Raw genomic sequence first — 42,077 nt, 5'->3', positions numbered from 1 at the left:
GATTTAACAGGGTGGTGTGTTTCTAACATTTCATCTGTACCATCTCAGTTCTCTACTGGTTCAGAATTAACAGATACCAACAAACCTATATGGGGAACTTGTGATTAATTAGTTGATTTTTAACCTCTTAATTAAGATTCTATATATATTTACTATATTATTAAGTTTAGGTATTTTTAATTATGTTTTTTCAAATTTCAAATTAGTTACTCTTCCAGCATCAAGTTCAAAACCTACAATTACTTTGTTTTCTCTTTTAAAATGAATTATGCCATTGTCTATGTTAAATGTATCAATGCCAAATTTTATAAGGTCTTGTGCTTTATAATTTGAAATTTCAACTTTCAACTTTCCATCTCTAAGGATTACCAGGTAGTTAAAGTCTAATTCTTCACTGTAAAAATTTCCAGTGTAATCTTTTAATTCACCAATTAATTGTTTTGGAAAAATCTTCTTTGAATTATTCGTACTGTTTTGTACCGTATTGTCTTTTTTCTTTTGAGGTTTTTCGGAAAATTCATTTTCAAGAATTACGTCCGCTACCTGAAGTGTTTTGTCTGTTGGATTTGAATCCCCTCTGTTGGCTAATATGATTATAGAAGTTTTCTCCTCTGGGAATCGCATTAATTGAGCCCGATAACCAGCTAGTGATCCTCCGTGACTAACCGTTTTGAGTCCCCTGTAAACTCCAATATTCAATCCAAAAGCATAACCACTGCTTTCCGTATTATTTAATAGACCTTCTTCATGCATTTTATTGATGATCTTTTGCCCTCCATTTCCAAGTTTATTATTATAAAAATTCTGATCCCATAAAAACAAGTCTTCTATATTAGAATATACTCCACCCGAACCAACAAGATCAAATCTCATGATTAAATTATCAAAACCTTCTTTGTTATTTTTCTTTTTATAACTAAATACTCGATTTTTAATCAGATCAGTATTGTCATCATAAAAAAGTGAATTTTTCATTCCTAAAGGCTCAAAAATATTTTCATATGCAAATATTTTTAATGACTGACCAGATGCCTTTTCAATTATCATTGCAAGCATAAAATAACAAGAATTACTATACAAATATTTTTCTCCAGGTGAGAAATTTAATTCTTTCTGCTTTTTTATAAGTTCATAGACTTCATTTTTATCTGTTTTATCTAAATAGCTCCTACCTTTTAAATACATTAAAGTTAAATAGTCTCGAACACCACTAGTATGGTGAATAAAATGCCGAATAGTTAGAGGAGTATCGTATTCTGGAAAATCTGGCAAGTATTTTTGAATTTTATCATCAAGATTTAATTTTCCTTGTTCTTCAAGGAGTAAAATGCTAAACGTCACAAATTGTTTTGAAACGGAACCAATATAGAAAACAGATGATGGAGTTATTTCTATATCATGTTCTAAGTCACCAATTCCATACCCATTAGAATAAATAAGATTACCATTTTTAACAATTCCTATTGCAGCCCCTGGTGTATTAGGTTTGTTCCATTCCATAAAAATATTGTCTATGGATTGACTTTCTTTAATTTGTCCAAACGAATAAAACATAAAAGAAGAGAGTAGTAGTGCTAGAAAACAGTTCTTCATAAGAATATAATTTTTTATATTTATAAAAATATGCAAATAAAAACAATCACCTTACAAAATATTTTTAGAGTTCTTTTAGGCTTAGCTATGCTATATATTGGTATTGGACATTTAACCTTTAGTAGAATTGAATTTCAAGCGCAAGTACCTACTTGGATAACTAATGAAGAAAATTTAATGGATTTTGTAATACTTGCATCAGGAGTTGTAGAAATTATTTTAGGAGCTTTGATGGTCTTGGGTGGAAAACTAAAAGTAATAACAGGTATTAGCTTGGCAATTTTTTATATTTTAATTTTCCCTGGTAATATCAATCAATATGTAAATAATATAGATGCTTTTGGTTTAAACACTGATTCCAAGCGATTATTCCGTTTGTTTTTTCAGCCTATATTGGTACTATGGACTTTATGGTCAACAGGAGGATTATATTATTTAATAAACAGAAAAAAACGGACTAAAGTCTAATTGTTTTTAATTTTCTTACTTTTAAGAAGATGAAAAAGTTACTTCTTCTGACCAATTAAGGTCAGTTTCTAGTTCGAGAAAAATTGATGTAGATCTATCTTCATTTAATAATGGAATATATATTATTCAAATTCAGGGTCGTACAGTAAGTAAATCCATTAAAATTATTAAAAAATAAATTACCTGAATAACTAATCCACAGTATAACTGAATGAAAATTAATATCTAATCTAGATTCCAAAGAAATCACCTTTATAATAGATGAATTTCAAATGAATATTAAAACTCTCATTAGTTCTGAAACGGGATATTCCCCAACCGTTAAGGGTGGAGGAGGAGATACATGGGAGGAGAAGAGTGATTTTTTTAAATAAAAACGCAGAGAAGTCTTATTCAAAAGAAAACAGATACATATTAATTTATAAACTCAGCCAGTAACTTGTGAAAATGATGTACCCCTTTTTCACGGGTGGGAGAAAAGCGACCAGCTTTATAGAAACTAGAATTTAGACCTTTTTGAACACCTTCAACAACAAACTCATCTTCTCGTTCCACCTTGTCTAATACTGCTCCAGCACCATTATTTAACTTGGATTCATCATAAACATAGGATCTAAATGAAACTCTAGTTTGATTTATTGAAATAGGTTTTACTATATTGACAGAAAGCCCCCAAGGATAAAAATTAAACATCATATTTGGAAATACCCAGTAATAATATGCAGCTACATTTTTACCATTATCTGGATGGTTTAAAGGAAGATCAAAGACTTCTTCACTTGAGTCTGTGTATCCAATTTGAAGGTTCATTTTGTCATATGTAAGTGTCTTATAATCTCCATAATCTAAAACATCATTGAGGTCATCATGAACAAATGGAATATGAAATCCTTCTAGAAAATTATCACAATATAAAGCCCAATTTGAATTAACCAAGTAATCTTTGCTTTTATTAGTATCTAACTTGAATTGGTTAATTGGAAGAAAGCCAATTCTTTCTTTCATTATTTTAAATGTATCACTTAGTTCAAATTCAGGATTAACACCTGCAAATAAAAATGGACCTAACTTTTCTATCTTAAATTCATGTAAATGATCACAGGCTCTTGGAAAATCTTTTGTTTTTTGAAATTCTGGCATTGATTTAAATTTTCCATTTAAATCAAATTTTCTTCCATGATAGCCACATGTTAAACTCTTATACTTACCAGGATCACTAATTACGATGTTCCCCCTGTGGGTGCAGACATTAGAAAAACACTTTATTTTATCGTTGTTATCTCTGACTAAAACCATGGGTTCACTCAAGAAATTATCCAACAATATGAATGGATAAGCACTTTTACTTAAAGGAATTAGGCTGTTTTCATCTCCAACAAAATGCCAAGCTTTTAGAAAAATATTTTTTTTGACTTTTTTGAAAACCTTTTTACTTCTGTAAAAAGAGGAAGGTAAGGTTTCAGCTTCTTCAATATTTGGGTTTATGTAGTATTTTTCCATTTTCTTATAATTGTTTATTTCCTTTTCAACCAAAAATAAAAAGGAATACCGGTTAGTAACATAATAAAACCTAAGGTTACAGTTTCAATTCCACAACCAATTATTATCCAAATTGAAAAAATAAATGCTAAAAAAGAAATTATTAGTCTAAAATTATTGGTCTTTGATAAAAGAGCCAGACAAGCTGTGGAAAATAAATATGGAGTTATAACTGATAAAGTAGATAATTTAATCATGAAGGTAAAGGCTTCAACCAGAGTTTTAGAGAAGTTAAAAAGTAAAAGAAATGAGATTAAAATACTGGAGATTATAATTCCTGAAATAGGGGAGTTGTTACTGTTTTTCTTCCCAAATATCTCAGGAAACAACCCGTCAATAGAAGCTGACATTGGAATTTGTCCTTGAATAAGGATCCATCCATTTAAAGCACCCATGGTAGCGATAACTGCACCAATGGCAACAATTTTTCTAGAAAAACTACCTGAAATTATTTCTGCAGCGTCAGCAAAAGGAGCATTTGAATTAGCTAAATCATCAAGAGGTATTAATCCCATTATAGAGATAGTACTCATCAGATATATAATTATGGTAAATAATGTACCATAAATAGTAGCTTTTTTGATTGTTTGACTTGCATTATTTACTTTATCACTAGGTATAGTCGCACTTTCCATGCCTAAAAAGGCGAAAAAAGTTAAAGTTGTTGTTGCAGTTATAGCTTCAAAATTAGATTGATCTGAGGCATTAAAAGGATAAAAATTACTGAAATCAATATAAAATAAGCCTATAAAGCCTATAAAGACTATTGGAATAATTTTTAGTGCAGTTGTAACAGTCTGAACAAGACCAATAGTGTTTATTTTTCTTGAATTTATCCATGTAAAAAACCAAATAAAAAATAATCCTGTACAAATTGATAATATTGGATTGGAGTTAAGTTCTGGAAATAATACACCTAAATATCCAAGTAAAGCAACAGTAATAGCTGCATTTGTACACCAAATAGAAATCCAATAGCCCCAAGCAACAAGAAATGCAGGTAAATCTCCAAATGATTTCCTTGTGTAATAATATGGTCCACCAGGATTTTTATTTGAAATTTTAGATAACTCTCCGAATACTAATGCTAATAAAATAGCACCCACAGAAGAAAACAGCCAACCAATTATACTTATTGTACCATATATAGCTAAGGATGCAGGAAGTAAGAATATACCAGAACCAACCATATTTCCAATAACTAGGGAAGTACTAGACCATAATCCTAATTTATCATCCTTCATTGTACGAATTATACTTCAATATAGTACTATTTATATGATATGAGCGATTCATTTAAATAGTCTATAATTTATATTATGTAAAATAGAATTTGTTTCTACAAATACATCTCCCACCCTTAAATAATATGTAAATTGCATTACTAATAAATATATATTTATGAAAGTATCAAAAATTTTAAAAATTGTTGGAGTTTTATTCCTTATCATTATATGTGGATTGATATATGTGTCATTTTTAAATCCAGCTAGTCCAAGAGGTTCTTCTGAATTAGTAAAAGAGTCATTGGTTATGGAAGTTGATTATAGTCGTCCTTTTAAGAAGGAAAGACTAATATTTGGCGAATTATCTGATGGTGCATTAGTTCCCTTTAACAATTATTGGAGATTGGGAGCTAATTTTGCAACTACATTTGAAACAAATGAATCCATATTCTTTGCTGGACGATTGATTGATTTAGGTAAATATCGAATGTATGCCGTTCCTTATAAAGATTCTTGGAAAATAACATTAAATACTGATGCTGGAGCATTTGGTTATATGGAACCAGATTATGATAATGATCTTATTTCAGTGAACGTTTCTTCCAACCAAATGACTGAAACTGTGGAACAATTAACTATTGATTTTATTGATGATAGTTTAGGCACTTCTATTAGAATTCGTTGGGATTCAACATTAGTTCTTATCCCATTAAATTATCTTTAGATATATACAATGATTTGGATTACCATAAAAAACTTAATTAAAGTAGTTTTTTTTATTTTTATAATAACTTCTTTGGTTTATTTTTCTATTTCATACATACAAACAAAAAACAATGTAATGGATATAGAGAAATACTCTCCAATATCTACTCTAGACATTAAAGAAACTAAATTAAAAAAATCTAAATTTCCATTTATTGATGTTCATAATCATCAATTTGATATGCCACTTAAAAATCTTAATAACCTTGTTTCAGAAATGGACAGCCTTAATATGGCATATATGATTAATTTGAGTGGTTTTCGGGGTTTATATTTAGAGAAATCACTTAAAAACATTAAGGAGTCAGCCCCTACTCGATTTGGTTTGTTTGTAAATATTGATTTTGAAAAAATAGACGATTCTAATTTTGAATCTAATAACATAAAAATTATTCAAGACGCTGTTAGAGAAGGAGTTATAGGTCTTAAAGTATATAAATCATTAGGTTTAACAGATAAAGACTCAAGTGGAAATAGAATTAGTGTAAACGATCCACGATTAGACCCTATATGGAGCCTGTGTGGAAAATTAAATATTCCAGTATTAATACATTCTGGGGAGCCTGAATCATTTTGGTTTGATAAAAATGAATATAATGAGCGATGGCTTGAATTAAGACAGAAACCAGGAAGATACAGAGGAGATTCTTCTAAATATCCTTCATTTGAAACTGTAATGTCTGAACAACATGATATTTTTAGAAAAAATCCAGAGACAACATTCATAAATGCTCATATGGGATGGATGGCTAATGATTTGGATGCTCTATCTGATCATTTGGATAAATATAAAAATGTTATGACAGAAATAGGTGCAGTTCTTGCTGAATTAGGAAGACAGCCAAAAAAAGCTAGAAATTTTTTAATTAAATATAAAAATCGAATACTTTTCGGAAAAGATTCCTATAATGTAACTGAATATTATACCTATTTTAGAGTGTTAGAGACTGATGATGAATATTTTGACTATTATAGAAAGCGTCATGCTCACTGGAAAATGTATGGCCTTTCACTTCCTGATTCAGTTTTAAAATCCTTATATTATGAAAACGCTTTAAAGCTTTTCCCTAACATTGATAAAAACCTTTTAAAATGATAATTGTAAATACCCCTGACCTACCTAACTTAAATATTTCTAAAGTTCATGGAATTGCCCGTGGAAGTACTGTTAGAGCTCGAAACGTTGGCTCGGACATATTTGCAGGTTTGAAAAATCTGATTGGTGGAGAAATTTCAGAGTATACAAAACTTCAAGCAGATTCTCGTGAACAAGCTTTAAAAAGAATGGAAGAAGATGCAATTAAAATGGGTGCTAATGCGATTGTAAATGTTAGAATAACTACTTCAATGGTAATGCAGGGTGCTTCTGAGATATTAGCATATGGAACTGCTGTAACTGTCAACTAAAAGTTCAAGAATGAATCCTTTGATTATAATTCCATATGTTTTGTTGTATTCCTTATTAGGAATAATAATCGTTGTTTTAATATTTAAACGTGTAAAAAATAAAAAAAAGGAAAACTTTGAAAAAAGGAATAATTAATAATTCAAAAGTTCAATAATTTTTTCTTTTAGCCTTTGTTTAGGTAGATATTGTGTTTCAAGTTTTGAAGCAAATGGTACAGGTGTATCTAACGACCCAACCCTCATAATGGGTCCATCAAGATATTCAAAACATTTTTCTGCTATTTGAGCAGATATTTCTCCCATATAACCTCCAAACATACTGTCTTCTTGAAGTAGAATAACTTTATTACATTTCTTTACCATCTCAAAGACTGTATTTTGATCCCAAGGAACAAGCGTATTTAAATCAATCACACATATTTTATCATCAGGATGTTCATTAGATTCTTCAATAGCCCAATGAACTCCAAGTCCATATGAAATGATAACTATTTCATCGCCTTTTTTTCTTATAGTAGCTTTTCCAAACTCTAAAGAATACTTATCATTAGGCACAGGCTCTTCAATAGACCTATAAAGTTTTTTATGCTCAAAAAATAATACAGGATTAGGATCATCTATAGCCATATGCAACAAGCCTTTAGCCTCAAACGGAAAAGCAGGATATACAACTTTAAGACCAGGAACAGTTGTAAACCATGATTCGTTACTTTGGGAATGAAATGGTCCTGCCCCTACTCCACCTCCACATGGCATTCTAATCACAACATTAGCAGTTTGACCCCATCTATAATAAGATTTTGCTAATAGATTAACTACGGGTGTAAAACCACTTGAAACAAAGTCAGCAAATTGCATTTCTACTATTGATTTATGACCTTTAATAGCCAGGCCATATGCGGTTGATACAATTACAGATTCACATATAGGAGTATTTCTAACCCTGTCTTTCCCATATTTCTTTAAAAGACCTTTAGTTATTTTAAAAACTCCTCCATATTCAGCAATATCTTGCCCCATAACAACCAAATCATCATTTAGTAACATTGCTTCATGATGAGTGTCTGAAATTACATCTACAAATCTTTTACTTATTCTTTCTTGGTTAGCTGTAACTAATGAATCTTTTGATACTGGAGAATAAACATCACCTAATTCATGATTTATAGTTGGTTCAACTTCTGACGAATTATTAGCACTATCCCATTCTGATTTAATTTCATTGTGAATGTCTAGATGTATTTTGTTTTTTAGCTCTTCGTTTAATATGCCTTCTTTAAATAAAAAGCTCTCATAATTAGAAACAGGATCTTTAAGCTTCCACTCATCCATTAAATTTTCAGGAACGTAAGAAACTCCACTCGCCTCTTCATGACCTCTAATTCTAAATGTTTTAAATTCAATTAAGACTGGTCTTGGGTTTTTACGTTGACTCTTTAAAATTTTATTAACTTTAGAATAGACTTCTAATATATTATTTCCATCGATTGTGTGTGAATCCATTGAATATGCAATACCTCTGTCAGAAATATTTTTTAATACAAACTGTTCTTTTGTTGGAGTAGATAAACCATAGCCATTGTTTTCTATACAAAATAATACAGGCAGGTTCCATACAGAAGCAACGTTTAGTGCTTCATGAAAATCACCTTCACTAGTCCCTCCTTCACCAGTAAATACAGCGCAAACTGATTTTTCTTTCTTTATTTTACAAGACAAACTAATTCCATTTGCAATTCCAAACTGAGGTCCTAAGTGAGATATCATTCCAATTATGTTATAATCTTGTGTTCCAAAATGAAAACTTCTATCTCTTCCTTTTGTAAAACCAGATGGTTTTCCTTGCCATTGAGCAAAAAGTTTTTTTAATTCAATTTTTCTGGTAGTGAAAACTCCTAAATTTCTATGCATTGGTAAAACATACTCATCGTTTTCAAGAGCAGATGTAACTCCAACTGAAATGGCTTCTTGACCAATACCTCCAAACCATTTTGAAACCTTACCTTGTCTTATTAAGAGCAACATTTTTTCTTCAATTTTCCTTGGAAGAAGAAGTGATCTATAAAGTTCGAGTAGTTTTTTATTTGATAATTTTTCTTTAAAAAAATTCATTTTAAAATTTGTGTAAATTTATAAAATACTAATTCTTAATCTTCAATTACAGCTTGAATTAATTTAACTAAACTATTCATGTCTCTTAAATCCATAATTTCTATTGGGGAATGAGAATATCTTCCAGGCCAAGATATTGGCACTGACGGAATACCATAAGATAAAAATGGTTGACCGTCTGTTCCGCCTGAAGTCATTCCATATTGAACATTGATATTATTATTATTAGCTAATTTTCTAATCAATTTAAAATTTTCACGACTAACGAAATTTATACTTTCCAAAACCCTTATTACTGCTCCATTTCCTAGTGGACAGTTTGCAAATGATTCATCTGTATAAGGATCGTCTGAAGACACATATGTGTCAACGGGATGAACTATGCTAGCATTTTTTAAATTTATAGCTGAATATTTTGCACCTTTCAATCCTATTTCTTCTTCAACTGACCATACAAAAGTTATTTTATTTTTTAATTTTCCAGGGTTTATTTCATTTAAAGATAAAATTAAAGCTGCACACCCTACTCTATCATCAAAACTTCTTCCTGTAACTCTATTTTCATTTAATCTTATCATTTTTTTAGGCATTGTCACGCTTGTTTCTCCTAAAATAATTCCAGCCTCCAGTGCTTCACTTTTAGATAAAAATCCTGCATTTACACTTAATGGGAGATTTGATTTTCGTGTTCTTGAAGTTAGATAGTCATGTCTAGGTTCAAAAACTCCTGATATCTTCTTATCCCTTAAATGAATAATTGCAGGTTGTGCCTCCCAAAGCCATTGAAGCATTCCACCAAGCATTTTTAACTCTAACCTTCCATCTTCTTTAATATCACTAACAACATATCCAGTTTCATCCATATGTGCCACAAAAACTTTATGATTTTCTCCTTCACCAAATGTTAAGATTAAATTACCTTTTTCATCTACTATCGGTTTGGCCCATGATGGAAGGTTAGCTTTAATGAAATTTCTTACTGAACTTTCAGATTTACTAACCCCATATTTATTTACTAATTCTCCTAAAATAGATTCATATTTAGAATAAGAATTGTAAGATATCTTTTGTGTCTTTTTTTGTTTAATTGAATAATCAGAAAAATCATTTAACTGTATCTTTTGACTGTCTCTTAAAAAGTTAATTAAATTTATTAAATCTTTGATTGATATCATTTCTACTGGAGAACTTGAATATTTACTAGGAAGACCTACTTCAATAATTTTTAACTTATCAAAATCAATATTAGTAGCGCTATTTCTATATGATAAAACAGGTTTTACTTTAATAATATTTGATTCATTATTTTCCAATTTTTCATTTATAATAATTTTATTTTTTCCAATTTCTTTTGAATCTAAAAATCGATTAAATCTATATATTTCTTCAAAAGGACCGTATTGATTTATTACAGATTCAATTCCTTTTCCATTTATTAACTCTTGAACTGTCCATGCAAAAACCAACTTACCTTTTATACTTTTTTCATTAACAAACTTAGCTAAGTAAGCTAATGCTATACCAGCAGCTTTTATTTTAATATTTGGGCCGGCAATTAATGAATCGTTAATTATAATTGGTTTTTTATTAAGGCTAATAGGATCTAGTAATTCGATTTGACTTTGACGCACCTCTTCAATTGAAGAAGCGCCTATGTCAATATATCCTTCGTGCCATGTATAGGGTTCTTTCTTTGATTCAGGAATGTTTCTAAGTCTTTCAAAGTGAGAAGACGGAACAGTCGACACTCCAATAGTAAATTTATTTTCTGAATTTATTTTCACTTCATGTCCCTGCATAAATTGATGATATAATTGCCCTATGTGACCAAAACCAACAGGAGAGTACTTAATGTATCCATTAGACTTAATTTCGCTAACAACATATCCAGGTTCATCTATTGGAACTGTTATTAAAGTCCTTGGAAGTCCACTGCCAATTTCTAAAATTAGATTTCCTAATTTATCTATTTTTATATTGCTATTTTTTAAAAAAGATTTTAAATATTGTGATGCTTCTTCTTCTCTACCTGTAACAGAGTTTATTTTAGAAAAGGCATGTAAAGTTTCAATTAGAATTAATTTTTCTTTATTTATAGATTCTTGAGAATAAGATATCATTGAAATAAAGAAGATTAAGTAAAATACTTTTTTTAAGATTCTTAAAGACATATTATTTTAAAATTTACAGGGTTTATATAAATGTATAAAACTTAACTATAATTTGTAATTTTCAATAAAATATTTTTTATGCCAAAAAAGCCGCTAAATAGTTTTGAATCACTTGGGAATATAAGTTTTGATAATTTGGCTCCTGAAGTTGAATTAGGTCACCTTATTAATGATAAGAAAATATTGAAGATTCAAAATTTAGAAGCTCACTTTTCTAATAAAGGAAGAGCTGGAAAGGTTGTCACAATAATTAAGGGCTTTGAAGGAGATATACCATCATTAAAATCTCTTGCTAAAAACATTAAAACTTATACTGGGACAGGGGGTACGGTTAAGAATAATGAAATAATTATACAGGGAAACTGCAGGGATAAGATTATTAATTATTTGATTAAAATTGGACATAAGGCTAAGCGAATAGGAGGTTAATGAGTCTTCCATTGTATTGTCTTCCCTGTTTTTTTATTAAGATATTTATTTGTTTTACTAAAATGTTTGTTTCCAAACCAATAACCTCTATTTGCTGACAATGGAGAAGGGTGTCCTGAAGTTAAAATTAAATGTTTTGATTGATCTATTAATTTGGATTTCATCTTAGAATAATTACCCCAAAGCATAAAAACAACATTATTTTTATTATTTGAAATATATCTTATGATTTGATCTATAAAAAACTCCCAACCCTTTTTTTGATGACTGCCTGGTTTGTTTTCTTCAACTGTTAATGTAGAATTTAATAATAAAACTCCTTGATTCCCCCAGTTATTTAGATTTCCATATTTAGGATAATCAATTTTTAAATCATTTTCAACCTCTTTAAAGATGTTAATTAATGAGGGTGGATGTTTTGTTGTTTTAGAAACTGAAAATGATAAACCATCGGCTTGATTTTCACCATGATAAGGATCTTGCCCAAGTATAACAACTTTTAAGGAGTCAAAAGAACAAATCTTAAAAGCTTTAAAAATTAAATTTATAGGTGGATAACAAGTTTTATTTTTATAGTTAGATTCAACAAAAATCATAAGTGATTTGAAGTATTTTTTTTTTTTTCATTATCAATTATTTTTTCCCAACTTGGATGTATATTCAGCTCCACGATTTTATTACTTTTGTCATGGCTAATTTAATAAAATCAAATGGTCTATATTCCTGCTAAAACTTTTGAAGATTTAGAATTTACAGAAGTGCTTAGTCAAATCTCCCAATTTGCTATTACTCCAATGGCAAAGGAATTGATATTAAAGATGATACCAATTGATGAAAATGAAGATAAAATAAGGTCACTATTACTAACCTCAGAGTATAAATCATCTTTTGAAAATGAGAATAGAATTCCAAATCATGGTTTTGAATCATTAGTTAAATCTTTTCAATTATTAAAAATTGAAAATAGTGTTCTTGATATTGAATCTTTTATGAATATTGCATCAACCTCAGAGACGGTTAATAAATTATTATTATTTTTTAAAAAGTTTAAAAGCTATTATCCAAATTTATTTGACTTAGGTAGTGAGATTGAAATTAACAAAGGACTTAAGAAAGAAGTTGATAGTATTATTGATCGTTTTGGAGAGATTAATAATAATGCATCTGACACTTTGTATACAATTAGAAAAAAATCTCAAGAAGTTAGGAGTCGAATAGGTCTATCATTTAATAAGTCTTTAAATCATTACAATAATCTAGAGTATTTAGACGAAATAAGAGAATCTGTAATTGACAATAAAAGAGTTTTAGCTGTTAAGGCAATGTATAGAAGAAAAGTTAAAGGAGGGATAATGGGTAGTTCTAAAACAGGAAGTATCGTTTTTATTGAGCCAGAAGCTACTTTTCAGTTATCAAGAGAACTTCAAAATTTACTTTTTGAAGAAGATGAAGAAATAAAAAAAATATTAAGTTATTTAACTGACTATTTCAGAGCTTTCCTGCCATTATTAAAGTGTTATCAAGCATATTTAGTGAATATTGATTTATACTATTCAAAATCTCGTTATGCTCAAGAAATAAATGGAATTATGCCAAAAATTTCAAATTCACAAGAAATTGAAGTTTTTGATGCTTACCACCCATTATTATATAGATCAAATATTATTGAAGAGATTAAGACATATCCCCAAGATATTTTTTTAAACAGTAAAAATAAAATTATTGTTATTTCTGGACCTAATGCTGGTGGTAAAAGCATTACTCTTAAAACAATCGGATTACTTCAATTGATGATTCAAAGCGGCATATTAATTCCTGTACATGAACGAAGTAGAGTTTGTTTTTTTGACAGAATACTCACAGATATTGGAGATAATCAGTCCATAGAAAACCACCTAAGTACTTATTCTTACAGGTTGAAGAATATGAAAACCTTTTTGAAGAAATGTAACAAAAACACTTTATTTTTAATTGATGAATTTGGAACTGGATCTGATCCCGAACTTGGTGGAGCCTTAGCAGAAGTAATTTTAGAAGAGTTTTACTTTAGAGAATCCTTTGGTTTAATCACAACTCATTATTCTAATCTTAAATTGCTAGCAAATGAATTACCTGCAATGTCAAATGCAAATATGCAATTCAATAGCGATACACTTGAGCCCATATATAAATTAGTCTTAGGAGAAGCTGGTAGCTCTTTTACATTTGAAGTTGCTCAAAAAAATGGTCTTCCATATAGTTTAATAAATAGAGCAAAAAAGAAAATTGAGAGAGGAAAAGTAAGGTTTGACGCTACTATTGCTAAGCTCCAAAAAGAAAGAAGTTCTATGGCTAAAACTGGAATATCTTTAAAGAAAAAGGAAATCATAGCTGAAGAAGAATTAAACAAATTAGCTGAATTAAATGAAAAAACGAAAAACAAATTAACTAATTATCAGGAATTATACGATCATAATAAAAAAATGATTTTACTTGGAAACAAAGTAAATGAAATTGCCGATAAATACTTTGTTAACAATAAAAAAAGACCAATGATTTCTGAAGTGATTCAATTAATTGAATCAGAAAATTCAAAACGAAATAAAAGATCAGCAATATTAATAAAAAATCAAATAATATTAAAAAAAAACATAGAATTTGAGGTTGAAAAGAAGATTGAAAAAATTAGAACTGAAAAAAAGAAAATAAAACTTATTCCAAAGAAAAAGTCAAACATTATATTAAAAGTTGGTGATGATGTTAGAATTCTTGACAGTAAATCTATTGGAACAATTGACTCTATAAAAAAAAATAGAGCAATCGTAAATTATGGTAAATTTACAACGCAAGTCGATATTGATCAATTAGAATATGTCAAATAATTATATAGATAAATCGATTATTTTTTATGATGGGCATTGTCCACTATGTCATTATTGGATTAGATATGCAATTAAAAAAGACATAAGCAATAAACTTTATTTTGCCCCAATACAGGGGAAGTTTGGAAAAGCTTTTATTTCAAAAAACAATCTAGTTGAATTTGATACAGTCATTTTTTATATTCCAAAAAATAAACCTTTTATTTATTCTAAAGCTATTTATGAACTATTAAAACATCTTGAAATATATAATTTTCTATATTATCTATTAATGATTACTCCCAAAGCATTTTCTAACATTATATATAGACTAATTGCTAGGACAAGATATTTCATATATAAAAGATATGATAATTGTGAGATTCCGAGTAAGCAAGTTCTGTCAAGATTAATTCTATAAAATTATTAAGAAGTTTTTTCTTTTTTTAATTTACCTACAGACTTTGCAACTAACATTGATACTGCTGCATCTCCTGTAACATTTGTTATTGTCCTGCACATATCCAAAGGTCTGTCAACAGCAAATATAAGTGCTAATCCAGCTTCTGGAATTCCTGCTTGGCCTAACACGATAACTAACATAACCATTCCTGCGCCTGGAACAGCTGCAGCTCCTATAGAGGCTAACGTTGCAGTTAAAATTATTCCTAATTGAACTTCAATTGATAAACCTAAACCAAAGGCTTGAGCAATAAACACAGCTGCAACAGCTTGATATAAGCTTGTACCATCCATATTTATAGTTGCTCCGATTGGTAAGACAAAACTTGAAACCTCTTTATCTACTCCTAAATGTTTTTCAACTCTCTCCATTGTAACTGGCAAGGTTGCAGCACTTGAACTAGTCGAAAAAGCAAGTAATTGAGCTGGGGCAATACCGCTCATGAAATATTTTGGACTTACACCAGTAAAAACTTTAACTAAAATAATATATATCACAATCATTAAAGCTAATCCAAAAACTAAAGTTAAAGAATAAGCACCAAGAGCTTTAAATAAATCAAGACTTGGAGATTCTACAACAAGAGCCGCTAATAGCGCAAAAACACCATATGGAGAAGCTAGCATTATAATATCTATTAATTTAAGAATAACTGAATTAAAAGAATCAAAGAAAGCCTTTACAGGTCTGGACTTTTCTTCTGGAATTAATATTATTCCAATTCCAAAAAAAAGTGCAAAAAATATGACCTGAAGCATATTTCTATTATTAGTTGTAGCATCGAAAATATTACTTGGTACTATATCAACTAATGCTTGAAGGGGACCGCTTTCTTGTTGTTTAGCAGCAGCAGATTGCTTTTTTGCGGCATCAGTTTCATAAGCCGACATTAATTCATTTCTTGTACTCTCTTTTATGCTATTACCAGGTGATATTGTATTTACAAGTACTAAGCCAATTAAAACAGCTAAAACAGTTGTACAAAGATAGATTGCAATCGTTCTTCCTCCTATTTTTGATAATTTAGATATGTCTTTTAAATCAGATACCCCCTTAATTAATGAGGCTAATATTAGTGGCATTGCAATTAATTTTAATGAATTAATAAACATTGTTCCAAACGGTTTAATCCAGTCTGACACAAAACCACTTCCCCAGGGAACCAAAGAAGCTAGACCTCCTATGGCAACTCCTAAAATCATTCCAATAATAATTTTCCAGTGTAAAGCTAAATTTCTCATAATTATTTTATTATTCTATAATTTAATAGTACGATTTAATAAAACAAAATCAGCAAGGGTTATCGCAGCCATTGCTTCCACAATAGGAACAGCTCTAGGGACAACACATGGATCGTGTCTTCCTTTACCTTCCATTGTGATTTTTTCTCCTTTTTTATTAATTGTTTCTTGATTTTGCATTATAGTTGCAACTGGTTTAAATGCAACATCAAAATAAATATCCATTCCATTTGATATTCCACCTTGTATCCCACCAGATAGGTTGGACTTAGTCGATCCGTCATTATTGTATAAATCATTGTGCTGACTTCCTTTGAGTTTAGTGCCTGAAAACCCACTTCCATACTCAAAACCTTTTACAGCGTTAATAGAAAGCATCGCTTTACCTAGCTGGGCATGTAATTTATCAAAAACTGGTTCACCAAGACCTATAGGCACATTTTGAATTATACACCTTATAACTCCTCCAATTGTATTACCCTCTTTTTTTATATCTTTTATGTAAGCCTCCATTTTTGAAGCTATTTCTTTATCAGGGCATCTTACTGGGTTTGATTCAATATTATTTAAATCAAGCTCTTGATATGGTTTATTTAATTCAATAGAACCGACTGATTTTACATATGCAGTAAATCTTATAGAACTTAAAAATTGCTTTGCAATTGCACCTGCAATTACCCTAGCGGCAGTTTCTCTTGCAGAACTTCTTCCACCCCCTCTATAATCTCTATGTCCATATTTTTTATCATAAACAAGATCAGCATGCGAAGGTCGATAGCTCTCTTTTATATGATTATAATCTTTTGATTTTTGATTGGTGTTATATATTACAAATGATATTGGTGTTCCAGTAGTTTTGCCTTCAAAAATACCAGATAGAAAATTTACTTCATCTGCTTCTTTTCTTTGAGTTACAATAGCTGATTGGCCGGGTTTTCGTCTATCTAAATCATGTTGTATTTTTTCAATATCTATATTAATACCAGAAGGACATCCATCTAATATACCACCTATGGCTGGTCCATGAGATTCACCATAAGATGTAAGCCTAAATATGTTTCCAAAGCTATTGCCTGCCATAATTAAAAATAAATACAAATATAGTTCTTTAAAAATATCCATACACAAGCCCCACAAGCCAAATCAAATTTGTAATTTTGAAACATGAAAAATATTTTATTACTCTTCTGCTCGTTTTTTTTACTTTTTTTAGTGTCATGTAGTTCTGAACCAGGCTATTATTCGATTGAAGGAAATATTGATACAAAAGATGGTTTAAAAGTATATCGAATTATTGCAAACTCTAACAATCAGCCTCAAATTGTAGACTCAACAACAATTGAGAAAAATAAATTTTTGATGGAGGGCAAGGCAATAAACCCTTCAATAAGTTTTATTAAAGTAGAAGGTTTCAATTTCAACTTACCCATTATTATTGAAGAAGGTAAGATTAAAGTTAAAATGTTTAAAGACAGTATTGGATCATCCAAAATCTCTGGCACTACATCAAATGATCACTTTAATGATTATAAATATGAGACAAAAAAGTTCGTTAAAACAATAAATGAAATTAAATCTGAAATTCAACTTGCATCTCAAAATGGAAAGAATGAATTAATTATTGATCTTCAAAATGATTATAATTTGGTACAAACTCAGATACATGAATATGAAATTGAGTTCTTAAAACGAAATTTTGATTCATATTTAAGTGTTATTCTTTTAGAACGCTTTGTTTCGAGTAAAAAAGTTATATCAACAACCGAGGCAAAAAATATTTTTAATTTATTTACAGAACGAATAAAAGGTTCTGATATTGGGGAGCGGTTATCCTCAATTTTTAATAATCCAGATCAACCAATTGAAGTTGGAAATTTTGCTCCCAATTTTAACGCACCAACACCAGACGGTCAAATGTTAAACTTAAATGATAAATTGGGTAAGGTTACTTTGTTAGAATTTTGGGCTTCATGGTGTGGTCCATGCAGAAGAGAAAACCCTAACCTGGTTAAGATTTACAAAAAATTTAATAACAAAGGTTTTGAGATTATTGGAGTGTCTTTAGATAAAAGTAAACCTCAATGGATTCGTGCTATTGCCGATGACTATTTAACATGGAACCATGTTTCAAATTTAAAGTTTTGGCAGGATCCAATTGCTAAATTGTATAAAGTAAAAGCCATACCAGTAAGTTTTATTCTTGACGAAAAGGGTATCATTGTCGCTAAAAACCTAAGAGGTTCTCAATTAGAAGCGAAAGTTTCAGAGCTACTTAATGTTAAGTAGAGCTGTTAATTTTTTTATTAAAGTAAATTATCCCAAAAACAATTACAATACTTAAAAGTAGGAGTGTTTTAGATGACAGTAAGATGAGTTCTGGCTTTAATATTATTGATAGTAAAATTCCACTAATTGCTCCTCCTAAATGAGCAGAATGTCCTATTCCGTCGTTTTCTTTGTTAATTCCATAAAAGGTGTAAACTAAATAAGCAATACCAAAAAAATAGCCTGGCATAGGTATTGGAAAAAAAAGCAAAGCTAGTTTTAGGTCAGGATAAGCTAAAATAGCACTAAACAATATTCCTGTTACTGCTCCACTTGCACCCACTGCAGAAAAATTATTATTTTTATTATGAATTATAAAACAAAACACACTTCCTATTATTAAGCAAGCCAAATACAAACAAAAAAACCAAAATGTACCAAAAATATTTAAGACGAAATCCCCAAAAAAGTATAAGGTTACCATATTAAAAAGAAGGTGTTGTTTGTCAACATGTAAAAATCCAGAAGTTAAAAAACGATAATATTCTCCATTTTTAATGTTACTCATTTTGAAATGAAATTTTTCAAAAAAAATAACATCATTAAAACCCTTATAACTAATGAGAGAATTAATCAAAATGACAATAAGAACTTCAAAAGTGATGCTCATAAACTTTATTTGAATTCAAATCTATTAAATTTGTATAAAACTTGTAGCATGAACCGCATTGCTTTTGTAGTTATTTATCCAATTCTTAAAGGAATTTCAATTCTTCCTTTTTCTTTGCTATATCTTTTGTCAGATATCATCAGCTTTATACTTTTTTACTTTTTAGGATATAGAGGTGAAATGATAAGAAAAAATATATTACTTTCTTTTCCTGAGAAGTCAATCAAGGAAATCCGTATAATTGAAAGAGCTTTTTATACTCATATGTGTGATATTTTTTTAGAAATGATTAAATCAATGTCTATGACTCTTGAATCAATAAATAAAAGATTTAAAGTGAATAACATAAATTTATTGACTCAATTTTCAAAAAACAAAAGAAGTGTAATTATAATGTGTGGACATTATGCTAGTTATGAATGGCTCTTGTTTAAAGCTAAAGCCTTTGGAAGTTCAACTTATGGAATTTACACACCTTTGACAAATATTTATTTTGATAAATTGGTTAAAAAAATAAGACAAAAGCATAACGCATTTTTAATATCTAGATATCATACACTTGAGACAATAAAAGAGCATCAGAAAAATAAACATACTGCTATTTATGGTTTTGCTGCTGATCAATCTCCATTTCCAAAAGAAAAAACATATTGGAGATTATTTATGGGTAATAAGGTTCCCGTCTTTACTGGAGCTGAAAGAATAGCTAAAGAGTTTGACATTGCTATAGTATATGCAGATATTAAAAGAGTAAAAAGAGGGTTTTATGAAACAAATTTTAAGCTCGTATCAGATTCTCCAAAACAAACTATTGAAAATGAAATTACTGACGTGTTCTATAATATGCTAGAAGAAACGATATCAAGCGATCCATCACAATATCTTTGGTCTCACAATAGATATAAGTATATGGATAAAGCTCCTAAATAATCTTTTTTAATTCTTCTATAAACTTTTTAGCTAATTCATGTGCTTTGTTTTTAGAGTCAGCTTCAGTATATATTCTAATTATCGGCTCAGTATTTGACTTTCTTAAATGAACCCATGAGTTTTCAAAGTTTATTTTGACTCCATCTATTGTAATGGGTTTATAGTTTTTATACTTATTACTCATTTTTAATAAAAGACTATCTACGTTCATTTCAGGACCAAGAGTTATTTTATTTTTACTTGAAAAGTATTCAGGATATGTTTTTTTTAATTTTGAAGCAGGTAATTCTCTCTCAGCCAATAACGATAAAAATAATGCAATTCCAACAATAGCATCTCTTCCATAATGAAATTCAGGTAAGATTACACCTCCATTTCCTTCACCCCCAATAATTGCATTCTTTTTTTTCATTAATTCTACTACATTAACTTCTCCAACGGCACTTGCAAAATATTTTCCACCATGTTTTTCAGTCACTTTAGATAGGGCTAAAGTAGAAGATAGGTTTGAAACCGAATTTCCTATTTTTTTTGATAATATATAGTCTGCACAAGCAACTAGAGTATATTCCTCTCCAAACATTTCTCCATTTTCATCTATAAATGCTAACCTATCAACATCTGGATCAACCACTATCCCTAGGTCAGCTTTATTAGAGATAACTGCCTTTGATAAATCAGATAAGTTTTCTTCTAATGGTTCTGGATTATGGGGAAATTCCCCTGTAGGATCACAGTAAATAGGTATATAATTAACACCTAATTTATCGAGTAGTTTAGGGACTATAATTCCTCCTGTAGAATTTACTCCATCTACTACAACAGTAAAATTAGAATCTTTAATTGCTTTATTATTTGTGTATTTTAGATTTAAAACCTTTTTAATATGATAATCAATGTATGTCAAATTTGATTTTATATTTCCTAAATCATCAATCCCAGAAAAATTAAAATCATTTTTTTCGGCTATTAAGAATATTTCATCTCCGTCATTAGCACTAAGAGACTCTCCATCTTTATTTAATAGTTTTAATGCATTCCAATTTTTAGGATTATGACTAGCAGTAAGAATTATTCCACCTAAGGCATTCTCTTTTGTAACAGCAATTTCAACCGTAGGAGTTGTTGATAAACCGAGATCAATGCAATTAATTCCCATCCCAATTAAAGTGTTTTGAACAAGATTTTGAATCATGTTTCCAGATATTCTCGCATCTCTACCGATAACAACTTTTATAACTTTATCAGGATACTTTTTTTTTAAAAATGTTCCATAAGAAGCAGCATATTTTACTGCATCAATAGGTGTTAAGTTTTCTTCTGGCTTTCCTCCTATTGTTCCTCTAATTCCCGAAATGGATTTAATTATTGTCATAAATCAAAGATAATAATAGATTGAATTAATTATGATGCTTTAAGATTTTAATTTAAGGAAATTAACTCTATTTAAGTGTATCAATATGAATTAGATCTATGTGAGGATGGAGAGCCTATTGAAAGTTGGCAAGGATGGCCGAAAATAATTAGTGATAAGGGATATCCTAATATCGATTGGCCTGCAAGAGGTTGTTAAAATTTAATTTTTTGAAACTTAATAGAAAAAGAGAAAATATTTAGGTAAATGGATTTTAACTTAATTAAAAAGCACATTACCTTTATTCAATGAATTATCTCGCTCATGTATACCTTTCAGGTAATAATGAAGATATTGCTTTAGGCAATTTTATTGCAGACAGCGTTAAAGGTAATAGATATAAAAATTATCCTGCCTTATGGCAAAAAGGTATATTGCTCCATAGATTTATTGACTCTTATACTGATTCTCATGAAATTTTCAGAAGTCACACAAAACTATTTTTCAATACCCATCGTCATTACAGCAGAGTCCTTGTTGATATGTTTTACGATCATTTATTAGCTAAAAATTGGACTAAATACAGCGAAATAAGTTTAAATCAATTCTCAGAAGAGTTTTATAGAAAATTAGTTTTAAATAAAAATGATCTTCCAATAAATGTTAGATCTTCATTACAATATTTAATTACAGGTAATTGGTTTAAATCGTATTCAACAATTGAAGGTTTAAAGAAAATATTACTCCAAATGGAGACCCGAACTAATTATCCTTCAGAGCTTTCTTCAAGTGTAGAGAAATTTGTTTCACTTTTACCTATAATAGAACCACAATTTTTTCTATTTTTCGAGGATATTCAAAATGCTGTTAAACAAAATTTAATCAAAAACTAAAAACACTTATTTATGAATAAAATATTGTTAATCTTAACTGCCTCACTTTTTATTAGTTGTAATTCACCAGAAAATATAGCTATTAAAGCAGCTGTAGTGTCTGCTAGAACTGAAGCTTCTAAAATTGGTGTAAATATTATAGACAAAGGAGGTAATGCATTTGATGCAATGATTGCAACTGATCTTGCTCTTTCTGTTTGCTATCCAAACGCAGGCAATATAGCTGGAGGGGGTTTTTTAGTTTACAGAAAAAATGATGGTTCTTTTGGTTCATTAGATTATAGAGAAAAAGCTCCATCTCTTGCTTCAAGAGATATGTATTTAAACTCAGATGGAAATGTTATTAAAGGAAAAAGTATAATTGGAGGCTTAGCTATTGGAGTGCCAGGAACAGTTGCTGGTTTATATGAAGTTCATAAAAAATTTGGATCACTTCCATGGAGTGAACTGGTTCAGCCTGCAATTGATTTAGCGACCAGGGGATATCTTGTAACAGAAAAGCAACAAAAAAGTTTTGACGGTAAAAAGAATGAGTTTATTGAAGTTAATGGAGAAAACACCTTTTATGCAAAAAAACATGAAAAGGGAGATATTGTAATAAACTTACCTCTTGCAAACACATTGAAGCTTATTCAAGAAAACGGTAGAGCTGGTTTTTATCAAGGTGTTAATGCAGAGAGGTTCATTAATAGAGTTAAAAACACTGGAGGCATTATTAGTAAAGAAGATTTAAAAAATTATTATCCTGTATGGAGAAAGCCCATTCAGTTTGAGTATAAAGAATTAACTATTACGTCCATGGCTCCTCCTTCAAGTGGTGGAGTTTGTCTTGGACAAATGTTAAAAATGATAGAACCTTTTGACATTAAAAAATATGGTCATAATTCAATGGAGTCAATTCAGGTAATGGTTGAAGTAGAAAGAAGATCTTACGCAGACAGAACAGAATATTTAGGAGATCCAGACTTTGTCAATATTCCACAAAATGAACTTTTGGATTCTCTTTACCTTAATAAAAGAATGAGTGACTTTAATTGGAAAAAAGCAACTTTATCAAGTGATATTAACCCTGGAAATATTGTTTTCAATGAAACTGAGGAAACTACTCACTACTCTATTATAGACAAAGAAGGAAATGCAGTTTCAGTAACAACTACACTTAATGGAAGTTACGGTTCAAAGGTTTATGTTGAGGATGGAGGTTATTTTTTAAATAATGAAATGGATGATTTTAGCAGTAAACCTGGCGTTCCTAATATGTTTGGTTTATTAGGGAGTGAAGCTAATTCTATTTTACCTGGAAAAAGGATGTTAAGTTCAATGACTCCAACAATAGTAGAAAAAAATAAAAAATTATATATGATTTTAGGAACACCTGGTGGTTCAACTATTATCACATCAGTTTTTCAAACTATTTTAAATGCATATGAATTTAATATGGGAATACAAGAATCTGTTAATGCCGCCAGATTTCATCATCAGTGGATGCCTGATATTGTAATTTTAGAGCCAAAACAATTTGATTTAAGTTTAATATTAAATTTAAATAATATAGGATATAATATTGAAGAACGATTTTCCAGAATAATTGGTAGAGTTGATGCCATAATGATTGATGATAATGGAGTTATTTCTACTGGAGCTGATCCTAGAGGTGATGATTCTTCTTCTGTTTTAAGATAAAACTTTATATCTTTTTTAGTGGAGCTTTAAGAGTTATATTTGCTGAATATTCAAGTTTTTACTATTGGAAAATTTTATTGATATAAAAGGTGCTAGAGTTCATAATTTAAAAAACATAGACCTCAAAATACCTAGAGACAAACTAGTAGTAATAACTGGTTTGTCTGGAAGTGGTAAATCCTCCTTGGCCTTTGATACCTTATATGCAGAAGGGCAAAGAAGATACATGGAAACGTTTTCAGCTTATGTAAGGCAATTTTTGGGAAATTTAGAACGTCCTGATGTTGATAAAATTGATGGCTTATCCCCCGTTATAGCAATTGAACAAAAAACTACATCTAAGAGCCCAAGATCAACTGTAGGGACAATTACGGAACTATACGATTATCTAAGACTTCTATATGCTAGAATAGGAATTGCTTACAGCTACGAAACTAACAAACCCATGGTTAGTTATACTCAGTCACAGATTCTAGATTTGATCTTCAAGGATTTTACAGATAAAAAAGTTGCTATTTTGTCTCCTATTATTAAGTCAAGAAAAGGTCATTACAGGGAACTGTTTGATAATTTGTCTAGACAAGGTTTTTTAAAGGTAAGAGTTGATGGAGAAATTTTGAATATTTCTAAGGGAATGAAATTAGATAGGTACAAAAATCATGATATTGAATTACTCATTGATGTCCTAGAAGTTAATTCATTAGATAATTCAAAAAAACGTTTAGAGGAATCAATAAAAACTGCTTTACAGTATGGAGATGAAAGTCTTATGATAATTCAATTTAACGAAGGAAATTCAAGATTTTTCAGTAGTAATTTGATGTGTGAAAATTCAGGTATATCTTATCCTAAACCTGAACCTAATAACTTCTCATTTAATTCTCCAAAAGGAATGTGTAAGTCATGTAAAGGATTAGGTTTTGAATATGTGGCTAATAGAAATAAAATTATTCCTGATCAATCTATTTCTATTAATAGTGGAGGTATAATACCTTTAGGTGAAAAAAATAATAATTGGAATTTTAAGCAGATTGAGATTATATCAAAAAAATATAACTTTAATTTAAATGATCCAATAAGTAAAATTCCTACTGAAGCTTTAGATGTTCTTTTAAAGGGTTCCAATGAAAAGTTTTCAGTTGAATCTAAGTCTTTGGGTGTGACCAGAAAGTATGTAATTGATTATGAGGGAATTGAAAATTTTATAATTAATCAGTTTAATAGCAACGAATCTAGAAAAATTAAGCGTTGGGCAAAAAACTTTATGGACTCAAGATTTTGTCCAAAATGTAATGGTTCTCGTTTAAATATTGAAGCAAATCATTTTAAAATTATTGATAAAAATATTTTTGAATTATCATCAATGGATTTGAGTGATTTGTATATTTGGTTTGATTCAATAGATGATAATTTATCTATTCAAGAAAAGAAAATTTCAAACGAAGTAGTTAAGGAAATAAAAGTTAGACTCCAGTTTTTGCTTTCTGTAGGGTTAAATTATTTATCATTAAATCGCTCTTCTAAATCTCTTTCGGGAGGAGAAGCTCAAAGAATTAGACTTGCTACGCAGATTGGATCTCAGCTAGTTGGTGTTCTTTATATCCTCGACGAACCCAGCATTGGTCTCCATCAAAGAGACAATCAAAGATTAATTGACTCCCTTGAAGCGTTAAGAGATATTGGTAATTCAGTTATAGTTGTAGAGCATGATAAGGAAATGATTTTAAGATCTGATCATGTTATTGACTTAGGTCCATTGGCAGGAATAAATGGAGGAACTGTCATTTCTGAAGGAACTCCATTAGAGATGTTAAAGCATGATACGCTAACAGCTAATTATTTAAATGGGAATTTGAGAATAGAAACACCCTTAGATCGAAGAATTGGTAATGGTAAAAGTTTACTGATTGAAGGTTGTACGGGTAATAATTTAAAAAATATTTCTGTTAATTTTCCTCTAGGATTGATGATTGGAATCACTGGTGTTTCAGGAAGCGGAAAGTCAAGTTTGATTAATGACACATTGTATCCAATATTAAACAACTATTTCTTTAATGGAGTTAAGGAGATTTTACCATTTAAAAAAATTATTGGAATTGATAACCTAGATAAGGTTGTGGATGTAAATCAAAATCCAATTGGAAGAACACCCAGAAGTAATCCTGCGACCTATTGTGGAGTATTTAGTGAAGTCAGATTATTGTTTTCAAAGACTCAAGAAGCTCAAATAAGAGGTTATAAGCCTGGAAGGTTTAGTTTTAATGTTTCTGGGGGAAGGTGTGAAACTTGTTCAGGTGGTGGAATGAGGGTTATCGAAATGAATTTTTTACCAGATGTTTACGTTGAGTGTGAATCTTGTCAAGGTAACAGGTTTAATAGAGAAACTTTGGAAATATATTACAAAGGAAAAACAATATCAGATGTTTTAAATATGAAAATTAATCAAGCTGTAAATTTTTTTAAGGCAATTCCTAAAATTTTCAATAAACTTAAAACGATACAAGATGTTGGTTTAGGTTATATAGCTTTAGGACAGCCAAGCACAACCCTTTCAGGGGGAGAAGCACAAAGAATTAAATTATCTACTGAGCTATCTAAAAGAGATACAGGAAACACAATGTATATCCTTGATGAGCCAACAACTGGACTGCACTTTGAAGACATAAGAGTTCTTTTAGAAGTTTTAAATAAACTTGTTAATAAAGGAAATACTATTTTAATTATTGAACATAATCTTGATGTTATAAAACAGGTTGATCATGTTATTGAAATTGGCCCTGAAGGTGGAAAATATGGAGGTGAACTTATCGGTTATGGTCCTCCCGAAGAGATATCAAAAATAAAGAATAGTCATACGGGATATTTTTTATCTAAAGAATTAAAATTATGATATTAAAAATATGAAAATATTTGAATTTATTTTATTTATTTTTCTTCTAACATCACCATTGTATTCACAACTATCAACTTCTTATTCATTAGAGGCAAAACTCAAAATAGAAAATAAGCTAATTGAAATTAATCAAAAATTAATTATATCAAATAATCAAAAAAAAACAATAGATACTCTGTTTTTTAATGACTGGTCTAATTCTTATAGTAACTCAAAATCTCCTTTAGCTCAAAAGTTGGCCGAAGAATTTGATCGTAGCTTTTATATTTCTTCTAAAAAAAGTAAAGGAAATACAAAAATTGAATCTTTTATAGTTGAAAATGACTCTCTTAAATGGTCAAGATTGAAAAATCAAAATGACATTATATATCTTATTTTAAAGGATCCTTTGAATTCATCAGACTCATTATCAATTAATATAAATTATTCAATAACAATTCCTGACAAACAATTCACAGGCATTGGATATAGCAAAAAATCAATTAACATAGAAGATTTTATAGTCGCTTTAAGTCCTTTATATAATGGAAAATGGATAACTCATAGTAATTTAAACCTGAATGATAATAGTTTGTTTAAATCTAAGTATTTAATAAAATGGACATATCCTAAAAATTTTCATTTGTTAAGTTCAATGAATAAGTTAGAGAGTTATTCAAAAGAGAATTCTAAAATAGCATATTATGAGAGTAAATCAGAAAGATCTCCAAAATTTATATTTTCAAAAGAAAATAAAATTCGAGAATTTAAAACAGGAGAAATTAAAATATTTACCGATATATTTGAAAATTCAAATGATTTATCTCAGCTCAAAATAGAAAAAATTTATAGTTTTTTATCAAAGAATTTTGGTGTAAATGATCAGAAAAAATCTTTTTTAATCACTGAATATGATTATAGTTTAAGACCAATAAATGACTTAACTATTTTCCCTAAGATAATAAGCCCTTTCGATGAAGTGTTTATTGATGAAATCAAATTTTTAAAAATCTTTACTAATGAATATGTTAAGTCTCAACTCACCTATTTAGATTTTAGAAAAAATCACTGGTTGAGTGATGGCCTAACAATTTATTTTATAATGAAATATATTGATATTCATTACCCAAATCAAAAACTTATCGGAAAATTATCTGAATTCCCTATTTTAAAAAACTACTCATTGTCCAAACTAAATTTTAATGAAATATTTCTAATTAATTCAGAATCGATGTTGAGAAGAAATTTACATCAACCAGCAACTACTCCAAAGAATTTATTAATAAAATTTAATGAAAGAATATCTACTCCATATCAAGCAGGTATTCTTTTTAGGTACTTAGAAGACTATATAGGGGAAACTTCGTTTAAGTCTGTTTTAAAAGATATACATAAAGTAAATAACATAAGTGATTTAATGTTGATTGTTAATAAATACAACAATAGTAATGATTCAAATAATCTTATCAAATATTTAGATTCAAAACATACACTTGATATTAAAATTAAAAAGGTTACAAAATCATTTAATAAAATATCTGTATTTACAGATCAAATCTCTAACCAACCTGTTCCTTATAAGGTTGCGATTATAAAAGATAATAAGATAATCGATTCTAAGTGGGTTTCTAGTAATTCTAGTGAACCTACTGTTTTTGACAAAACAGAAGCTGACTATATTGCGGTTAATCCTATTATTAGTCTACCAGAGACAAATAAACTTAATAACTGGCGATCACTTAAAAATAATTCTTTTAGTAAGCCCTTAAGTTTAAAGTTTTTTAAGGATTCAGAAGATCCAACCAAAAATCAGATTTTAATCAATCCTACTGGATTTTATAACTTATATGATGGAGCTTCATTTGGAGCAAGATTTCATAATAGAACAATACAACGTAGACCTTTTACTTATTTGATTGAGCCTACTTATTCAACAATCGAAAAGACTTTGGTAGGATCAGTTATAATTGACTACAAACATTATAATGATTCAAAACTGAATTATCTAACTCAATTTAGTTTTTTTGGAAGTAGCTTTCATTATGCCCCAAATTCCTTATATAAAATTGTAGTACCATCATTAAAATTTTATTTTAGACCATCTGATTTAAGGAGTAACTTTAGACAAGGTCTTAGTTTATCATGGTATAGTATTCAAAAAGAGTCTATAAGTTTTAATAGTAAAATTCCAAATTATTCACTCGGTGAGATTAAGTATCAAATTTCTAATAAAGGTTCTGTTAAATATTTTACAATAGAAAACAGTATTGAGATTGCAAAAGATTTTAAAAAGTTAATACTAGAAATTGAATATAGAAAATTGTTTAAATCTGGTAGATTATTCTCAAGTAGATTCTTTTTTGGAAGCTTTATTCAAAATAAAAAAATAAATAACAGTTATTTTAATTTTAACTTAAATAAACCAAATGATTATTTATTTAAGTATGCTTATTTTGGACGATCTGAAACAGAAGGTTTATTCAGTCAACAATTTATTTTAAATGAAGGAGGGTTTAAGTCAATAATTCCTAACAGTAGCTCAAATCAATGGATTTTAAGTTCAAATTTTAGTATCGGTATATGGAAGTGGGTAGAAGGTTATTTAGATTTTGGAATTCTTAAGAATGTAAATCAAAGGATGAAATTCTACAATGGCTATGGAGTCAGGTTAAACTTTATACCGGATTATTTAGAATTATACTTTCCTGTTGGTTCAAGTCATGAATATTCAATAGTTAAAGAAAATTATTTATCAAAAATTAGATTTGTACTATCCTTAAATTCAAAAGATATTTCCGCATTTTTTTCTAGAACTTGGTTCTAAATAGATTAGTTATAAATTTTGTATTTTTACAGTCGATATATATGTCAAAATCTACATTAAATCTTAATAATAACATCAATTACTTACAGTATAAAAAGCTGGTAATTGAAGATTATAAAACTCTTGTTTTAAGCAGAGAATGCAGTATAATTGGTCGTCGGGAAGTTTTTCTAGGTAAAGGTAAGTTTGGAATATTTGGAGACGGTAAAGAATTACCTCAAATGGCACTTAATCATTTTTTTAAAGATGGTGATTTTAGATCTGGTTATTACAGAGACCAAACATTATTGATGGCTCAAGATTTATTAACTCCAGAAAACTTTTTTTCTGCTTTATACGGCCACACTGACATTGAATTTGAACCAATGTCCGGTGGAAGACAAATGGGAGGGCACTTCTTAAGTAAAAGTATTAATAAAGATGGTACTTGGGTAGATTTAATGAAGCAAAAAAATCACAGTTCTGACGTATCTCCTACTGCCTCTCAAATGCCTAGACTAGTTGGTTTAGCTCAAGCATCTAAGGTTTATAGAAAATTAAAATTAAAACAGTCTAAAAAATTCTCCAACAATGGAAATGAAATAGCTTGGGGAACAATTGGAAATGCAAGCACAAGTGAAGGTTTATTTTTTGAAGCTATTAATGCTGCAGGTGTATTGCAGGTTCCTATGGTTATAAGTATCTGGGATGATGAATATGGAATATCTGTTTCTAATGATCTTCAGACCACAAAATCAAGTATTTCCGAGGCTTTATCTGGTTTTGAAAAGACTTCAAATAAAGACGGTTTTGAAATTATTCAAGTAAAAGGATGGGATTATTCGTCATTAATTAAAGCTTATTCTAAAGCAGAGAAAAGAGCTCGCATTGATCACATTCCTGTTATTGTTCATGTTATTGAACTTACTCAGCCGCTTGGACATTCTTCTTCAGGGTCCCATGAGAGATATAAGTCAGTTTCAAGGCTAGAATGGGAAAAAAAACACGATTGCAACTTAAAATTTAAAAACTGGATTCTTAAAAATAAAATATCTGATAAAACAATTTTAGATAAAATTGATTCTGAAGCAAAAATTAGAGCTAAAAATGCAAAAGTTAATGCTTGGAATGATTATCAGAGGCCGATAAAGAAGGAATTTGAAAATTTTAATACACATTTAGATTCGTTATATGAAGCTAGTTCTAGTTCCAATTCCAGCTCTGTTTCAATTGAATTAGTAAGGTCTAAAATTGCTAAACTTAATAACATTGGTTATCGAGAAATCATTTCTATAGGAAGATCTCTATTACCATCAATATCAAAAATTAATAATCTATCAAAGAAAAATTTTATTGATTATTTAATAAATCTATCAAAAAATTTACAACCTAAATTTTCATCTGATTTATATTCAAAAGAAGTTAAATTTGATTTGGTTCCTCCAAAGTATTCTAAAGAGCCAAAAATAGTTGATGGAAGAGTAATTATACGAGATAATTTTGATGCCCTATTATCTTCAAATGAACGATTATTAATTTTTGGTCAGGATTGTGGTAAAATTGGAGGAGTAAATCAAGGTTTAGAGGGGTTACAAGATAAATATGGAGAGCATAGAGTTGAAGATAGTGGAATCAGAGAGGCTACAATTGTAGGTCAGGGTATTGGCATGGCATTAAGGGGGTTAAGGCCAATTGCAGAAATTCAATATTTGGATTATATACTTTATTGTATACAAATATTAAGTGATGATTTAGCTTCTTTAAGTTATAGAACTAATGGTCAACAAATTGCACCTTTAATTATAAGGACTAGAGGTCACAGGTTAGAAGGAATATGGCATTCTGGATCTCCAATGGGAGGAATGATTAATCTTTTAAGAGGAATATTTATTTTAACTCCTAGAAATATGACAATTGCTGCAGGCATGTATAATTCTTTATTAAAACTAAACCAACCCGCAATAGTTATTGAAACCTTAAATGCATACAGATTCAAAGAGACTCTACCTGTAAATATGGGATTATTTACATTTCCTATTGGAAAAATAGAAATTTTAAAGAAAGGAACAGATATAACAATAGTTAGTTATGGTGCTACTCTTCAACTAGTATTAGAAGCTTCAAAAGAACTTAATAAACATGATATTAGGCCTGAAGTAATTGACTTACAAACATTAATTCCATTCGATTTATTGAATGAAATTAAAAAAAGCATTACAAAAACAAATAGGTTATTGATTGTAGATGAAGACATGCCTGGTGGAGGATCAGCTTATATTCTTCAACAGTTATTAGATAATCAGAAAATATATAATTTACTTGACAGTGAGCCTAAACTTTTATCTGCAAAAGAGCATAGGCCTGCATATGGTACTGATGGCGATTATTTCTCAAAGCCAAATGTTAATGATGTTTTTGAAACAGTGTATCAGTTAATGAATGAACTAAATCCGGAAAAGTTTCCAAACCTGTTTTAAATATTAAAAATTTCATTAATAAGATCAATTAAAGTTTCTTTGTGACTTTCATTATTTCCTATTATCCCTTTACTTTTCAGATCTGCTATATGAATTAAATTGATAGCGTAGCTACAGCTTTTCATATTATAAAGTTTAGAAGCTATTTCATAATCTTTAATAAAGTAGGGGTTGACACCTAAAGTGCTTGAAAGATTAGCTCTACTTCCACTTATTCCGTGGAATAAAAGTAATTTTTTAAAGAACTGAAATAATGAGGATATTGTTAATACTAATGGATTATTTTTAGAATTATTAGATAAATAAAAAATTATTTGAATTGACTTATTTTTATTTTTAGACCCTACAGCCTTAATTAACTCAAAATTGTTAAAATCTTTGCTAATTCCAACATATTTTTCAACTAATTCAGGAGTAATCAATTTATCAGAGCATAAAATCTTTAGTTTACTAATTTCTTGTTTTATTTTTCCTAAATCTGAACCTAAAAATTCAATTAACAATTGGATAGCTTTTGGACTTGCCTCCAAATCATCATTTTTCAATTGAGAAGATATCCAACTGCCAATTTGATTTTCATATAGAGGTTTAGACTCATATATAGCACCACTGGAAGCTGCAGCCTTGAACAACTTACTCCTCCTGTCAAATAATTTATTTTTGTAACAAAAAACAACAACAGATTTTTTTTGAGGGTTTAAAATATATTTCGATAATTCATCATATTTTTTTTCTAGATATTGAGCTTCTCGAATTAAAACTAAATGATGATCTGCAATCATAGGGTATCTTTTCGCAGTTTCAATGATTTCATTCACAGAAGTATCTTTACCATAAAGAACACTAAAATCAAAATCTCTAGCAGATTCAGAAATTAATTTACTTACGATATAATTAGAAATACTATCGATAAAATAGGGTTCTGTGCCTGATAATAAATAAAAGGGAACAATTTTTCCACTTTTAATTTGATCTATTAACTTATCGTGAAGCTGCATTTAATTATTTTTTGCAATTTTGTTTTATGGAACAACTAAATTTCCCAGATTTTGATATTCAAATCAAAAATAAAGAAAATAAACATTTCATTTTTGATATAATTAGAAAAAAATGGTTTTTACTTACTCCGGAAGAATGGGTGCGTCAACATTGTATCCATTTTCTTATTTTTATAAAACATTATCCAAAATCATTAATTAATGTTGAAAAAAAACTTTTAGTTAATGGAATTACTAAAAGATATGATATTATTGTTTATTCAAAAAAAGGAGATGTAATTATTCTTGTTGAATGTAAATCACCAAAAATTAAAATAACTCAAGATTCATTTGATCAAATAGCTAAATATAATTTAACATTTAAAAGTAAATATTTAATCGTCTCCAATGGGCTGTCTCACTATTTTTGTATTGTTAATTATGAGACTAATGATTATTTATTTTTAACTGAAATTCCAAATTTTAAAAAAAATTAAAATGAATATCACAGTTGTTTTACTTAACTATAATGGTGAAAAATTATTAAGAAAATTTTTACCTATTCTTAATACGCATACTAATGATTCAGATATATATATTATTGATAATAATTCAATTGATAATTCAATTGAATATGTCAAACTAAATTTCCCCAATGTAAAGTTTATATTGTTAGATAAAAATTATGGTTTTGCAGAGGGATACAATAAAGGTTTAAAGAATATTAATGCTGATGTATTTTGTTTATTAAATACGGATGTTGAAGTAACAGAGAATTGGCTTGATCCAATTTATAAGATTTTTAATAATAATGATAAAATTTCAATAGCTCAGCCTATCATTTTAGATTACAACAACAGAAATCGATTTGAATATGCTGGAGCTGCAGGAGGGTTTATTGATTTTTATGGTTACCCGTATTGTAGGGGTAGAATTTTTGATTCAATTGAAGAAAATAATGATCAATACAATAATAACAAACTAATATTCTGGGCAAGTGGTGCTTGTTTTTTCATAAGAAAAAATGCTTGGATTCGTTTAAAAGGATTTGATAATGATTTTTTTGCTCACTTTGAGGAAATTGACTTGTGTTGGAGGGCCTTCAATCAAAATCTTAAAACAATATCAATTGGAGAATCAAAAGTATATCATGTGGGGGGCGGAACACTCCCTTTATCTGGATATAAATGGTATTTAAACTTCAGAAATTCTCTTATTCTTTTAACTAAAAACTTACCTAGAGAATATTTGTTTAGAATATTATTCACAAGACTTATTTTAGACTTTATTGCTTCCTTAAGATTTCTTCTTAAAGGAAAATTTATTCCAATTTTATCTATTGTTAGAGCTCACTTTTCATTTTATATCAATTTTAAATCTCATTACAATAAAAGGATTTCTTCTAAAAACAAAAACAACTATTGGTCAACAAAATCAATTATTTGGTCTTATTTTATAAAAAAGGATCAGATTTTCACAAAAATTTCAAAATAATACTTTTATATTTAAAATAGTTTTGATTTTAATAATCTAATAATTTACAAATGAAGAATATAGCATCACTTATAATAATTTCTATTATTTTTACATCTTGTGTGTCACAAAAGAAATACCAGGAATTAGAAACTTTACAAACAAATACAAAAAACAACCTTAATTCAACATCAGTTCAACTTAATACATGTAAAGATGAAAAAGAGACAGCGATTACCAATCTTTTGGCTTTAAAAGATCAAGTAAAGTTTTTAAAGACAAATAATCAGGGTCTAATTAATAACCTTGGAAATTTAACTACGCTATCTCAAAAGGGAGCTGAAAACCTTGAAAAGTCTCTAGAGAGTATGAAAGAAAAAGATATTCGTATTCAAAAAATGCAGGATGCTGTCACAAGAAAGGATTCGGTTACATTAGCCTTAGTTACCAGTTTAAAAGGTGTTCTTGGTAATTTAAATGATGGAGACATAGAGGTTAATGTTGAAAAAGGAGTAGTTTATGTTTCTATTTCAGATAAATTATTATTTAATTCAGGTAGTTACATGATTACTAAACGTGCTAAAGAAGTTTTAGGTAAAGTAGCAGCAGTTGTTAATAATCGTCCTGAATTAGAATTTCTAGTTGAAGGACATACTGATAATGTGCCAATTAAGACAGAGACAATATTAGATAATTGGGATTTAAGTGTTATGAGAGCTACAGCAGTTGTTAGAATCTTACAAAATGATTTTGAAGTTTCCCCTGAAAGAATGACTGCAGCAGGAAGAAGTTCTTACATTCCTTTGTTTGACAACGATAACGCTTCTAATAGAGCTAAGAATAGAAGAACTAGAATTATAGTTTTACCCAAGCTTGATCAATTCTATGACCTTATTGAAAAGGGAATGGAGTCTGCACAATAGGAATGTATAAACAAAACTTGTGCTTTAAAGAGCATGTTTTGTTTTTTAAAAAACATTTCCTTTTCCTTCTCTAATTAAAATAAAACTATCTGCTCTCAAATCAATAACAGTTGATGGAATATTTCCAGAGAATCCACCATCAATAATTAGATCTACTTTATCATTCCATCGATCAAAAATCAGTTTTGGATCTGTTGTGTAATCAATAACTTTATTTTTGTCGTGTAAAGAACTTGTTACTAGAGGAGCATCAAGTTTATTTAAAATAGATTTCAATATTGGATGGTTAATAACTCTAACGCCAATTTCTTTTTTTTTTTGAAAAGGCTTTGGGAACTTTTTTTGAGCATCCATTATAAAAGCATAAGGTCCGGGTAAGTATTTATTTAAAATTCTATATACTTTATTACTATATGGCTTTACAAAAAGAGATAAAGAAGAAATATCTTTAAAAATAAAACTAAGAGTTAGTTTATCTACTTTTCTCGATTTCAATTTTAATAATTTTTTTAAACCAACAGAACTATTACTCATACAGCCTATCGCATAAACAGTATCTGTTGGGTAAATGATAACACCATCACTTTTCAACACATCAATTATTATATTTATTTGATTAGGATTTGGGTTATCTGAATATATTTCGATTAAACTCATTTATCATTAACAACTGTTAATTTAGCAAATCTGATTAGTAAGTTTTTAACTCCAAAACCCTGAAAATCAATTGCTGCCTTTTTATCATTACCCTTACCTTCTATAGATGAAACTTTGCCTTTTCCAAAACGACCATGGGTTACTTGCGTTCCAACAACGAGTTTAATTAAATTATTATTAGAGTTTTTATCAGAGACTTGAATACTATTAATTCTTTTTAATTTTGAAAGTTGAGATTGGTTTGGTTTTGAAACTGAATTAAATTCTTTTTGATTATTTTTGTTATTGAATGATCCAAATATTGAAGAGTTAACTAAAGGTTTAGATTTATGACGATCTAGATACTCTTTCTCAACAAATTCAGGATCAATTTCTTCAATAAAACGACTAGGCTCTGCATCAATCAACTTACCCCACCTATATCTAGACTGAGTATATGTTATGTGTGCCTTTTCTTTTGCTCTAGTAATTGCGACATAAAACAATCTTCTTTCTTCTTCTAATTCTTCTCTTGTATTTAAACTCATCGCAGAGGGAAATAAATCTTCTTCTAGCCCAACAATAAAAACTTCAGGAAACTCTAGGCCTTTGGCTAGATGAATTGTCATTAATGAAACTTTATCTGCATTGGGATCTTTATCATTATCAAAGTCAGTAGCTAATGCAACGTCTTCTAAGAATTCACTTATACTTCCTGTTGCATTTACTATTTCTATTTGCCCTTCAGTAAAATCTCTTATACCATTTAAAAGTTCTTCAATATTATCAATTTTTGAAATATTTTCTGGAGTTCCTTCAGCTTTTAAAACATTAATAATTCCAGTTTTTTTGGTAACTAAATCTGCTATTTGATATGCATTAAGTTTTTCATTTTCAATCTGAAATAGTTTAATTATACTTAAAAATCCATATAACTTTTCTTTAGTCCCATTATTAATGCCGATATTTAATTTCGATAAATTTTGAACTACTTCAAACAAGGTCAAATTATTTTCCTTTGAAGCTATAATTAATTTATCTATTGTTGTAACGCCTATTCCTCTTGTTGGATAATTAATTATTCTTTTAAGACTTTCCTCATCATTTGGGTTAACAATTATTCTTAAATAGGCTAAAATATCTTTTATTTCTTTTCTTTGATAAAAAGACAGCCCTCCATAAACTCTATATTGAATATTTCTTTTTCTTAATGAATCTTCTATTGCTCTTGATTGTGCATTAGTTCGATATAAAACAGCAAAATCTTTATTTTTTTTTTGATTATTCATTTTATTTTCAAAAATAACTGAAGCCACTGCCCTACCTTCATCTGCGTCGGAAGCTAAGCATTTAATCTTGATTTTTGACCCTTCTTGATTTGCTGTCCATACAACTTTATCAATTTTAGACTGATTGTGATTAATTACAGAATTTGCTGCATTAACTATGTTTTTAGTAGATCTGTAATTCTGTTCAAGTCTATACAATTTCACATCCTCATAATCATTTTGAAAATTTAATATATTATTAATGTTTGCTCCTCTGAAGGCATATATACTTTGAGCATCGTCTCCTACTACACAAATATTTTGAAATTTATCAGATAAAGCTTTAACAATTAAATATTGAGAATGATTAGTGTCTTGATATTCATCTACTAATATATATTTGAATCGATTTTGATATTTTGATAAAACTCTTGGAAATCTATTTAAAAGCTCATTTGTCCTCAATAATAAATCATCAAAATCCATTGCTCCTGCCTTAAAACATCTTTCTACATATTCATTATAAATTTCACCAATTTTTGGACGCCTTGCCATTTTATCTGCTTCAATGAGGTCAGAATCATTATAATATGCTTTTACTGTAATTAAACTATTTTTAAAAGCAGAAATACGATTTCTAACCTGTTTAGTTTTATAAATATCTTTTTCTAAATTCATTTCTTTTATAATACTTCCAATTAATCTCTCAGAGTCTTGCGTGTCATAAATTGTAAAATTCGAAGGAAAACCAAGTTTATCAGCTTCTGCGCGTAACAAACGAGCAAAAACTGAGTGAAAAGTTCCCATCCATAAATTTTTAGCCTCTGAAGGATCTATAAGATTAGAGATTCTTTCCTTCATCTCTCTAGCAGCTTTATTTGTAAAAGTCAGTGATAAAACCTCAAAAGGATCTACACCTTGTTGAATTAAATAGGCAATCCTATAAGTTAAAACTCTTGTCTTACCTGATCCTGCTCCAGCTATAACTATTAAAGGACCTTCTTTATGAATTACAGGTGCTTTTTGGGCATCATTTAGTTCACTTATAAAATCTACTTTGTTTTTGTTCATAATAAAAAAATATATTAAAAATTCATACTATAATTTATTTTTATAATTTATAAAGATGCTATCTTTAATAAAAAGAAGACCGCTTATGAGCCAGTATATTATCAACAAAAGCCAAATATTTATTTATTTATTTATTTATTCATTTTCAATTAATGCTCAAGATATTCAAGAAATTGAAAAAAAAGTAATTAAGTGGAGGCATGAAATCCATCAAAACCCTGAACTCTCAAATAGAGAATTTAATACTTCTAAAATGGTAGCAGAACATCTACAGAGTCTAGGTATTGAAGTTAAAACAGGAATTGCTCATACTGGTGTAGTTGGTCTTTTAAGAGGTAGAAAGCCTGGTAAAGTTGTGGCATTAAGAGCTGATATGGATGCTCTTCCAGTTACTGAGAGAAATAATCTTCCATACAAATCTAATGTCATTGCTAAATACAACAATAGGGAAACTGGAGTAATGCATGCTTGTGGACACGATACTCATGTAGCTATTTTAATGGGGGTTGCTGAAATATTATCAAAAAATAAAAATTTTAATGGTACTGTAAAGTTTATTTTTCAACCTGCAGAAGAAGGTCCTCCTGAGGGAGAAACTGGAGGTGCCTTGCAAATGATAAAGGAGGGAGTTTTAAAAAGTCCAGATGTTGATGCAATTTTTGGATTACATATAAGTTCTGGTTTACATGTAGGCAAAATTAATTATCGTCCCAAAGGAATTATGGCTGCATCTCAACGATTTGTGATTGATATCGTTGGGAAACAATCTCATGGATCTTCACCATGGCTTGGAGTTGATCCAATATTAGTCTCTTCTCAGATAATTTCAGGATTACAAACAATAATTAGCAGAAACAGTGAATTAACAAAACAAGCAGCTGTAATTTCTGTAGGTTCTATTCATTCTGGAATTAGATTCAATATTATTCCTGAAAGCGTTCAAATGATTGGCACTATTAGAACTCTTGATCTTGAAATGAAAGAATTAATTAGGAAAAGAATGTATGAAATAGTTACAGGAGTTGCTGCTGCTTATGGAGCAAAAGCTTCAATAACAATTACTGATGGAGCCTCTATCACATATAATGATCCTAACCTAACCGAAATGATGTTACCAACTTTACAATCCATTGCAGGTAAAGAAAATGTCATATTAAGTGATGCAGTTACTGGTGCTGAAGATTTTTCATATTTTCAAGATAAAATTCCAGGATTATATTATTTTTTGGGAGGCACCCCTAGATCAATTCCAGAAAATGAGGCACCTTCTCACCATACTCCTGATTTTTATGTTGATGATAGCTCAATGAGCTTGGGTATAAAAACAATGACTCAATTAGCTTTAGATTATCTTAAAAATTAATCTTTAAAGCTGACTTTCCATTGGTCTAAACCTCTTCTCCTTCTCCCCGCACCTCCAGATATAACTAATGCACTCATTTATTATTAAAAGTAAAATTTCTTTTATTTAAATGCTTTAAATTCGAATAATAAATGAATGAACTACAAAAATCAATTATTTACCTTAATGGTGTTGGACCAAACAGACATGCCTTGTTGAAGGATGAATTTGGGATTGATACAATACAAGATTTAATTCATTTTTTTCCTAGTAGATACTTAGACAGAACTAAGTTTCACAAAATAAACCAGTTGCCTAATTCAATATCGGAGATTCAAATTATTGGTTCTATAACTAATTTAAGAACTATTCAATCTAAAAACAAATCAAGACTTATAGGTTCATTTGAAGATGAAACTGGGGCAATTGATTTAATATGGTTTAGAGGACATAAATGGATTGCTTCTAATTTAAAATTAAATACTCCCTATATAGTATTTGGAAAGATTAATAATTTTAATGGCTCCATAAATATGCCTCATCCCGAAATAGAGTTGTTGAGTTCTTTTAAATTAAAAAAAAGAATTTCTTTCAATACTATTTATCCTACTACTGAAAGAGCTATTAATTCTGGAATTACTCAAAATATTTTCAAAAAAATGTTTTATGAGTTTTTTGAATCTTATTCAAAACCTTTTAGAGAATCTTTGCCAACTAATTTATTAAGCTATATAGGTTTAATTTCAAATGATTTGGCAATAAGGAATATTCATTTTCCAGAAAGTCTTGAAATGTTAGCTAAAGCTCAAAAAAGATTAAAATTTGAAGAATTTTTTTATTTACAAATTCAAATTTTAATTAAGAACAAGCAAAGAAAGAAGAAGATTAAGGGTTATATTTTTTCAGATATAGGAGTCAATTTCAATGATTTTTTTCATCATCATTTATCTTTTAATTTAACTAATGCTCAAGTTAAAGTAATAAAGGAAATTAGAAAAGATTTAGCTACAGGTCGTCAAATGAACAGATTACTTCAAGGAGACGTAGGTTCTGGTAAAACTATAGTTGCGTTTATGAGTATGCTTATTTCTATTGATAATGGTTTTCAATCTTGTTTAATGGCGCCTACTGAAATTCTCGCTCAACAACATTATAAATTGTTTAAGAAATTATCAGAGAAGATAGGTGTTAAGGTAGATATTATAACTGGTAGTGTTAAAAAAAGTAAACGTATTCCTATTTTAGAGAGATTAAAGATAGGTGAAGTTGACATTTTAATTGGAACTCATGCCCTTATAGAAGACCCAGTTATTTTTAAAAATTTAGGATTAGCTATAATTGACGAACAACATAGGTTTGGAGTTGCCCAAAGGTCTAAACTGTGGATGAAAAACACTCTTCCACCGCATATTTTAGTAATGACAGCTACTCCTATTCCTAGAACACTTGCTATGACTTTATACGGTGATCTTGATATTTCAGTAATAAATGAGCTGCCTCCAGGCAGAAAAATGATTAAAACTGTTCATCGAAATGACAGCAAAAGGTTGTCTGTATTTAATTTTATTAAGAAAGAGATTAAAATGGGAAGACAAATTTATATAGTATATCCATTAATTGAGGAATCTGAAAAAATGGATTACAAAGACCTTATGGATGGATATGAAAGTATAAGTAGATCTTTTCCCTTACCAAAATATAAAATCTCAATACTTAATGGTAAAATGAAAAATATAGATAAGGAGTATGAAATGAATAGATTTATTAAAGGTGAAACACAAATTATGGTTTCAACTACTGTTATTGAAGTTGGAGTAAATGTTCCAAACGCCTCAGTGATGGTAATTGAAAGTAGCGAAAGATTTGGTTTATCTCAACTACACCAACTAAGAGGGAGAGTAGGAAGAGGAAATAATCAAAGTTATTGCATATTAATGACTGGAAATAAATTATCAAAAGATTCTAAATTAAGAATTAATACAATGGTTAAAACAAATAATGGATTTGAAATAGCAGATGTAGATCTTAAGCTTCGAGGACCTGGAAACATAATGGGCACTCAGCAAAGTGGAGTTTTAAATCTAAAAATAGCAGATCTAATAAATGATAACGATTTATTGATACTTGCTCGTGAATCAGTAAAAAAAATATTAGAAATAGATGAAAATCTCGAAAAAAAGTCAAAC

Annotated in this window: 33 protein-coding genes and 1 pseudogene (1 of these 34 only partly in view); 21 read left to right on the top strand and 13 right to left on the bottom strand. The window is 29.1% G+C overall.

The features are described 5' to 3' along the window. Nucleotides 1-180: 180 nt before the first annotated feature. Nucleotides 181-1,593 carry a serine hydrolase domain-containing protein gene (locus AC34EU_RS04125; RefSeq protein WP_487533529.1) on the bottom strand — a complete coding sequence of 471 codons (1,413 nt, stop codon included), beginning with the start codon at nucleotides 1,591-1,593 and terminating at the stop codon, nucleotides 181-183. A gap of 30 nt (nucleotides 1,594-1,623) precedes the next feature. Here AC34EU_RS04125 and AC34EU_RS04120 point away from each other — a divergent pair, with 30 nt between their 5' ends. Further along, nucleotides 1,624-2,061 (top strand): DoxX family protein, encoded by a 438-nt coding sequence (locus tag AC34EU_RS04120; RefSeq protein WP_487533530.1) that lies wholly within the window; start codon nucleotides 1,624-1,626, stop codon nucleotides 2,059-2,061. Between the two features lie 67 nt (nucleotides 2,062-2,128). Continuing rightward, nucleotides 2,129-2,239 (top strand): annotated as a pseudogene (locus AC34EU_RS04115) (T9SS type A sorting domain-containing protein); the annotation flags it as partial. Nucleotides 2,240-2,475: 236 nt separating this feature from the next. Here AC34EU_RS04115 and AC34EU_RS04110 read toward each other — a convergent pair. Both AC34EU_RS04110 and AC34EU_RS04105 read right to left on the bottom strand, forming a co-directional pair. Further along, on the bottom strand, nucleotides 2,476-3,561 hold the full coding sequence (locus AC34EU_RS04110; RefSeq protein WP_487533531.1) for an aromatic ring-hydroxylating oxygenase subunit alpha: 1,086 nt from the start codon (nucleotides 3,559-3,561) through the stop codon (nucleotides 2,476-2,478). A gap of 14 nt (nucleotides 3,562-3,575) precedes the next feature. Further along, nucleotides 3,576-4,844 carry an amino acid permease gene (locus tag AC34EU_RS04105; RefSeq protein WP_489696076.1) on the bottom strand — a complete coding sequence of 423 codons (1,269 nt, stop codon included), beginning with the start codon at nucleotides 4,842-4,844 and terminating at the stop codon, nucleotides 3,576-3,578. Nucleotides 4,845-5,001: 157 nt separating this feature from the next. Here AC34EU_RS04105 and AC34EU_RS04100 point away from each other — a divergent pair, with 157 nt between their 5' ends. The 3 genes from AC34EU_RS04100 to AC34EU_RS04090 all read left to right on the top strand — a co-directional run bounded on the left by AC34EU_RS04100 (nucleotide 5,002) and on the right by AC34EU_RS04090 (nucleotide 6,998). Then, nucleotides 5,002-5,550, top strand: coding sequence for a DUF2911 domain-containing protein (locus AC34EU_RS04100; protein ID WP_487533534.1), 549 nt, complete (start codon nucleotides 5,002-5,004; stop codon nucleotides 5,548-5,550). 117 nt (nucleotides 5,551-5,667) lie between these two features. Next, nucleotides 5,668-6,687 carry an amidohydrolase family protein gene (locus AC34EU_RS04095; protein ID WP_487533536.1) on the top strand — a complete coding sequence of 340 codons (1,020 nt, stop codon included), beginning with the start codon at nucleotides 5,668-5,670 and terminating at the stop codon, nucleotides 6,685-6,687. After that, a complete protein-coding gene (locus tag AC34EU_RS04090) occupies nucleotides 6,684-6,998 on the top strand; it encodes a YbjQ family protein (protein WP_487533537.1) in 315 nt (104 codons plus the stop codon). Before AC34EU_RS04095 ends, AC34EU_RS04090 begins: the two co-directional genes overlap by 4 nt. 132 nt (nucleotides 6,999-7,130) lie before the next feature. On the opposite strand, the gene AC34EU_RS04085 is transcribed toward AC34EU_RS04090, so the two are convergent. Both AC34EU_RS04085 and AC34EU_RS04080 read right to left on the bottom strand, forming a co-directional pair. Continuing rightward, entirely contained in the window at nucleotides 7,131-9,110 is a 1,980-nt protein-coding gene (locus AC34EU_RS04085; protein WP_487533538.1) for an alpha-ketoacid dehydrogenase subunit alpha/beta, read from the bottom strand. A 35-nt stretch (nucleotides 9,111-9,145) separates the two neighbouring features. Continuing rightward, on the bottom strand, nucleotides 9,146-11,281 hold the full coding sequence (locus tag AC34EU_RS04080; RefSeq protein WP_489696075.1) for a M20/M25/M40 family metallo-hydrolase: 2,136 nt from the start codon (nucleotides 11,279-11,281) through the stop codon (nucleotides 9,146-9,148). A gap of 78 nt (nucleotides 11,282-11,359) precedes the next feature. Between AC34EU_RS04080 and AC34EU_RS04075 the strand changes: the two genes are divergently transcribed. Then, the gene (locus tag AC34EU_RS04075; RefSeq protein WP_487533540.1) at nucleotides 11,360-11,710 is read left to right on the top strand and encodes a translation initiation factor; all 351 of its coding nucleotides are present in this window, start codon (nucleotides 11,360-11,362) and stop codon (nucleotides 11,708-11,710) included. Here AC34EU_RS04075 and ung read toward each other — a convergent pair. After that, complete coding sequence (gene ung / locus AC34EU_RS04070; protein ID WP_487533541.1) at nucleotides 11,707-12,306, bottom strand: uracil-DNA glycosylase; 600 nt, start codon at nucleotides 12,304-12,306, stop codon at nucleotides 11,707-11,709. The two genes, AC34EU_RS04075 and ung, sit on opposite strands and share 4 nt — an antisense overlap. A gap of 114 nt (nucleotides 12,307-12,420) precedes the next feature. Between ung and AC34EU_RS04065 the strand changes: the two genes are divergently transcribed. Further along, nucleotides 12,421-14,571 carry an endonuclease MutS2 gene (locus AC34EU_RS04065; RefSeq protein ID WP_487533542.1) on the top strand — a complete coding sequence of 717 codons (2,151 nt, stop codon included), beginning with the start codon at nucleotides 12,421-12,423 and terminating at the stop codon, nucleotides 14,569-14,571. Then, nucleotides 14,561-14,971 (top strand): thiol-disulfide oxidoreductase DCC family protein, encoded by a 411-nt coding sequence (locus tag AC34EU_RS04060; protein ID WP_487533543.1) that lies wholly within the window; start codon nucleotides 14,561-14,563, stop codon nucleotides 14,969-14,971. Before AC34EU_RS04065 ends, AC34EU_RS04060 begins: the two co-directional genes overlap by 11 nt. 5 nt (nucleotides 14,972-14,976) lie before the next feature. Here AC34EU_RS04060 and AC34EU_RS04055 read toward each other — a convergent pair whose 3' ends face one another. Both AC34EU_RS04055 and aroC read right to left on the bottom strand, forming a co-directional pair. Further along, nucleotides 14,977-16,254 (bottom strand): dicarboxylate/amino acid:cation symporter, encoded by a 1,278-nt coding sequence (locus AC34EU_RS04055; protein ID WP_487533544.1) that lies wholly within the window; start codon nucleotides 16,252-16,254, stop codon nucleotides 14,977-14,979. Between the two features lie 15 nt (nucleotides 16,255-16,269). Then, nucleotides 16,270-17,334, bottom strand: a complete 1,065-nt coding sequence (gene aroC, locus AC34EU_RS04050) for a chorismate synthase (RefSeq protein WP_487533545.1) — start codon at nucleotides 17,332-17,334, stop codon at nucleotides 16,270-16,272. Between the two features lie 84 nt (nucleotides 17,335-17,418). Between aroC and AC34EU_RS04045 the strand changes: the two genes are divergently transcribed. Further along, a complete protein-coding gene (locus AC34EU_RS04045) occupies nucleotides 17,419-18,540 on the top strand; it encodes a redoxin domain-containing protein (protein WP_487533546.1) in 1,122 nt (373 codons plus the stop codon). On the opposite strand, the gene AC34EU_RS04040 is transcribed toward AC34EU_RS04045, so the two are convergent. Beyond that, nucleotides 18,533-19,087, bottom strand: a complete 555-nt coding sequence (locus tag AC34EU_RS04040) for a rhomboid family intramembrane serine protease (RefSeq protein ID WP_489696074.1) — start codon at nucleotides 19,085-19,087, stop codon at nucleotides 18,533-18,535. The genes AC34EU_RS04045 and AC34EU_RS04040 overlap by 8 nt on opposite strands. Nucleotides 19,088-19,093: 6 nt before the next feature. On the opposite strand from AC34EU_RS04040, the gene AC34EU_RS04035 reads away from it, so the two are divergent. Next, entirely contained in the window at nucleotides 19,094-20,119 is a 1,026-nt protein-coding gene (locus AC34EU_RS04035; protein ID WP_489696073.1) for a lysophospholipid acyltransferase family protein, read from the top strand. Here the strand turns inward: AC34EU_RS04035 and glmM are convergent. After that, a complete protein-coding gene (gene glmM / locus AC34EU_RS04030) occupies nucleotides 20,112-21,494 on the bottom strand; it encodes a phosphoglucosamine mutase (RefSeq protein WP_487533550.1) in 1,383 nt (460 codons plus the stop codon). The two genes, AC34EU_RS04035 and glmM, sit on opposite strands and share 8 nt — an antisense overlap. 75 nt (nucleotides 21,495-21,569) lie before the next feature. Between glmM and AC34EU_RS04025 the strand changes: the two genes are divergently transcribed. The 6 genes from AC34EU_RS04025 (at nucleotide 21,570) to AC34EU_RS04000 (ending at nucleotide 32,201) form a co-directional block, all read left to right on the top strand. After that, entirely contained in the window at nucleotides 21,570-21,692 is a 123-nt protein-coding gene (locus AC34EU_RS04025) for a hypothetical protein (protein WP_487533551.1), read from the top strand. Between the two features lie 89 nt (nucleotides 21,693-21,781). Continuing rightward, on the top strand, nucleotides 21,782-22,366 hold the full coding sequence (locus AC34EU_RS04020; protein ID WP_487533553.1) for an acyl carrier protein phosphodiesterase: 585 nt from the start codon (nucleotides 21,782-21,784) through the stop codon (nucleotides 22,364-22,366). A gap of 12 nt (nucleotides 22,367-22,378) precedes the next feature. Beyond that, nucleotides 22,379-24,049 carry a gamma-glutamyltransferase gene (gene ggt / locus AC34EU_RS04015; RefSeq protein ID WP_489696072.1) on the top strand — a complete coding sequence of 557 codons (1,671 nt, stop codon included), beginning with the start codon at nucleotides 22,379-22,381 and terminating at the stop codon, nucleotides 24,047-24,049. Between the two features lie 64 nt (nucleotides 24,050-24,113). Beyond that, nucleotides 24,114-26,939: an excinuclease ABC subunit UvrA gene (uvrA, locus tag AC34EU_RS04010; RefSeq protein ID WP_487533556.1), complete on the top strand. Its 2,826-nt coding sequence runs from the start codon at nucleotides 24,114-24,116 to the stop codon at nucleotides 26,937-26,939. A gap of 10 nt (nucleotides 26,940-26,949) precedes the next feature. Next, the gene (locus AC34EU_RS04005; protein ID WP_489696071.1) at nucleotides 26,950-29,745 is read left to right on the top strand and encodes a hypothetical protein; all 2,796 of its coding nucleotides are present in this window, start codon (nucleotides 26,950-26,952) and stop codon (nucleotides 29,743-29,745) included. 41 nt (nucleotides 29,746-29,786) lie between these two features. Further along, nucleotides 29,787-32,201 (top strand): alpha-ketoacid dehydrogenase subunit alpha/beta, encoded by a 2,415-nt coding sequence (locus tag AC34EU_RS04000; protein WP_487533558.1) that lies wholly within the window; start codon nucleotides 29,787-29,789, stop codon nucleotides 32,199-32,201. On the opposite strand, the gene holA is transcribed toward AC34EU_RS04000, so the two are convergent. After that, nucleotides 32,198-33,199, bottom strand: coding sequence for a DNA polymerase III subunit delta (gene holA, locus AC34EU_RS03995; RefSeq protein ID WP_487533559.1), 1,002 nt, complete (start codon nucleotides 33,197-33,199; stop codon nucleotides 32,198-32,200). The two genes, AC34EU_RS04000 and holA, sit on opposite strands and share 4 nt — an antisense overlap. A gap of 26 nt (nucleotides 33,200-33,225) precedes the next feature. Between holA and AC34EU_RS03990 the strand changes: the two genes are divergently transcribed. From AC34EU_RS03990 to AC34EU_RS03980, 3 genes are read left to right on the top strand one after another with little or no spacing between them, the layout of a single operon-like run. After that, on the top strand, nucleotides 33,226-33,675 hold the full coding sequence (locus AC34EU_RS03990) for a type I restriction enzyme HsdR N-terminal domain-containing protein (RefSeq protein WP_487533560.1): 450 nt from the start codon (nucleotides 33,226-33,228) through the stop codon (nucleotides 33,673-33,675). 1 nt (nucleotide 33,676) lies between these two features. Continuing rightward, a complete protein-coding gene (locus tag AC34EU_RS03985) occupies nucleotides 33,677-34,672 on the top strand; it encodes a glycosyltransferase family 2 protein (protein WP_487533561.1) in 996 nt (331 codons plus the stop codon). A 50-nt stretch (nucleotides 34,673-34,722) separates the two neighbouring features. Then, complete coding sequence (locus AC34EU_RS03980) at nucleotides 34,723-35,574, top strand: OmpA/MotB family protein (protein ID WP_487533563.1); 852 nt, start codon at nucleotides 34,723-34,725, stop codon at nucleotides 35,572-35,574. Between the two features lie 45 nt (nucleotides 35,575-35,619). On the opposite strand, the gene AC34EU_RS03975 is transcribed toward AC34EU_RS03980, so the two are convergent. Further along, entirely contained in the window at nucleotides 35,620-36,231 is a 612-nt protein-coding gene (locus tag AC34EU_RS03975; RefSeq protein ID WP_487533564.1) for an L-threonylcarbamoyladenylate synthase, read from the bottom strand. Further along, nucleotides 36,228-38,549, bottom strand: a complete 2,322-nt coding sequence (locus AC34EU_RS03970; protein WP_487533565.1) for an ATP-dependent helicase — start codon at nucleotides 38,547-38,549, stop codon at nucleotides 36,228-36,230. The genes AC34EU_RS03975 and AC34EU_RS03970 overlap by 4 nt, the downstream gene beginning before the upstream one ends. 85 nt (nucleotides 38,550-38,634) lie before the next feature. Between AC34EU_RS03970 and AC34EU_RS03965 the strand changes: the two genes are divergently transcribed. Further along, nucleotides 38,635-39,912 carry an amidohydrolase gene (locus AC34EU_RS03965; protein ID WP_487533566.1) on the top strand — a complete coding sequence of 426 codons (1,278 nt, stop codon included), beginning with the start codon at nucleotides 38,635-38,637 and terminating at the stop codon, nucleotides 39,910-39,912. A 131-nt stretch (nucleotides 39,913-40,043) separates the two neighbouring features. Continuing rightward, nucleotides 40,044-42,077, top strand: the 5' portion of a protein-coding gene (recG, locus tag AC34EU_RS03960; protein ID WP_487533567.1) for an ATP-dependent DNA helicase RecG. 66 nt of this gene lie beyond the right edge of the window; only the first 2,034 of its 2,100 coding nucleotides appear in the window; the start codon lies at nucleotides 40,044-40,046; its stop codon lies off the right edge, out of view.

This window comes from Candidatus Marivariicella framensis, assembly GCF_982709265.1.
The sequence above is the reverse complement of the archived record's forward strand: the minus strand, read 5'-3'. Positions and strand labels throughout refer to the sequence as shown.

Excerpts from the sequence above, each read along its gene's own strand:
- AC34EU_RS04125 (WP_487533529.1), bottom strand. The coding sequence starts at position 1,593 with ATGAAGAACTGTTTTCTAGCACTACTACTCTCTTCTTTTATGTTTTAT.
- AC34EU_RS04120 (WP_487533530.1), top strand. The coding sequence starts at position 1,624 with ATGCAAATAAAAACAATCACCTTACAAAATATTTTTAGAGTTCTTTTA.
- AC34EU_RS04110 (WP_487533531.1), bottom strand. The coding sequence starts at position 3,561 with ATGGAAAAATACTACATAAACCCAAATATTGAAGAAGCTGAAACCTTA.
- AC34EU_RS04105 (WP_489696076.1), bottom strand. The coding sequence starts at position 4,844 with ATGAAGGATGATAAATTAGGATTATGGTCTAGTACTTCCCTAGTTATT.
- AC34EU_RS04100 (WP_487533534.1), top strand. The coding sequence starts at position 5,002 with ATGAAAGTATCAAAAATTTTAAAAATTGTTGGAGTTTTATTCCTTATC.
- AC34EU_RS04095 (WP_487533536.1), top strand. The coding sequence starts at position 5,668 with ATGGATATAGAGAAATACTCTCCAATATCTACTCTAGACATTAAAGAA.
- AC34EU_RS04090 (WP_487533537.1), top strand. The coding sequence starts at position 6,684 with ATGATAATTGTAAATACCCCTGACCTACCTAACTTAAATATTTCTAAA.
- AC34EU_RS04085 (WP_487533538.1), bottom strand. The coding sequence starts at position 9,110 with ATGAATTTTTTTAAAGAAAAATTATCAAATAAAAAACTACTCGAACTT.
- AC34EU_RS04080 (WP_489696075.1), bottom strand. The coding sequence starts at position 11,281 with ATGTCTTTAAGAATCTTAAAAAAAGTATTTTACTTAATCTTCTTTATT.
- AC34EU_RS04075 (WP_487533540.1), top strand. The coding sequence starts at position 11,360 with ATGCCAAAAAAGCCGCTAAATAGTTTTGAATCACTTGGGAATATAAGT.
- ung (WP_487533541.1), bottom strand. The coding sequence starts at position 12,306 with ATGATTTTTGTTGAATCTAACTATAAAAATAAAACTTGTTATCCACCT.
- AC34EU_RS04065 (WP_487533542.1), top strand. The coding sequence starts at position 12,421 with ATGGTCTATATTCCTGCTAAAACTTTTGAAGATTTAGAATTTACAGAA.
- AC34EU_RS04060 (WP_487533543.1), top strand. The coding sequence starts at position 14,561 with ATGTCAAATAATTATATAGATAAATCGATTATTTTTTATGATGGGCAT.
- AC34EU_RS04055 (WP_487533544.1), bottom strand. The coding sequence starts at position 16,254 with ATGAGAAATTTAGCTTTACACTGGAAAATTATTATTGGAATGATTTTA.
- aroC (WP_487533545.1), bottom strand. The coding sequence starts at position 17,334 with ATGGCAGGCAATAGCTTTGGAAACATATTTAGGCTTACATCTTATGGT.
- AC34EU_RS04045 (WP_487533546.1), top strand. The coding sequence starts at position 17,419 with ATGAAAAATATTTTATTACTCTTCTGCTCGTTTTTTTTACTTTTTTTA.
- AC34EU_RS04040 (WP_489696074.1), bottom strand. The coding sequence starts at position 19,087 with ATGAGTAACATTAAAAATGGAGAATATTATCGTTTTTTAACTTCTGGA.
- AC34EU_RS04035 (WP_489696073.1), top strand. The coding sequence starts at position 19,094 with ATGAAATTTTTCAAAAAAAATAACATCATTAAAACCCTTATAACTAAT.
- glmM (WP_487533550.1), bottom strand. The coding sequence starts at position 21,494 with ATGACAATAATTAAATCCATTTCGGGAATTAGAGGAACAATAGGAGGA.
- AC34EU_RS04020 (WP_487533553.1), top strand. The coding sequence starts at position 21,782 with ATGAATTATCTCGCTCATGTATACCTTTCAGGTAATAATGAAGATATT.
- ggt (WP_489696072.1), top strand. The coding sequence starts at position 22,379 with ATGAATAAAATATTGTTAATCTTAACTGCCTCACTTTTTATTAGTTGT.
- AC34EU_RS04005 (WP_489696071.1), top strand. The coding sequence starts at position 26,950 with ATGAAAATATTTGAATTTATTTTATTTATTTTTCTTCTAACATCACCA.
- AC34EU_RS04000 (WP_487533558.1), top strand. The coding sequence starts at position 29,787 with ATGTCAAAATCTACATTAAATCTTAATAATAACATCAATTACTTACAG.
- holA (WP_487533559.1), bottom strand. The coding sequence starts at position 33,199 with ATGCAGCTTCACGATAAGTTAATAGATCAAATTAAAAGTGGAAAAATT.
- AC34EU_RS03990 (WP_487533560.1), top strand. The coding sequence starts at position 33,226 with ATGGAACAACTAAATTTCCCAGATTTTGATATTCAAATCAAAAATAAA.
- AC34EU_RS03985 (WP_487533561.1), top strand. The coding sequence starts at position 33,677 with ATGAATATCACAGTTGTTTTACTTAACTATAATGGTGAAAAATTATTA.
- AC34EU_RS03980 (WP_487533563.1), top strand. The coding sequence starts at position 34,723 with ATGAAGAATATAGCATCACTTATAATAATTTCTATTATTTTTACATCT.
- AC34EU_RS03975 (WP_487533564.1), bottom strand. The coding sequence starts at position 36,231 with ATGAGTTTAATCGAAATATATTCAGATAACCCAAATCCTAATCAAATA.
- AC34EU_RS03970 (WP_487533565.1), bottom strand. The coding sequence starts at position 38,549 with ATGAACAAAAACAAAGTAGATTTTATAAGTGAACTAAATGATGCCCAA.
- AC34EU_RS03965 (WP_487533566.1), top strand. The coding sequence starts at position 38,635 with ATGAGCCAGTATATTATCAACAAAAGCCAAATATTTATTTATTTATTT.